This window comes from Enterobacter soli (assembly GCF_964208575.1).
Lineage (GTDB): Bacteria > Pseudomonadota > Gammaproteobacteria > Enterobacterales > Enterobacteriaceae > Enterobacter > Enterobacter soli_A.
Genome location: NZ_CAXOFU010000003.1, coordinates 113,938 through 171,608, shown reverse-complemented (window position 1 = coordinate 171,608; position 57,671 = coordinate 113,938). Strand labels below are relative to the sequence as shown.

The 57,671-nt window shown below is 46.4% G+C and carries 44 protein-coding genes and 1 pseudogene (2 of these 45 only partly in view); 26 read left to right on the top strand and 19 right to left on the bottom strand.

Translation table 11 applies throughout. From position 1 onward, the window contains the following. On the bottom strand, window positions 1-126 hold the 5' portion of the coding sequence (locus tag AB6V08_RS04190) for a transcriptional regulator (protein ID WP_368541501.1). The gene continues 669 nt to the left of window position 1, outside the view; the window shows 126 of its 795 coding nt (coding positions 1-126); its start codon is at window positions 124-126; the stop codon falls past the left edge of the window. 574 nt (window positions 127-700) lie between these two features. Between AB6V08_RS04190 and AB6V08_RS04185 the strand changes: the two genes are divergently transcribed. From AB6V08_RS04185 to AB6V08_RS04170, 4 genes are all read left to right on the top strand, one after another. Beyond that, window positions 701-1,144: a transcriptional regulator gene (locus tag AB6V08_RS04185; protein ID WP_368541500.1), complete on the top strand. Its 444-nt coding sequence runs from the start codon at window positions 701-703 to the stop codon at window positions 1,142-1,144. A gap of 65 nt (window positions 1,145-1,209) precedes the next feature. Beyond that, window positions 1,210-9,105 (top strand): autotransporter outer membrane beta-barrel domain-containing protein, encoded by a 7,896-nt coding sequence (locus AB6V08_RS04180; protein ID WP_368541498.1) that lies wholly within the window; start codon window positions 1,210-1,212, stop codon window positions 9,103-9,105. A gap of 76 nt (window positions 9,106-9,181) precedes the next feature. Continuing rightward, on the top strand, window positions 9,182-9,763 hold the full coding sequence (locus AB6V08_RS04175; protein WP_368541497.1) for a hypothetical protein: 582 nt from the start codon (window positions 9,182-9,184) through the stop codon (window positions 9,761-9,763). A 59-nt stretch (window positions 9,764-9,822) separates the two neighbouring features. Further along, window positions 9,823-10,449, top strand: coding sequence for a helix-turn-helix transcriptional regulator (locus AB6V08_RS04170; protein WP_368541495.1), 627 nt, complete (start codon window positions 9,823-9,825; stop codon window positions 10,447-10,449). A gap of 572 nt (window positions 10,450-11,021) precedes the next feature. Here the strand turns inward: AB6V08_RS04170 and AB6V08_RS04165 are convergent. Next, entirely contained in the window at window positions 11,022-11,318 is a 297-nt protein-coding gene (locus tag AB6V08_RS04165; protein WP_072143792.1) for a helix-turn-helix domain-containing protein, read from the bottom strand. A gap of 708 nt (window positions 11,319-12,026) precedes the next feature. On the opposite strand from AB6V08_RS04165, the gene AB6V08_RS04160 reads away from it, so the two are divergent. Beyond that, window positions 12,027-13,889, top strand: a complete 1,863-nt coding sequence (locus AB6V08_RS04160) for a beta-glucoside-specific PTS transporter subunit IIABC (protein ID WP_172746129.1) — start codon at window positions 12,027-12,029, stop codon at window positions 13,887-13,889. 11 nt (window positions 13,890-13,900) lie between these two features. After that, window positions 13,901-15,304 (top strand): glycoside hydrolase family 1 protein, encoded by a 1,404-nt coding sequence (locus tag AB6V08_RS04155; protein ID WP_140212126.1) that lies wholly within the window; start codon window positions 13,901-13,903, stop codon window positions 15,302-15,304. Window positions 15,305-15,405: 101 nt separating this feature from the next. Here the strand turns inward: AB6V08_RS04155 and AB6V08_RS04150 are convergent, their stop codons facing one another. Beyond that, window positions 15,406-16,587, bottom strand: a complete 1,182-nt coding sequence (locus AB6V08_RS04150; protein WP_172746131.1) for an MFS transporter — start codon at window positions 16,585-16,587, stop codon at window positions 15,406-15,408. A 100-nt stretch (window positions 16,588-16,687) separates the two neighbouring features. Here AB6V08_RS04150 and AB6V08_RS04145 point away from each other — a divergent pair, with 100 nt between their 5' ends. Continuing rightward, window positions 16,688-17,482 (top strand): AraC family transcriptional regulator, encoded by a 795-nt coding sequence (locus AB6V08_RS04145; protein WP_057521463.1) that lies wholly within the window; start codon window positions 16,688-16,690, stop codon window positions 17,480-17,482. 48 nt (window positions 17,483-17,530) lie between these two features. On the opposite strand, the gene AB6V08_RS04140 is transcribed toward AB6V08_RS04145, so the two are convergent. After that, on the bottom strand, window positions 17,531-18,982 hold the full coding sequence (locus AB6V08_RS04140) for a Na+/H+ antiporter NhaC family protein (protein WP_172746133.1): 1,452 nt from the start codon (window positions 18,980-18,982) through the stop codon (window positions 17,531-17,533). Between the two features lie 270 nt (window positions 18,983-19,252). On the opposite strand from AB6V08_RS04140, the gene AB6V08_RS04135 reads away from it, so the two are divergent. The 3 genes from AB6V08_RS04135 to AB6V08_RS04125 all read left to right on the top strand — a co-directional run bounded on the left by AB6V08_RS04135 (window position 19,253) and on the right by AB6V08_RS04125 (window position 21,733). After that, on the top strand, window positions 19,253-19,927 hold the full coding sequence (locus tag AB6V08_RS04135) for a helix-turn-helix transcriptional regulator (RefSeq protein WP_140212128.1): 675 nt from the start codon (window positions 19,253-19,255) through the stop codon (window positions 19,925-19,927). A 177-nt stretch (window positions 19,928-20,104) separates the two neighbouring features. Further along, window positions 20,105-20,485, top strand: a complete 381-nt coding sequence (locus AB6V08_RS04130) for a RidA family protein (protein WP_202979823.1) — start codon at window positions 20,105-20,107, stop codon at window positions 20,483-20,485. An 81-nt stretch (window positions 20,486-20,566) separates the two neighbouring features. Further along, window positions 20,567-21,733 (top strand): MalY/PatB family protein, encoded by a 1,167-nt coding sequence (locus AB6V08_RS04125; RefSeq protein ID WP_057521460.1) that lies wholly within the window; start codon window positions 20,567-20,569, stop codon window positions 21,731-21,733. A 130-nt stretch (window positions 21,734-21,863) separates the two neighbouring features. Here AB6V08_RS04125 and AB6V08_RS04120 read toward each other — a convergent pair whose 3' ends face one another. Continuing rightward, complete coding sequence (locus AB6V08_RS04120; protein WP_140212130.1) at window positions 21,864-22,256, bottom strand: transcriptional repressor; 393 nt, start codon at window positions 22,254-22,256, stop codon at window positions 21,864-21,866. A gap of 88 nt (window positions 22,257-22,344) precedes the next feature. Here AB6V08_RS04120 and AB6V08_RS04115 point away from each other — a divergent pair, with 88 nt between their 5' ends. After that, window positions 22,345-22,710: a transcriptional repressor gene (locus tag AB6V08_RS04115; protein ID WP_057521458.1), complete on the top strand. Its 366-nt coding sequence runs from the start codon at window positions 22,345-22,347 to the stop codon at window positions 22,708-22,710. 51 nt (window positions 22,711-22,761) lie between these two features. On the opposite strand, the gene AB6V08_RS04110 is transcribed toward AB6V08_RS04115, so the two are convergent. After that, the gene (locus tag AB6V08_RS04110) at window positions 22,762-23,967 is read right to left on the bottom strand and encodes an MFS transporter (RefSeq protein WP_057521467.1); all 1,206 of its coding nucleotides are present in this window, start codon (window positions 23,965-23,967) and stop codon (window positions 22,762-22,764) included. A 100-nt stretch (window positions 23,968-24,067) separates the two neighbouring features. Then, window positions 24,068-25,255 carry an MFS transporter gene (locus tag AB6V08_RS04105; protein ID WP_159420237.1) on the bottom strand — a complete coding sequence of 396 codons (1,188 nt, stop codon included), beginning with the start codon at window positions 25,253-25,255 and terminating at the stop codon, window positions 24,068-24,070. 86 nt (window positions 25,256-25,341) lie between these two features. Between AB6V08_RS04105 and AB6V08_RS04100 the strand changes: the two genes are divergently transcribed. Further along, on the top strand, window positions 25,342-26,133 hold the full coding sequence (locus tag AB6V08_RS04100) for an AraC family transcriptional regulator (protein WP_077945297.1): 792 nt from the start codon (window positions 25,342-25,344) through the stop codon (window positions 26,131-26,133). Here AB6V08_RS04100 and fhuB read toward each other — a convergent pair. The 4 genes from fhuB to fhuA are packed head-to-tail and all read right to left on the bottom strand — an operon-like array spanning window position 26,116 to window position 32,007. Then, window positions 26,116-28,065, bottom strand: a complete 1,950-nt coding sequence (gene fhuB / locus AB6V08_RS04095; RefSeq protein WP_324662419.1) for a Fe(3+)-hydroxamate ABC transporter permease FhuB — start codon at window positions 28,063-28,065, stop codon at window positions 26,116-26,118. The genes AB6V08_RS04100 and fhuB overlap by 18 nt on opposite strands. Continuing rightward, window positions 28,062-28,979 (bottom strand): Fe(3+)-hydroxamate ABC transporter substrate-binding protein FhuD, encoded by a 918-nt coding sequence (gene fhuD, locus AB6V08_RS04090; protein WP_057521454.1) that lies wholly within the window; start codon window positions 28,977-28,979, stop codon window positions 28,062-28,064. The genes fhuB and fhuD overlap by 4 nt, the downstream gene beginning before the upstream one ends. Then, a complete protein-coding gene (locus AB6V08_RS04085; protein ID WP_407065284.1) occupies window positions 28,969-29,766 on the bottom strand; it encodes an ATP-binding cassette domain-containing protein in 798 nt (265 codons plus the stop codon). Before AB6V08_RS04085 ends, fhuD begins: the two co-directional genes overlap by 11 nt. A 36-nt stretch (window positions 29,767-29,802) precedes the next feature. Next, complete coding sequence (gene fhuA / locus AB6V08_RS04080; RefSeq protein WP_172746135.1) at window positions 29,803-32,007, bottom strand: ferrichrome porin FhuA; 2,205 nt, start codon at window positions 32,005-32,007, stop codon at window positions 29,803-29,805. A 710-nt stretch (window positions 32,008-32,717) separates the two neighbouring features. Between fhuA and AB6V08_RS04075 the strand changes: the two genes are divergently transcribed. Together AB6V08_RS04075 and lpxC are read left to right on the top strand one after the other, a co-directional pair. After that, complete coding sequence (locus AB6V08_RS04075) at window positions 32,718-33,956, top strand: FAD-dependent monooxygenase (protein WP_130053503.1); 1,239 nt, start codon at window positions 32,718-32,720, stop codon at window positions 33,954-33,956. A gap of 113 nt (window positions 33,957-34,069) precedes the next feature. Further along, entirely contained in the window at window positions 34,070-34,996 is a 927-nt protein-coding gene (lpxC, locus tag AB6V08_RS04070) for a UDP-3-O-acyl-N-acetylglucosamine deacetylase (protein ID WP_087053307.1), read from the top strand. 97 nt (window positions 34,997-35,093) lie between these two features. Here the strand turns inward: lpxC and AB6V08_RS04065 are convergent, their stop codons facing one another. From AB6V08_RS04065 to AB6V08_RS04050, 4 genes are all read right to left on the bottom strand, one after another. After that, window positions 35,094-36,188: a flavin monoamine oxidase family protein gene (locus tag AB6V08_RS04065; RefSeq protein WP_057521450.1), complete on the bottom strand. Its 1,095-nt coding sequence runs from the start codon at window positions 36,186-36,188 to the stop codon at window positions 35,094-35,096. Next, window positions 36,185-36,874, bottom strand: a complete 690-nt coding sequence (locus tag AB6V08_RS04060) for a cupin domain-containing protein (protein WP_236019720.1) — start codon at window positions 36,872-36,874, stop codon at window positions 36,185-36,187. Before AB6V08_RS04060 ends, AB6V08_RS04065 begins: the two co-directional genes overlap by 4 nt. A gap of 32 nt (window positions 36,875-36,906) precedes the next feature. Continuing rightward, entirely contained in the window at window positions 36,907-37,251 is a 345-nt protein-coding gene (locus AB6V08_RS04055) for a carboxymuconolactone decarboxylase family protein (RefSeq protein WP_057521449.1), read from the bottom strand. 220 nt (window positions 37,252-37,471) lie between these two features. Then, the gene (locus AB6V08_RS04050) at window positions 37,472-38,386 is read right to left on the bottom strand and encodes a LysR substrate-binding domain-containing protein (protein ID WP_087053305.1); all 915 of its coding nucleotides are present in this window, start codon (window positions 38,384-38,386) and stop codon (window positions 37,472-37,474) included. Between the two features lie 176 nt (window positions 38,387-38,562). Here AB6V08_RS04050 and AB6V08_RS04045 point away from each other — a divergent pair, with 176 nt between their 5' ends. The 9 genes and pseudogenes from AB6V08_RS04045 (at window position 38,563) to AB6V08_RS04005 (ending at window position 48,464) form a co-directional block, all read left to right on the top strand. After that, on the top strand, window positions 38,563-39,339 hold the full coding sequence (locus AB6V08_RS04045) for an SDR family NAD(P)-dependent oxidoreductase (RefSeq protein ID WP_087053304.1): 777 nt from the start codon (window positions 38,563-38,565) through the stop codon (window positions 39,337-39,339). A 45-nt stretch (window positions 39,340-39,384) separates the two neighbouring features. After that, a complete protein-coding gene (locus AB6V08_RS04040) occupies window positions 39,385-39,855 on the top strand; it encodes an OsmC family protein (protein ID WP_057521446.1) in 471 nt (156 codons plus the stop codon). A 38-nt stretch (window positions 39,856-39,893) separates the two neighbouring features. After that, on the top strand, window positions 39,894-40,412 hold the full coding sequence (locus tag AB6V08_RS04035) for a carboxymuconolactone decarboxylase family protein (RefSeq protein WP_057521445.1): 519 nt from the start codon (window positions 39,894-39,896) through the stop codon (window positions 40,410-40,412). A 27-nt stretch (window positions 40,413-40,439) separates the two neighbouring features. Beyond that, window positions 40,440-41,468, top strand: a complete 1,029-nt coding sequence (locus AB6V08_RS04030) for an alcohol dehydrogenase catalytic domain-containing protein (RefSeq protein WP_057521444.1) — start codon at window positions 40,440-40,442, stop codon at window positions 41,466-41,468. Between the two features lie 4 nt (window positions 41,469-41,472). After that, window positions 41,473-42,681 carry an MFS transporter gene (locus tag AB6V08_RS04025; protein ID WP_130053473.1) on the top strand — a complete coding sequence of 403 codons (1,209 nt, stop codon included), beginning with the start codon at window positions 41,473-41,475 and terminating at the stop codon, window positions 42,679-42,681. Window positions 42,682-43,037: 356 nt separating this feature from the next. Continuing rightward, window positions 43,038-44,822, top strand: a complete 1,785-nt coding sequence (locus tag AB6V08_RS04020) for an ATP-dependent nuclease (RefSeq protein ID WP_172746141.1) — start codon at window positions 43,038-43,040, stop codon at window positions 44,820-44,822. Continuing rightward, the gene (locus AB6V08_RS04015) at window positions 44,815-46,596 is read left to right on the top strand and encodes an ATP-dependent helicase (RefSeq protein ID WP_172746142.1); all 1,782 of its coding nucleotides are present in this window, start codon (window positions 44,815-44,817) and stop codon (window positions 46,594-46,596) included. Before AB6V08_RS04020 ends, AB6V08_RS04015 begins: the two co-directional genes overlap by 8 nt. Before the next feature lie 107 nt (window positions 46,597-46,703). Then, window positions 46,704-47,312: pseudogene (locus tag AB6V08_RS04010) on the top strand (integrase core domain-containing protein); the annotation flags it as partial. A gap of 228 nt (window positions 47,313-47,540) precedes the next feature. Beyond that, window positions 47,541-48,464, top strand: a complete 924-nt coding sequence (locus tag AB6V08_RS04005) for a hypothetical protein (protein ID WP_324662399.1) — start codon at window positions 47,541-47,543, stop codon at window positions 48,462-48,464. A gap of 182 nt (window positions 48,465-48,646) precedes the next feature. Here the strand turns inward: AB6V08_RS04005 and AB6V08_RS04000 are convergent, their stop codons facing one another. From AB6V08_RS04000 to AB6V08_RS03985, 4 genes are read right to left on the bottom strand one after another with little or no spacing between them, the layout of a single operon-like run. Next, window positions 48,647-49,657, bottom strand: a complete 1,011-nt coding sequence (locus AB6V08_RS04000) for a TniQ family protein (protein ID WP_368541487.1) — start codon at window positions 49,655-49,657, stop codon at window positions 48,647-48,649. 29 nt (window positions 49,658-49,686) lie between these two features. After that, the gene (locus tag AB6V08_RS03995; protein WP_130053403.1) at window positions 49,687-51,150 is read right to left on the bottom strand and encodes an ATP-binding protein; all 1,464 of its coding nucleotides are present in this window, start codon (window positions 51,148-51,150) and stop codon (window positions 49,687-49,689) included. A 2-nt stretch (window positions 51,151-51,152) separates the two neighbouring features. Beyond that, the gene (locus tag AB6V08_RS03990; protein ID WP_368541486.1) at window positions 51,153-53,273 is read right to left on the bottom strand and encodes a transposase; all 2,121 of its coding nucleotides are present in this window, start codon (window positions 53,271-53,273) and stop codon (window positions 51,153-51,155) included. Then, the gene (locus AB6V08_RS03985; protein WP_130053402.1) at window positions 53,260-54,108 is read right to left on the bottom strand and encodes a TnsA endonuclease N-terminal domain-containing protein; all 849 of its coding nucleotides are present in this window, start codon (window positions 54,106-54,108) and stop codon (window positions 53,260-53,262) included. Before AB6V08_RS03985 ends, AB6V08_RS03990 begins: the two co-directional genes overlap by 14 nt. 339 nt (window positions 54,109-54,447) lie before the next feature. On the opposite strand from AB6V08_RS03985, the gene AB6V08_RS03980 reads away from it, so the two are divergent. The 3 genes in view from AB6V08_RS03980 to AB6V08_RS03970 are tightly spaced (at most 51 nt apart) and all read left to right on the top strand, a layout consistent with a single transcriptional unit that may run on beyond the window. Continuing rightward, window positions 54,448-55,824: a glycoside hydrolase family 1 protein gene (locus AB6V08_RS03980; RefSeq protein ID WP_368541485.1), complete on the top strand. Its 1,377-nt coding sequence runs from the start codon at window positions 54,448-54,450 to the stop codon at window positions 55,822-55,824. Window positions 55,825-55,875: 51 nt separating this feature from the next. Next, window positions 55,876-57,198, top strand: coding sequence for a PTS sugar transporter subunit IIC (locus AB6V08_RS03975; protein WP_368541484.1), 1,323 nt, complete (start codon window positions 55,876-55,878; stop codon window positions 57,196-57,198). A 15-nt stretch (window positions 57,199-57,213) separates the two neighbouring features. Beyond that, window positions 57,214-57,671, top strand: the 5' portion of a protein-coding gene (locus AB6V08_RS03970) for a GntR family transcriptional regulator (protein ID WP_368541482.1). It continues 259 nt past the right edge of the window; the window shows 458 of its 717 coding nt (coding positions 1-458); it begins with the start codon at window positions 57,214-57,216; its stop codon lies off the right edge, out of view.

Here is a 57,671-nt window from a genome sequence, read left to right as displayed (position 1 = left end):
TGCCTCAAGGCAGCGGGCACAGGGCTCGTTCAGGATTTCCGTGAGATCCGGTTGAACCAGACTGGTCAATGCGTTCTGCTCGCGGTGAAAAACTAACCTGCCGTCGATCAAAAACGTTGTATTCATATCTCCCTGCCTACTGCCTAACTGTCCGTCCCGATTTTAGTCCACCCCTCCTGATGGTGCCATTAAATACTTCAAGTATCTCAACAGGCTATGCAATAAATTTTTTTTATCCTTTAAATTCATGCTGTTAATCTAATTTTTCCTTAAGTTAAATCTCAAGCGTCTTAATTGAAGTCTTGATCCCTGTACCCTGCTCCGGCAGGTGTTAGCATCCTGTCAGAAAGAAAAATCCTGGTTCGTGCTGGAGGACCCGTTCACCTGAGCGGCTGAGTACAAAGTTGAAGGAGTAAAACGCTTAAAAAGTAGAATAAAAAGGATAAAACACTTCACTGATACTGGAGGCTTTTTGAGCAATGGAAAAATAGGAAAAGTAAAATTCTTAGATGAAAAACCTAATGAAAATTTTTATTTTAGAGTTTATGGCTACCTGTTAAATGATTTGTGGTTAATTGTTTTTAGTGGTTGTTTTAATTTGATATTAAGTTTCAAGTGAAATTAATATACTGACAGGAATCCTACATACCACATATCGCTATTGCAGCAATGCAGAGACGGAATATGGAGAGACTTACCTGTGAGAAAATTTGGTTATATTCTGGGAGATGACAGTAATGGTGTGATGGTCCTACGGGAAAATCGGGTTCTGATCCCCCTGAACAGTCAGAAAATAAATCAGAAGCATATTTACCTGCGACAGACTATGTTCCGATTGCTGGAGTTTCTGCTTGAAAGAGGAAAATCTGGGCTCCTGCGTGATGAAATAATTATGAGGGCTGTATGGGAAGGATATGGCCTCAAATCCTCGGCACCGCGCTTATGGCAGGTAATGAATGAACTAAAGAAAAGACTTGGCGCACTCGGCGTCGATGAGGACTTTATTATGCGTGTAGAGGGGCGGGGTTATATGGTGAATACCACAGGTTATGAGCCCGTCTATATCCGCGCCTCATACGACCGGCTTAGTCGGTTCATTTTTACCCGTCAACAGACTACCGACATGGTCAAGTCAGTAAAATAACTAACGAACCAATTAGTAGCGACACCATATGTAAATTAATTGCGCCCCGTGCGTAAGGACCTTGTATGAATGCAATATATAAAGTGATATTTAACCGAGCGACCGGACTGCCTGTCGTTGTTTCAGAACTGGGTAAAGGGAAACTGAAAAGTTCAACTGCTAAGGCTATTAAATCTATTATTATTTTGGCCACTGCGGGAATGTCTTTGCCCGCTTTTGCAATTGATTGCGACAGTAATTCAATGACTTGCCAACTTGATCAAAGTTGGTCTTATTTAAGTGAAGGCCATATAATTAGTGATGGAAAAAGTTGGACGGTGACAGGGGTCAATGACTGGCAAAATTCAGGTGCTTCTTATATAACATTGAGAAATCTTAAGAAAGTTATTGATGAAGGCTATTCTGTTACCCACAATGGCGTAGCTATTGATAACAGTAATGATTTACCAAACGGAAAAAAACTGGCTCTGGCTGGACAAAAAACAATTATTATTAAAGATCCAATTACTCAGGCTCAGTCAACTATGACAGTTTATAATTCTAATGATATAAAAGAGGATGATAGCTATGATTTAGGTACTAACTATGGTTTTATGAAATCATCGCCTACAACTTATGTTAATACTCAACTTGTAAAAGTTGATAAGGGTGAGGCGCAAATTTCATTGGTGGGTGAAACCTTCACAACGGGGGAGGTCAGAGGGAGCCAGTTAGTTTTTGTCGATGGCACGAATAACGCTGCATCCGTTTACTGGAATTCTAAGCAAACATTTTATATGAATGGCGCTGTGGAATGGCCTTCAGATGGAAATAATAAATCTTATACTGCGGCTATAACAAAATATAATGGACAGTTCCAAACGTTTGATGGAACATATGTTACTGTAAATAACCTTGACGATTTCAAATCCTATAACGACTGGTTGATACAGAAATTGGAAGCGGGTGAATCCTTCGATTATAATAAATTCCTTGCTGCCGCATATAAGAATGAAGTGGAAACCTACAACTATTCTTTATACCCGGCGGGCTATGATAGTACTTCTCTTGGCGAAGCTGAAGGAGCGTTTATATATGCAACCGGTGCTAATGCTGAAGCGGTAATATCTAATTCGGGATACATCAAGATTAACTCGGGATCTCTTCTTACGTTCAAATATCTTAAGGCGGATAATAAGGCCAGTATAAAAAATGATGGTGTAGTTATTGGTTCTGGTAGATTGGTTCATCTGGAAACCGGTGCCTCCTTTGAAAATAATGGTACATTGTCATTAGGCGGGGAGGATCTTCAGACAAAATCAGGTGGTCTGTTTGCTAACTACCCTGTATATGTTGAGGGTTCTGGCACGTCCTTCATTAACAATGGTCTGTATAGCATTAATGCTCGCAGCGGATACGATTCAAAATCTGCTAACGGTGTAGGTTATGGTGCTCATTTCACTTCAGGTTCAAATGGAATTAATTATGGAAATATTGTTAGTGGTTACTGGAACACAAATAAAGCTAAAGAAGTTTCTGGCGCAATTATCAGTATTCTGGTCGATGATTATGGGACATTCATTAATGATGCTAATGGTGTTATAGCCTTAGGAATCAATGAAGATGGTATAACTCCGGATTATTTGGGTTCAGGAAGTGCGGCTTTTCGTGCGCAATCCAATGGTAGCGTGACTAACAACGGACTGATCTCTCTTAGTACGAAATCTGATGGTGTTTATGGGTTTTTGGCTGATGCAACCAATATTCAGATGGTCAATAACGGTGTAATCGATGTCAATTCAGACGGGGATGGAGGTAATTATAACCCGGCTCAGAGTATAGGGATTTATACGAAAAGTGGAGCGTCCGGGATCATCGACAATCGCGGTACCATCAACCTTAACGGGGCTAACAACGCTGGTATCAAAGCTGTAGGAGGAGGGCAGGCTACATCTTCTGGAGTGATTAATGTAAACGAAGCAACTGGCCAAAGTGGTTTGCCAAACTATGGCGTATGGGTGGAAGGTACCGGCTCACAGGTTGAAATTGCCGGAACTGTCAATCTTAATGGCGATGGTGCTATTGGCGTGCACGCCCGCAGTGGCGGAACCATTAGCCTGACTGGCAATGCCGCAGTGAATTTTGCCTCAGGTCAAAACCAAATTGGTTACTTCGTCTACGGTACTGGTTCACAAATTAATAGCAGCAGTGGGATCCAGAACGTCTCTTCAGATAACTCGACCCTAATGCGTCTTGACGGTGGGGCGACCTATACAGGCGGCTCTACGTCGGGCTCTATGATGGCCGCCACAGGTAAGGATTCGGTGGTCATCGTTGCAACGGGTTCTGGTACATCCGTTAACACAGGGGCGCTAAATATTGACCTAACCGGTCAGGGTGCAACCGGTGTGCTGGTTGAAGGCGGAGCCACAGGTGTAATCGATGCTGGCACAAATCTCCTATTGAACAACGCCAGTGCCATCGCGGCTATTGCCGATGGATACGGCTACGATCTTACCGGCAAGCAAAGCGATACTGCCGACGTTAATACGAAGCTTCAATCATCTGCAGCACTCTTTTCTGTTGAGGACCAGGTGACGGGTTACATTGCCCGTAACGGTGCCACCCTTGAAAATTCCGGGAACATTAATTTTTCAGGGCAAAACACGACCGGGCTAGAGGTGCTCGACGGTTCCACTGGTATCAACAGCGGCAGCATAACCGTCAATGACGGTGGAAGGGGCTTTGTAGCCAGTTCCACTAACCAGAGCACCACGATTAACAACACCGGAAACCTGACGCTTAACGGCGGTAGCGATGATAACCGCACCACGGGTATTCAGGCGTCCGGCAACGCTGTCACTGTCAATATGACCGCAGGAACCATACGGCTTGAAGGACAGGGGGCCATCGGTGTGGAAGTGACTGATGGGGCCTCTGTGAACCTGGCGGGTACCGCTCTGCCTGTCTTTGCGGATCCCACGACCGGCGTCAGCAATCAAATCGCCTTCCTGATCTCTGGTGTGGGCTCTACGCTCAATACCCAGACTACGACCGTGATGGATGCTAACGGAAAAGGCTCAACGCTGTTCCGGGTTGAAGATGGTGCATCCCAGCAGGGAGTGCTTTCCTATGACGTATCCGGTGAAAATGCGCGCGGCATCTGGGCCACCGGCTCAGGAACGCTGGTGAACGCGGCAAACGGCAGCCATCTGTCCATTCAGGGAACGGGTGCACAGGGTATCTATGCTGCAGGTGGTGCCAGTGCGACGTTGGCACAGGGCGTGACAGCGGATCTCACTGGCTCTGGGGCAGTGGTTGGTGTCGTTGACGGAAATGAGTACAACCTTGCAGGCAAAGTAACAGACACGAATACCGGTACGATTCTCACTAACGAGGCCGATATCCGCTCCGGTCTTGCGGGTGCTACGGCCTTTATTACCCAGAATCAGGGCTCGCTGGTCAATAAGGGCAATATCGATCTGACCACCGGTACGGGGAACACCGGCATAAAAGTCATCAGCGGACAATTCGACAACCAGGCCAGCGATATTACCGTCAGCGGTGTCGCCGTGGATGTTGAAGGGGCCAACTCAACCGTCCTCAGCACCGGGGGCAGCATTATCGCCACTGACGGTGATGCTGCTATCCGTCTGAGTCAGGGGGCTTCCCTTGATTTAGTGGGCAGCGGAATGGGCGTAGTTGAAGGTCGGGGAACGGCACATGGCGTTCTGCTTGACACCGGCGCGGCGGGGCTGACGGTGACGGGGGCGCAGATTGACGTGAAGGCGGCTGGTGCAACCGGTAACGGAATCGAAAACCGGGCAGAGATTGCCGGGATCCAGCTCAACAATACCACTATCAATGTGCAGGACGGCAAAGGGGTTCGGACCTCTGCTACCCTGGCGCAGCAGAACAGCGGCACGATTAACGTGGCAGGAAGTGGGACGGGTCTCGCTTTCATGGCTGCGGACGGCGGCATTACGGGCAATAACCTGGATTTATCCAATTCTTCTGGGCTGACCATCAACCTTTACGGCAGCAACGGTAACGGTATTCTGGCGAACACTGCAGATGGCGCAACGGTGAACAGTGCTGTCAGCGTAAATGTGACCGCCGCAGACGGTGGCTCTGCACTGGTGGTGAAGAATAACGCTAACCTGGTTGAACAATCTGGCGTTCTTCGCTCTGCCTCAACCACTGCTGCGGTTGTGGATGCCGCGAAGGCTAGCACTTTTATCAATACCGGCGACATCATCGCTGCCTCAGACTCGGCGCTGGCGATGGCCTTTGATGACGGTGTCGATACCGTCATGCGCAATGGTTCAGGTGGCGTAATCCAGGGGGTTGTTGCGCTGAACAACGGCAATAACAGCCTCTACCTTGATGACGCGAGTACGCTGACCGGTACCGCCACGCTGGGAGACGGTAACAACACCGTCACCCTGACCGGTACGGCTCGTGCGGACACGGTTATTGCCGGAAGCGGTGAGAACATCTTTACGGTGAAAGGGAATGGTGCCGTCTTTAATCTTCTCGATGGTGGTGCGGGCAGTAACGACACCCTGGTGTTCGATGCTGCCATGCACCGTCTGGCCAGTGCGTCGACGCTTCAGAACTTTGAGCATGTGGCGCTGAAAAATGGCTCACTCCTGACCCTCGAAGAAGCTCTGGTTCTGACCGACGGTGGGATCGGCGCTGGTGCAGTCGATATTGAGCTCGGCAGTGAACTGGCAGTGAAGCCTTCTGTTGCGGGCGATTTCACCTTTGACCCGACGCTCACCGGGCAGGGCCTGGTATCGGTCAGCCTCGACTCTTCGCAGTCTGATTTTGCTTTCACCCGTAACACGGGAAGTGATTTCGCAGGAACCCTGAAACTCGGGACCAGCCATTACCAGCTGGAAGGTATTAACACGTCGTCCTTGACGCAGGCCACTCTGGTTGCCGGGAATGGAAGCGTGGTCACGGTCGGCGCAGGTGAGCAGCAACTGGGCGGTCTGACCTTTGACGGAGGTACCGTTCAGTTTGGGGCCGTCATGCCGGGGGATATCATTGCGGACAATCACATCACCACATCTGCCGGTGGCACGCTGGATATTGGCGGCAAGGGTACCGTTCAGGTCACACTGGGCGGGGGCGTCATAAACCATGTTCCTGCCAGCCTCAATAAGAAATCGCTGATGGAGCAGGATGATGCGACTACGCTGGTTCAGCTTGCCGGGGCGGACGGTGCGGTGACTGGAACGGGCGGCCAGCTTAACCTGGTGGATGAAAACGGCAACGTTATCAGTAATGTGCAACAGCTGGACATCGTTCAGGACGGCAATACCGTAGCGAAGGGGACCTGGGATTACCAGATGGTAAGCAGCTCTGACGGTATCAACAGCGACGGGCTTTATATCGCTTATGGTCTGAAAGAAGTTGAGCTTATGGGAACGGGTGACGATGCCCTGACGCTTGCAGTTGGGCCTGACGCTCAGGGTCTGCAGACCGATCTGCGCGTGAAGGTGACCGGCAGCGGCGATCTGGCGATTGATACCGGCAGCGCACAGACCGTGAGCCTGTCGAATGGCGGTAATGATTACACCGGTACCACCAGTGTTAAGAGTGGGACGCTGCGCCTCGATGCAGACAATGCGCTGGGGTTGACGTCAGCTATGAACGTCGCCGCAGGCTCCGTGCTGGATATGAACGGTTCATCCCAGACGGCAGGTGCGCTGAATACTGAGGCCGGTAGCCAGGTGATGCTTAATGAAGGTAGCCGGCTGACGCTCAGCGACGCGCAGCGGGAGGCAGGCATTAATGATGCCGGGACAATTGCTGGTAACACCCTTATTGGGTCGGGTGAGCTGGATGTGCTTTCCGGTGAGCTTCACGTCGATGGCGCGAACACCGGTTATACCGGCAATGTTGCCCTAAATGGCGGTGCAAACGCCGTTCTTAACGATGTCGCGGGGCTGGGTAACAGCGGAACCGTCACGATGACGTCCGCTAACGACACGCTGACGTTTAACGATGGTGCAGCGGGTGCGCTGGCGAAAACGCTGGCAGGAAACGGTCGGGTCGCACTTAAGGACGGTGCAGATATTATCCTGGCAGCCGATAACAGCGGGTTCTCAGGTCTCTTTAATCTGGATACAGGAACGCAACTGACTGCTAAGGGGCCGGAACAGACTGGCAAGGCCGACATTGAGAACCACGGTAACCTGGTGCTGAACAATGTGGCAGCCTGGACGGTAGAAAACCACATTACGGGTACTGGAGATCTGGTGAAAGATGGCCGGGGTAACGTGACGCTGACGCAGTCAGCAGCCCAGTACACCGGTAATACAGACGTCAATATCGGCATACTCACTCTGGGTGATGCTGACAATGCGGTTACGCTGGCTTCATCGGCTGTAAACGTGGCGAGTGGCGCTGTATTTGGTGGCTACGGCAGTACAGCTGGCGATGTTATCAACCAGGGCACATTTGTGCTGGGAGATTATGGCGTCGTAAACACAACTCCAGTGCAATTCACGGTGGGTGGCAATCTCACCAACAGCAGCACGGTGATGATTGGTCAGTCGGGCGGCGGCGCCGGTAACACACTCAATGTGGCTGGGGACTATGTTGGTAACAACGGAACCATAAACTTCAATACCGTGCTGGGTGACGACAATTCGGCCACCGATCGAATGGTTGTTAGCGGATCAACCAGCGGCAATACCACCGTCAGCATTACCAACGCGGGCGGAAGTGGCGCTGCCACCCTTAATGGCATTGAGCTGATTACGGTCGGCGGTAAGTCGGACGGGGAATTTACTCAGTCCAGACGTATTGTGGCCGGGGCTTACGACTATGTTCTGACCCGGGGCCAGGGAAGTAAAAGCGGAAACTGGTATCTGGTAAGCGGTGACACGACGCCGATCGATCCAGTTGATCCGACAGAGCCGAATCCTGAACCAGGAACAGACCCGGATACGGATTCTGGAACAGATACGGATACCGGAAACCAGACTAAGCCAGGCTGGGTACGACCTGAAGCGGGTCTGTATGGCGTAAATATGGCCGCCGCTAATTCACTGTTCACACACAGGCTTCACGATCGTCTGGGCGAAACCCACTACGTAGATGCGCTTACTGGCGAGAAAAAGGTCACCAGTATGTGGCTGCGTAACGTCGGTGGTCACACCCGCTCGAAAGACAGCAGCGGACAGCTGAATACCCAGGCGAACCGATATGTGATGCAGATGGGCGGGGATATTGCGCAATGGAGCAGCGACGGTGAAAACCGCTATCACCTTGGCGTAATGGCAGGCTATGCAAACCAGAAGAGCAATGCGCGTAACCACGTTAACGGTAACCGGGCAGATGGCAGTATCAGCGGTTACAGTGCGGGTCTGTACGGTACCTGGCTTCAGGATAACGAAGCCAAGACCGGGGCTTGGGTTGATACCTGGCTGCTGTACAACTGGTTTGATAACACCGTAAGCGGTAAGTCTGCCGGCAGCGAAAGCTACAAATCGAAGGGTTTTACCGCATCGGTTGAAGGTGGATATACCTGGAAACTGGGTGAACGTGATGAGCGTACGGCTTACTACATCCAGCCGAAAGCCCAGGTTATCTGGATGGGCGTTAAGGCTGACGACATCACTGAAAGCAACGGTACCCGAGTAACAGGTGAAGGGGATGGGAATATTCAGACTCGCTTAGGGGCCCGTGCTTTCATCAAAGGTCACAGTGCTCTGGACGACGGAAAAGAGCGAACCTTCGAGCCGTTTGTTGAAGCTAACTGGATCCACAACACCGAGACGTTCGGCGCCACCCTGAATGGCGTGCGCGTGAACCAGGCCGGCACCCGTAACATCGGCGAGCTGAAGGTTGGTGTGGAAGGTCAACTGAGTCGAAATGTCAATCTGTGGGGCAATGTCGCTCAACAGGTTGGAGATGCAGGCTACAGCGACAGCAGTGCAATGCTTGGGCTGAAAGTGAGCTTCTAATCCATATCCGGGCAGGCTTCATGCGAGGCCTGCCTGCTACGACCGTATCCTGAGGAAAGAGATAAAGAGGGAAAATATGAGCCGGACAACCCGTCAGTTTTTTACCGTTTATATGGCCATTATGGCAATGTCAGTAATGCTACTAGGAGGATGTGATATGAAGAAAAAAGGGAATGATGTTGCTTATGTTGACCTGGCCGCTGTGTTGTCTATGTCAGGACTGGCGCAACAAGAAAAGGAGCGTATGGATTTGGTTATTGGTGCGCTAAAAAAGGCCGAAACCGAGGCCGGAAAACTTTATGAAAAAATGGATAAAGAACAAAGAGAAAAAGCCCGCCAGGCCGACCAAATTATGCTTCGCAAAGTGCTTACAGAAGCAGGTCAATCTGCAAGAAATAGCATATTGTCAGAGGCCCGCCAGGCGGTGGATAAGATCAGAGAACAGAATGGGTTACGCATTGTGATGGACGGATCGTTGATCCTTTCCTCAGCAGACGATACCAATATCACTGTACAGGTCACTGAAGCCCTAAAAGATGTTAAGGCAGACTTTGGCCCTCTACCATCCATCTCCGTGACAACGCCTAAGTCTGAAACTGCAACCGCAGATAAAGAAAGTAAGGACGCAACAAGTACCAAGAATCGCGTTTCAAAATAATTGAGTACAAGGCAGCCATGCGAAAGGGCTGCCTTATAGTCACCAATCAGGTATTTCAGATGAAAATATTATTCATTGGAGCCGATAATTTCTGGGCTGAAGGCGTAAAGTATATTTTAGAAGAGTCTTACGTTGAAACTGTAACTCTTGTAACCGTTCAAACTGATATTGATTGTAATCGACAAAACGATATTTTATATGATAGATATGATTTTGCTTTCATTGATTTAATGAGTTATGACCATGTGCTCTACCGTAACTTACAGCCGTTATTAGATAATATGGCTAAAAAAATTGTGTTTATTCATTCTTTAAATGCATCCTGTATTAATTTTCATGCTAATTTTATGGATAAACAGATAACGGTATCAAAAGATACAACTATAAAGAAAATGAGGGCTGAACTCATGGCATCATGTGCTTATGACACAACCAGGCCCAACGGTCGGAACCATAATCAGTCAGGCTTTCAACGTAAGCGCGACGAAATGAATGCTTTTGAACTTGAAGTTATCAGATCTCTTTCGTCAGGAGAGAAAATCAAAAGTGTTGCAACAAGAATGAATAAAAGTGATAAAACTATTTATTATCACCTTTCAAAGATGAAATTGAGGATGGGCTTCAAAAGTAAACATGACTTTCTTTTTTTTCTAACAACATTCAACTCTTTCGAAAATAAAGCGTAAGTATTAATTCGAAATGACATTATTTTATTTCCTAAGGTGTAGATGCATGAACCGGAACCATAGCCAGGATTAAACAAGTCGGTGCAATGGCACAATAGTCGTGGCTTAGCAGATGCACGCACCCTGGATAGAATTATGGCCCAAACGGCATCCGATGAGCCATAACCGCGCCGGGCGTCTGATGAAATACCTGGTCCGAGCCGCCGTCAGAACAGATGCCTTCAAAAGGCCTCGCCGTAAAACGCTAACCGATTACCGGGGCGAGGTCACTCTGTTATGTCATATTAAAGTTATGTAACTAATCGAAATGTTCATAACTAAGTTATGCGACTATTTTTTTTATCTATTGATTGTTATGGATTTTTTTGTATTAGGTTCGTCGGACGCACTTCTGAAAGCACTCTAATCGCAGCAAGATTTCACAAAGGTTAAGTGCGGGCTAAGTGTGCATTTGTGAGTATAAAGGGCTTGAGCGTACGCAATACAAGCCCGCATTCGCTGAATGAGGGATAACGCCTTGCTTGTACGCCATTCAGGCATCACGTTAATACTACTTTGCTCGGTTCATATCGTTACCATTTCTCCTTTCTGGCAGGCGAATTTTTAAAATCACTTTTTGTTTTTGAGTGACTTATCCTTGTGTAACATGGCTCCGAGGAGAGAGTAACTTCTACTCCAAGTACAGTAAATACCCTGAACAGGCGTGTAAAACTTACGCTGGCAGGGTTGGCTTCAAGACGAGCATATGTCTGTTGTGACACGCCTAACTGTTCAGCAACTGCTCGTTGTGTCAGTCCTCGCGATTTGCGAAAACCTATGAGAAATGGACGTAAGTGACTGAGTGTCTTAACAGGGTAAACGTTTGTCATCATGCAAATGATCGCTTTAGTAAGAATTGATACACCCTATAAGCTGTTTTTTTAAAATACACCCTATGAGCTGTTAAAGTAGATTAACACATCATAGGGTGTTGAAAATAGATAAGCTAACCTGACGCCAGAGAACGCCATGAATGGTACTTCTTAGATGGGGAAGCGGGGCAATACAGATGGTAGGAAAAATGTCTATCGCTGCCGAGTTACTCCAGTTTTTAATAAGGGAGATACCACTGCAAGTATGTAAGGAAAGGAGCATCTGCCGCTAAGCCTTGGTGGGGTGACCTGATTACTGTCGTTGAGGACATCTCAATGTTAGTCCTGTAGTTGTTGGGTCGCGAACTTCCGTTTTAGTCCGCTACATACCTTGAGCTAAGTTAGCTTTTCTTTCATGTGAAAATCGAGCAGAGCATGGTTCACTGCATTCCTTATCGTGTTTCAGGTAAGTATTTATAAATCGACGTTATATAGTGATAATACGACAACTTAAGTTTGTTACCTTTTTTTTAGATAACAACTGGTATATAAACTATTTGACAGAAATAATAAGTTTCCTAAAAGTGAAAACTTTAAAGGCATTCCTTTAACTTATTTTTTTTGTGACAGATTGGATTGTTACTGCATATGCAGGCAAAACCTACTTCGAACCAGTTCTAACTGGTTTGGGTGGGTTTTTTTTGTTTTCTGAAAGGTAAAACTCCTATGAAATATCAGTCACTTGCAGAGTTCATAATTAATGGTGTTGGTGGGCGTGAAAACATTAAAAGTGTTAGCCATTGTGCAACAAGACTTCGTTTTGAATTGATAAGCAACACAAATGCTAATAAAAAAGAGCTTCATGATCATGCAGATGTAATTATGGTTGTTGAAAGTGGTGGCCAACTACAGATTGTCATCGGTAACAATGTTTCCGAGGTGTATCAGGCAATTGAGGCTTTAGGGGCCACGGACAAGTTACTTCCTGATAATGTTGAGGACAATGGTGATAAATCAAAAGAAAACTTATTCAGCCGCCTAATTAACGTAGTTTCTGGCATTTTTACGCCTTTTTTGGGTGTACTTGCTGCCTCAGGTATACTGAAAGGTCTACTAGCCCTTTCAGTGGTCTGTGGAGTAATGTCTGAATCAAGTGGAGCCTTTAAGATTTTCTCAGCTGCCGGGGACGCTTTGTTCTATTTCTTTCCTCTGGTGCTGGGTTATACGGCGGGTAAAAGATTCGGTGGTTCTCCGTTCCTTTCCATGGTGATTGGTGGCGCTTTAATGCATCCAAGCATGATTTCGGCTTTTGATGCTCAGCTACAATTGGGGGGGACGTCAGACACCTTTTTTGGTATCCCAATTACATACATTAATTATGCTGGTTCAGTTATACCCGTTATTTTCGCATCCTGGCTCAGCAGTCTTGTCGAGAAGAATTGTAATAAAATACTGCCGTCAGCTGTAAAAAATTTATTTACACCGTTTATTGCACTAGCCGTTGTCGTACCATTCTCTTTTTTACTCATCGGTCCCATTGCTACCTGGCTTAGCGAGTCAATGGCGAACGCCTTCCTGGCTGCATATGAGTTTGCGCCAGCTGTTGCGGGTATCATAATGGGGGCGTTGTGGCAGGTCTGCGTTATGTTTGGCCTGCACTGGGGTCTTGTACCCGTGATGCTCAACAATGTCACTGTGTTGGGTCATGACATTATGCAGCCATTGCTGGTGCCTGCTGTTGTAGGACAATTGGGTGCAGCTTTAGGTGTGTTTCTCAAAACAAAGGATCCGAAGCTAAAAACGCTCTCAGGTTCAGCAGTGAGTGCAGCTATATTCGGCATTACAGAACCAGCTGTATACGGTGTCAACCTACCGAACAGAAAACCATTTATTTTCGGATGTATTGCTGGCGCTATTGGTGGGATGATAGTCGGCAGCTTCCACGGCAGTATTTACTCTTTTGGACTGACCAGCTTCTTTACCCTTGCACAAATGATCCCGCCTACCGGTATGGATATGACGGTATGGGGAGCTATTATCGGTACGCTTGTATCGCTGATACTTTCCACTGTCCTGACGCTGTTTTTTGGTTTGCCAAAGGCAGAACAGGTCATGATAGATAAAAATGACAATAGTGAAATAATTATTCAATCCCCGTTAACTGGGAAAGTTATCAACATCTCCGAGGTTAATGACCCCACTTTTTCCAGTGGATTATTAGGTCAAGGTGTAGGGATTATTCCAACATCAGGTAAAGTTGTTGCGCCATTTGATGGCGTAATTTCATCCCTGTTCAGTTCTAAACATGCAATCAACATGGTTAGTTATGATGGTGTCGAATTATTAATTCATGTCGGTATAAATACGGTCAGGTTGAATGGTGAAGGGTTTATTGCTCATGTTAAATCTGGCGATAGCGTCAAAGCTGGAGAGCTTTTGCTTGAATTCGATATCGATTTTATTCAGAAGGCAGGATATTTATTGGATACACCAGTATTGATTAACAATAGTGATAGTTACAACGCGATACGTCTGACGGAAGAAGATAAAGTGACCTGTAACGCATTCTTAATGAGCGCCAATAAATGATGGAGGATAAAATGAAAAGATTTCCGGATAATTTTTACTGGGGTGGTGCCATCGCTGCAAACCAAGTCGAAGGGGCATGGAATCAGGACGGAAAAGGACTCTCAACCTCCGATGTTCAGCCTAAAGGTATTTTTGGTGGAGTGATAGCGCGTAAAGAAAACGTTAGCAGTATCAAAGATGTTGCCATCGACTTTTATCACCGGTATCCGGAAGATATAAAGCTATTTGCCGAAATGGGGTTTACCTGTCTGCGAGTGTCCATTGCATGGGCGAGGATTTTCCCTGATGGCGATGAACAAACTCCAAACGAAGCCGGTCTCGCTCATTATGATCGGTTGTTCGATGAGTTACTTAGCCATGGGATTACCCCTATGGTGACGCTATCTCACTACGAGATGCCGTGGAATTTAGTCACGCGTTACCATGGCTGGGGAAACCGGCTTCTTATTGACCTTTTTGTCAAATATGCAGAGACAGTGTTTGAGCGCTATAAAGATAAAGTTAAGTTATGGTTAACATTCAATGAGATAAATATGTCTCTGCACGCACCTTTGACTGGTGTTGGATTACCGGAAGGCAGCAGTCAGTCTGAAATATATCAGGCGATCCATCATCAACTGGTGGCCAGCGCTATCGTGGTAGGAAAATGCCATGAAATTATTAGCGATGCAAAAATCGGTAACATGCTGCTGGGAGGACTATTGTATCCGCTTACCTGTAGCCCGGACGACGTTCTTAAAGCTATGGAAGAAAATCGCGGTTGGTTGTTCTTTGGTGATGTTCAGAGTAGGGGTTGCTACCCCGGTTATATGCTGCGTTTTTTCCGTGAAAACATGATTGAACTGGATATAACAGAACAAGACCGTGAGCATCTTAAGACGAATACGGTCGATTTTATCTCCTTTAGCTATTATAACAGTGGTTGTGCCAGCACGGATGACGAGATTATTGAAAAATCGCGTGGGAATATACTTAGCATGATTTCAAACCCTTTACTTCCATCCTCTGAATGGGGATGGACTATTGATGCGACGGGGATGCGGATCTTGCTAAATATCCTGTGGGATCGTTATCAAAAACCATTATTTATCGTCGAGAATGGTCTGGGGGCAAAAGACACTCTTAAAGATGACTTCACTATAGATGATGATTACCGTATTTCATATTTGAACAACCACCTGTACCAGGTATACGAAGCAATAGAAGACGGTGTCGACGTCATGGGGTACACATCTTGGGGCCCTATTGATCTAGTCAGCAACTCCACGGCAGAACTAGGTAAACGTTACGGATTTATCTATGTTAATCGCGATGATAAAGGACATGGTGATCTTGCTCGTTACCGCAAGGCAAGTTTTTATTGGTACCGTGATGTTATTCGCAGTAACGGAGAAACGCTGGTTCCCAAAATGTGATTTAAAAGAGTAGATGGTTGAGCCTTCTGGTTGCTGTAGGCGGTACCATGAAGCCTGATGGAGTAAACCCCGCTCAAACGAGCGGGGTTAAGGTGAGCGTTTCAGATTGTCTTATTTCTACCTGCAAAGATACCAACTAGTGCCATAATTGCAGCCAATAAAATCCCTGCGTACAACGTTGAGAGCCAACTTCCTGATAGTGCAAACATTTTACCAGCCAGGGCAGGTCCAAATGCTCCAATCAGGAAGTTAACACACTGAGCCATACCTGATAGTGATGCGGCTTCTTGTGGGCTGGATGTTCTGAGACCGATGAGCATCAGTGAAAGGATCAATGCTCCCCCACTTCCCATTCCAAACATAAAAGCCCAAAGAAACGCAAAAGATGGCTGATAAATAAATCCGCCCAGCGCCACTAACTGAAGAATGCTCAGAAGAGCCGCAGCAATACGTTGATCCTTCATTCTGGCAACAATTGGACCAAGGACTAACCCAGGCACGATTGAGGCAAGTTGCATAAAGCCATGTATAGATCCTGCCGCTTCTCTGGTGTTACCTGCGTCCGTTAAAATAGAAGGTAACCAGGTCACAATTGCATAAAATATTATGGAGTTCAGTGACATGAATAAGGTCACTTGCCACCCTAGGATCGAGGACCAAACGTTTTTGTTGCTCTTCCCAAGGGAAGTTGTTACGGGAGATTGATTACCTTCCCGGCCTATTCTTAAGGTCACTAGAAGTAGCGCAATGCCAGGGAAAATCAACGAGCATGCCAGCGCGGTCTGCCATCCAAAATAGTTCATCAGAGGCACAGCTGTTGCTGATGTTAAAGCAGCTGAAAGCCCGATAGCCATTCCATAATTGCCGGTAACTTTAGCAATTTTGTTAGGAAAATCTCGTTTCACCATTCCGGGGAGCAGAACGTTACCAATCGCGATACTAACGCCGATCAACACTGTCCCAAAGTATAATTGCCATTCCTGTCCTGCAGAGCGCACGCAAACGCCAACGATCATAATAAGCAGGGCTATCACAATTGATTTTTCAAAACCAATGTATCGGGACAGTTTTCCTGCGAAAGGAGCAATCAGTCCTAACGCTATGAGAGGGAATGCCGTTATGAAACCTGCCATAGTACTTGTTAATGATAATTCTGACTGGAGTGTTTGCACAAGAGGGCCTACACCCAGTATTGGGGCTCTAAGAGTCGTTGCAATTGCCAACAAGCTGATAAATATCAAAGCTGGCTTGTTAACTTGCGCCGCCAGACGATTTTGTTTCATGAATAGTCTCTACATGTATAAAAGTTGGCCTAAGGTAACAATTTCTACAGTGAGACAATATAGATATAATGACTTTCTATACCTATAAATGGACAAGTTTATGAAACCAGCAAGAACACCTGAACTATGGGATTTTGATGGAAATGATTGCCTGGGTCCTGTCGCAGGCATGAAAATTGGTATATCCATGGATGAAATACTGCCTTTTCATGTGCATAGACATGGTCAGCTAGTGATGTCACTCTCAGGCGCTGTAACTTGCGAGGTTGTAAATCAACTCTGGATGGTTCCGCCTCAGTGTTGTGTCTGGATCCCTGGTGATATGCCACACAGTATTCGTGCTACTACAGATGTCAGACTATGTATGCTCTTTATTGATCCAGTGTATACTGCGGAATTACCTCTTAACTGTTGCACTATCTCCGTTTCTCCATTGGTGCGTGAACTAATTTTAGATATCACTGAACAGTCATCAGACTATGTAAAGGGTAGCTTGACGTTTCTTAAAGCTTCCGTCCTTCTTGAAGAACTGAATAAAATGCCTATTGAAAATTTCTGTTTGCCTATTTCTAAAGAACCGAGGTTAACGAAGATAATAGATGCATGGCTCGCAGATCCCTCAGACAGAAGAACTTTGACTGAGTGGAGCAAATTTCTTAGTATGAGCAGCAGAACATTATCCAGATTAGTAGTTAAAGAAACAGGATTAACTTTCGGGAAATGGCATCGGCAATTACATTTAAATATTGCTATGAGAAATCTATCCAGGGGAGACACTGTTCAAAGAGTTGCCAATGATTTGGGTTATGATTCAGTAAATGCTTTTATCACAATGTTCAAAAAATTAGCAGGCAAACCACCAGGGAGGTACTTTGCGGATCGTGATTTAAATTGATAATCAATAGCATGACACTGGCAGATGTCTGCCAGTGCAATGATTTAATTATTTTTGAGCATTAGCATCAGTTGAAACATCATACAAATTAATATTAGCTCCATCGCTTGCTTCAATTTTGGTCATTGTTATCCCAAAATACCCATATAAAACGGACAATACAGATGCAATGATATTAAAGAACATGAAAGGTATTACTGAAATAACGTTTATATTAAATGTGGCTGTTACAAACAAACCCGCTAAACCCCATGGCACAAAAGGAGCCAGACAGGCACTAAGATTATTAATGATACGGGTCGCATTTTCAGGTTTATATCCTAATTTTACAAATAAAGGAGTTAGGAGCGTACAATTGAGGATAATTGAGAAATAGTTAGTTGAAACTACCGCCAAACATAACACGCAACCCATGGTAGTCGCAGTAGTAAGTCCAAAGCGTGAAGTTATAACTTTGCTGAAAGATTCTACGATAACATCAAGTATCTGAGTACCTTTCAGTATTCCTCCCATACCGAGCGAGGCGATAATCATGCTGACTAAAGATAGCATGCTGCTAATACCACCACGGTTAAGTATTGGATCCAGGTACTGGTTACCTGTGGCGATCACAAAACCGTCAGCCATAAATTTTCCAACATCTGCTACGGAGAATCCTTGGTACAGAACTGCGATCAATAAGCCGACCAGGTTTCCCACAAGAATTGAAGTCAAAGCAGGTTGTTTAAAGATCAATAAACCAACGATGACGATCAATGGCAGTAATGTGATTGGAGATAATTTCATTAAATGATTCAGGTCACCCATGATGCTGTTTATCGTATCCGGCTGTAACGCAGTATCAATATAGGTGAAGCCGTAAAACATATATAAAATAGTTGTGATTACTACTGCAGGAATAATGATCTTGGCATTCTGTTTTACTAAAACCATTAAATCAACTTTTGAAGTGCTGGCTGCAAGCAAACAGTTATCAGCAGTTGGTGATAATGAGTTGCCAACATGTGCACCAGATACGGCAGCACCAACGACTATAGCAGGGTGAATACCAAGGCCTAGACCTACACCTAACATGGCTACACCTGCAGTACTCATCGTACCCCATGAGCTGCCAGTTGCAATAGAAACTATAGTGCAAAATAAAAATGCAATAACTAAAAACATTTGAGGAGTAACCAGACTTAGCCCCCAATATGTTAATGTAGGTATAGTTCCGGCACATAGCCAAACAGCGACCATACAACCAATTGACAGAAGGAGCGCGAAAACAGACACTCCGGACTTCAACATTTCATAAACAGTCCCCTCTACTTCAGCAATAGTATAACCTAATCTTAACGCAAATGGGGTTAGCACTAGCCATGATGCGAATAGTGCAATAATAATAGGGATTTTGAACACTGCCAGTGCAGCTATTATATATATAACTAATGCACCGAGCGTGAAAAGGGCATAGCCCAGCGTAGGCTTTTTCTTTTTTTTGTTGATGGTTATCATCATGCGTACTCCTGGAATTATATATGAACGTAACTCATCGATAGTAGGGATTCATTTGTAAGCTCGAGGCTAAAAGATTCTGAACACATATTCCTTCGATTATCTGGAGCATGTGAAAACCATCTCACGTTACTTTTGTTTAGTCAATGAAGAAAAGTTCACCTTGTGTGATGCCTATCCCATTTTTCAAATTTGAAGGAAAAAAGTAAAATTGCAATGTCATCCTTTGAATATTAAAATCTCACGTAAAATATTTCCCTCAAAGGTTATGCTATGAAAAATAATGTGAAGTTTGACCATAACGACCATTCCATACTTAATTCTTATAAGTCTATTTTAGATGGTTTGTCTTTGTTTTTAGGTGACGGATTTGAATTTGTATTACACAGTTTGGAAGATCTTGATAGATCTGCAATCAAAGTTGTGAACGGACAATTTTCAAACAGGGCAGAGGGGGCCCCCATTACTGATGTAGCAATGCAATTACTCAAGGAAATAAAGAAAAGTGGCGATAACAATAAAAACATGGTTTATGTCAATAATCAAAACTGTAGGAGCCCAATAAAATCAGCGACTTTACCAATCACCGGTTCTAACGGCAAAATTATAGGTCTACTTTGTATTAACTTTCATTTAAGTATCCCGCTGCATGATTTTTTGAGTGGATTTTTTAATATTTTTGATGAGAAAACAATCAAGCCTATAAATGAAAACTATGCAACTAATTCAGAGTACCTAATTACATCAGCACTGGATGTCGCTAAAGCTGAAGTCCATAATAATGATAAAATTACAGCTTCAAATCATAATAAAACTATAATATCTCTTCTTTATGAAAGAGGTATATTCGAATTGAAAGATGCCGTTCACATCATTGCCAGCGATCTCAAAATATCTAAAAATACTGTATATTTACACATAAGAAGTTGTAGCAAGCAAGCCCAGTAAATATTTCTTTATATGAGCATGCCTCGGATTTCAAAGGGGCATTCACTCTGGATTTCGGCGTGTCTCGCAGCCGTTATAAAACATGTTAGAAATGTGACGTTACGATACTTTACTTCATTGACTAAACTTTTTTAATGCTGTAGTTTGTTCTTTAGGTGAACACATGAGGCTCATTCAATGAATATTATCAAACACTTACATACGGACCTTGCTCCTTTAGCTATTGGTCCTTATTCCCAAGCAGTGATTGTAAATGACTGCCTGCATACATCAGGCCAGATTCCACTTGATCCTATTAAAGGTGAAATTGTTGAAGGCGGTATTGAAGAGCAAACTCTTCAGGTAATGCGAAATCTTTCTGCAATTCTAAAGGAAGCTGGTAGTTCGTTTGAAAAGGTCTTTAAAACTACATGTTTTTTAGCTGATATGGATGATTTTGCTAAATTTAATGAAATTTATGCTGAGTATTTTATAAGTAAACCTGCCCGTTCATGCGTTGCCGTTAGAACACTTCCTAAAAATGTAAAATGCGAAGTAGAACTAATCGCAATCATTTAAATTTAACTAAGAGGTTATTTTATTCGTCTTCATAATTGATTTGGGAAGGATAACGTGACCTCATTTAATAGGATTAAGAATATGTTATCTACCTACGATAAAAAAATAGATCGTAAAAATACGTCTTCTATGAAATGGGCTGGTATTAAAGATGGTGAAACCATAGCTGTAGGGGTTGCAGATATGGATTTCATGACCTCCGACGCTGTAGTTGCTGAAGTAAAAAAAGTGGCAGAAAAAGGGGTGTTTGGTTACTCTATTATTCAGGAAGGTTATTACAGTTCGTTCATTCGTTGGTGTAATAAGCGTTATAACTGGCAAGTTAAAGAGGAATGGCTTAGCTATACCCCTGGGGTTATCGCGGGTATGGGGGGAGCGGTAAGAGCATTTTCCGAAGTCGGAGATCATGTTATTTTCCAGACGCCGGCGTTTTATTTATTAAATGAACTGACTGTAACAAACGATAGAATTCCAGTTAACAACCCTCTGGTTTTGAAAGATGGTAAATATCATATTGATTTTGATGATTTAGAGGAAAAAGCTAAACATCCTAAAGCCAAAATTTTTATGCTTTGTAATCCTCAAAACCCTTCTTGCCGGGTTTACACTAAGGAAGAGTTGACAAAGATTGCAGATATTTGTTTGAAAAATGATGTCCTGATTGTATCCGATGAGGTGCATTGCGACATGGTTTATCAGCCACATAAACATATCCCTATTGCGTCCTTAAGCCAGGAAATTGCAGATATAACGGTAACCTGCCTTTCGCCAACAAAAACTTTTAATATGGCAGGTTTGCAAACATCTGTTAATGTGATTTCTAATGAAAATCTACGTGCCAAATTTGCCAAAGAACTACTTTCTCGTGACAGTAAACGACCAAATATTTTTGCTAACGTTGGTTTCAAAGCTGCATACGAAAAGGGAGAAGAGTGGCTGGATAATACTCTTGAATATATCAAGGGGAACGTAGATTTTGTTATTAAATATATCGAAAGTAACATACCTGAGATGAACGTAATTTATCCTGAAGGTACATACCTTATCTGGATCGATTGCAGTCAAACCAAAATAAAAGGTTCTGATCTCAAATCATATTTCCTTGAGAATGCTAATGTATTAGTTTCTGCTGGCTCAGAGTACGGGGAAAACTGTGCCAATTTTATACGCATCAATCCTGCATGTCCCAGAGAGGTACTTGTAGAGGTTATGGATAGAATAAACCATTCTCTTCACTTAATACGATGATACTCATGGATACTGGCTCCTTTGAGCCAGTATCCATTCATTATATAATTTTCCATTGCTTTGATTTAAATAATAAGGTTCTTTTGATTTAAGCGTCAAGTCATCAAGTCTGAATGTGGTCATTATGACTTTAGTCATGTTGACATATGTGGCTGATATGGGATACATATATTTTCAGATTGCTTTCTGCAACTTTCCTCTCATTTTCACTTGCTATCGTAAGTAACAACCCATCTATTCGCTTGTCACGAATCTTAAGTTCTTTATGACATTTAGTACAAATTATTTTTACATTTTTACCTTCGTCACACTTTTCGTAGCGACAAGATCTTTCATTACTTGTTATTTTTTGTAGATTTCCTAATTTAACAAGGTTTACGACCGCTTTGTATATCATTGATTGTGGTATATCATATCCTTTTGCTAAGCAAAATTTGAATATTTCAGTAACGGTAAAATCTTCTGTATCTAGTTCATTGATTACTTTAAGTATCATTTGATCATGTATTGTCGCATTTTTCATTTTAATTTTCACTTGCTTTTAGTGGGTTGATTCGGTTTGAATATCATTTTATGATTTGCTAAAATTAATTCTTTCAGTAGGTGTTGTTATGTTAAGAAATTTAAATGCTCAAGAGGTTGCGGTTGTAAATACCATCGATATGGCTGGACAGGAAAAATTAACAGCCATGGATGTTTATAATTCTCTGCAATCAAGTAATAAAATAGCGCAGTCTACCGTGTATAATATACTCAGGCGTCTGGTACATAAAGGAGTGCTAAGAAAAGTACTAACTTTATCTAGCGATGCTTTTTATGAAATCAAAAAAATAAAAAGGAGTAAGCATATCTCTTACATCTATCCAAGAAAGATCACTGAACTTACTGATGCTCGACTTGATATCTTAATAAGCCAAATTGCCGCTGAGCTTGATGCGAAAATGCTGGATTATGAAATATCTTTAATTCTTAAGTAGAGTCAGAATATGAAGCAGAACGTGTCAACGTACTGCCTCATATTTTTTAGTTCACTCTTTCTTTGGCAAAAATACTGTCATTAATCCAATCAGAGGCAAGAAAGAACATAGTTGGAAGACCGTGTCGATTCCAGAATGATCAGCAATAATACCTAGCCCTGCAGCACCAAGTCCCCCCATGCCAAATGCAAACCCAAAGAACAAACCCGAGATCATACCAATGCGGCCAGGTACAAGTTCCTGAGCAAATACTAATATTGCTGAAAATGCAGATGAAAGTACCAGACCAATTATTATTGTAAATAAGCAGGTCATTTCCAGGTTCAGATATGGCAGGAAAAGACTAAATGGCGCAGCGCCCAGGATTGAACACCATATAACCTTTTTCCGCCCGAAGCGATCCCCTAGTGGCCCTCCAATTACCGTTCCGGCTGCAGCTGCAAACAGAAAACCAAAAAGATAGAGCTGTGCCTTTTGCACAGGCAAATTAAATTTGTTGATGAGGTAGAAGGTGTAGTAACTACTTAAGCTTGACATGTATACAAACTTGGAAAATATCAATATCAGCAAGACACTAATGCCAGTGATAACCGTTTTTGTCGGGAAAGGTGATATTTCACGTGCAGCATTTGCAGGCCCTGTGTTTTTAGTCTGTACCCTGTACCATCGGCTAACCTGCATTAAAATAATCATAGCTAGCAAGGCTGCCAGCACAAACCATGCCACATGACCTTTGCCGTACGGTGCAATAATTATTGCAGCCAGTAAGGGCCCTAAAGCGCTACCAAGATTACCCCCGACCTGGAATAGTGACTGAGCCAGCCCGTGTCTGCCGCCTGAAGCCATTCTTGCTACTCTTGACGATTCGGGATGGAATACAGAAGAACCGGTACCTACTAAAGCAGCCGCAATCAGTATTTCAGGATAGGTTTGAGCTAATGAGAGCATAATCAGACCTACGAGTGTAAATCCCATCCCGACAGGTAAAGAACGCGGTTGTGGATATTTATCAGTATAAATGCCAATAAGAGGTTGCAACAGGGAAGACGTGACCTGAAACGTTAATGTAATCAGGCCAATCTGCACAAAGCTGAGTGAAAACTCAGGCTGTAGCAATGGATACAGAGCCAGGAGTAGCGACTGTATCATGTCATTCAATAAATGAGCTGCGCTTATTGCCCCCAATATTTTGAATGACGTCTTCGCTATTTTAGGAATGTGTACTGGATCGGCAGTGACGGTTTTACTTGAATTCATTAACATGTTTCCGAAGAGGCATGGTGTTTAACATGACAATACCAGAAGGCCTGATTCCTATCAGGCCGTCTGGCTGTGACAATCAGTTTTTGAAACTCTTTTAGTTATCTTCTGTTTTCGACATAACTACTGTAACTATGGAAGCTGAAAGAAGAACAACGACGCTGAGTGAAATGAAAGCATTCGTCAGACCAATAAAATGCGCTGCATAACCAATCAACGCTGGCCCAAGCAATACCCCCAGGTACCCGAGAATACTTGCTGCTGATATAGCCAGTGTTGCTGGCATCGATTTTTGACGCCCAGCCAAAGAAAACAGTACAGGGACGACATTACCGGCAGCAAAACCAGCCACTGCCATTGCAGCAAGAACCCACTCGTAAGTGTTGAAAACAGTCGCAAGGTAGATACCAATAGCGGTTAATACCACTCCAGAAAGGAGCATGGATTTTTCACCCATAATGGTAACCACGCGGTCGCCGATAAAGCGGCTTAACGCCATAGCGATTGCAAACACCACATATCCTGTTCCTGCCACACCAGCTGCCACGTTTTTCACTTGAATCAGGAAGATAGCTCCCCAGTCAAGCATGGCTCCTTCCGCAAGGAAAATAATCATTGCGAGCACACCGATCCCAATAACCTTGCCTTTTGGCACCACGAAAAGTGGATGATCTTCTGTCGAGCGGTTGGTGAAAAAACCCGATGCAGCTAAAGAGATACTAATCAATACAACCAGCGCGGCTGCACCAGCGGCGATTTTGATATCCAGTCCTGAAGCAATCAGTAACGTAACAAAGCTTGCGCCCGCAAGTCCGCCGATACTGTAGAAGCCGTGAAAGCCAGACATCATTGGACGGCCAGCTGCATTCTGTACTTCAGTGCCATGAATGTTAGCTGCGACGTCCGTTGCGCCAATTGACGCTCCGAAAAGAAGCAAGGTCAGGCCCAGTGCTATTGGTGTAGAAACCATTGCAAGTAATGGCAAAGCAATAAATAAACCACACGCACCCGCAAGGATTATTTTTTTGCTGCCTACTTTACCTGCGAGCCCACCCGCAGTAGGCATACCAACCACGGCACCAAGTCCCAGGCAAAGAAGAATTGAACCCAACATGGCAGAATCAGCATGGATCCGTTGTTGAGCATAAGGTACTAAAGGTGCCCAGCAGGAGAGGCTAAAACCTGCTATAAAAAATGCTACACGTGTAGACCATTTCGCGGAACTCAGCTTTTTAGCAAGCTGAGCGTCGTTGATGCTATCAACGTTGCTTTCATTTTGACTCATAATCATTCTGTTCCTGATAATCATTTCGATTGAGGACAGATTCTACGTATTGTATGCTTGGTAAAATTCATCTGTTATGACGAAATATGTCGATAAATCGCCAAAATTCAGCTAACCCTGATAATGCTGCTGCTCTGATCGTAGGTCAGACAGAAATTTGTGAACCTTACACAACGGCACAACATAGTCATCAGCGGCATCAATTGATTTATGCCACCCGTGGGGTGGTTCATATGTCTACTGCTGTTGGGGAGTGGATCTTGCCACCGAGTCGTGCGCTATGGATCAGCGGCGGCACTAAGCATGCACTTACGGTCAAGCGCCCGGCAGAAATCAATATTCTTTATATTGACCCAGTTATCTATCCATTCACTAGCTTTGCGCAATGTTGTGTCGTTGAGGTCACCGCCCTGGTACGGGAGTTGATTGCAACCTGTTCCCAACATGCCTGGGATTATGAAACTAATACGCCTGAATACAGGCTTTCTGCAGTCTTGATCGACCAGATCAAAAAGCTTGATCTCTCTCCGCTTGATTTGAATCTTCCCAGAGATGAGCGCGCGCTGAGAGTGGTAGAGCTCTTAAAAAAAGACCCCGGAAACCGGGATCCTCTTAACGTGCTCGCTCGCGAAGTGGGGGCGAGTGCACGTACGATTGAGCGCCTTTTCTCAAAGGAAACGCATCTATCTTTTGGCGCATGGAGACACCGTCACCGTATGCTGTTCGCCGTCGAAAGGCTGGCTTACGGTGAAAATGTCACCCGAGTCGCACTTGAGGCAGGCTATGAATCATCCTCAAGCTTTATTGCCTCTTTTCGGGCGATGTTTGGCACTACGCCATCGCGCTATTTCCGATTTGAATCAGCGGCTTCGAATTAGCCATAAAAAGAATGGAACGCCAACTAATGCCGCGATTAAGCCCGCAGGTAATTGCCATGGAAACACAGCCATTCTACCTACCCAGTCTGATACGACCATCAGACTGGCTCCTGCCAGGCCTGCTATTGCCAACTGTCCCGTCACTCTCCTGAAGCCCAGATATCTGGCAATATGCGGAGCCATAAGGCCGACAAAACTTAGTGGGCCGACAATGAAAGTGGAAAGGGCGGTTAGCACAGCCGCAAGTGACATTAACGCGAGACGGCTCAGTGACAGGGGCACTCCTAATGAACGCGCAACAACCCCGCCAAATGGAAGTAATGACAGCCATCGATGAACCAGCGGAATACAAAAGGTAAGCATTAGCGCAGCCAGAGACACGCTAATAGCTTTTTCAGCCGTTAAACCATATGTTGAACCCGCAAACCACGATAGCAGCATGGAGGTTCTGGGATCGCCACCTGAAATCATAAGCATTAGTAAAGCCAGAAATGCAGCGTTTAGTGCCATCCCGGTTAACATCATACGTTGGGGGGAAAAATCTCTGATACCAGCTATGGTGGTAACAATGATCAGCGTAGCCACTGAACCCAGACAGGCTGCAGGAAAATACCAGGCTGTTATGTTTCCAGGAAATGCCAGCATTCCAATCACCATACCTGCTGCCGCACCGGTACTTACGCCCATGACCTCCGGGCTGGCTACCGGGTTTCCGGTCAGGCGTTGAATAATACAACCAGCAAGGGCGAGCATGATTCCTGCAGAAAACGCGCCAAGTACCCGGGGGATTCGGAACGAAAGCACGGATTCTGTAGCCCAGGCCCAGCCGTCAGCATTTTTCCCCAGCCCTGATGCTAATAGCGTCAGGGCTGAAAGTATAATTACACCTGACAAAAGCCATTTTTTCAGGCTTCTTTTGGAAGCTGAATAGTTTTCAGATTCCCCGGCTGTTGAATACATACGCTCTTTGAGCCTGGGAAGTAATAAAATGAGCCCTGGTGCACCAACAACGGCCGTGACAGTGCCAGTAGGGATCTCCTTCCAGTAAGATGCCAGTAAAATGACGATTTGATCCGAAATGAAAAGCAACAGCGCGCCGGTTACTGGCACCGTCAAGATCAGCGTTACCAGACGTCTAACACCAAGTAGCCTTGTAATCAGAGGCGCAAATAGCCCGATGAATCCAATGATGCCAACAGATGTCACCAGAGTAGCCGTAAGGTATATGCCTACCAGAAGCGCAAAGGGCCGTATGAGCTGAAGCTTAAGCCCCAGGTTTCTGGACATCATTTCATCCATGCCAAGTAACGTCAGGGGCCGATGTAGCGCCAGAATAATGATGAAAGAAATCAACAATTGCGGAATCAGGCGCAGGACGACTGCCCAGTCAGTTTGCGTCAGCGAACCTGTTCCCCACAGAAGAACGCTCTGTAATCTTTCGTGAAAATACAGACCAATCAGTTGGCTGACAGCGCTGCAGTAAAGGGTCAGGACTAACCCTATAAGAATCAACACTACCGGAGAAAGCTGTTTTCCTCGCGTCATAAACGCGATGACAGCCCCCATAAAAACAGCGCCAAGGAGCGAACCCGTACCTGGAGAAATTATATTACAACCCCAGAGAGTCGCCATTGTCATGCCTAGCTGAGCCCCGTTAGCAATACCTAGTGTTGAGGGTTCTGCCAGAGGATTACGTAGCACCTGCTGGAAAAGCAGACCGGCCAGCCCAAGCCCTGCACCGATCATCACAGACATCGCTGAACGGGGTAAAAAACTGTACTGAAGTAAGGTTATTTCAACCGCGTAATGTGTATTAAAAGGACTGTAAGCAGCCCACAACTCTATCGGTAAAATGTGATTTACGTTGAAAATGACTAAGATACTGGCCGTTATCAGCGCGACGGGTAAGGCGGATAAGCGAAGAGAAATCATATCTCCTCCAGAATTGCATCAAGCAGATGACAAAAGCGCAGCGCTGTGACTGGACCTCCGTAATACCAAATACCGGGCACCCGTCTGAAACGCTCTTCTTTTACAAAAGGCATCATCTTCCAGAGTGCGGTATCTGCAAGGTTTGCCATTGTTGTATCATCATTTTCAGTGAAGCAAATAACCTCGGTTTCTTGCAGACCTATTAGTTGTTCTATCCCAACGACCGCACTTCCCCAGAAACTGGTCTCTCCCTGCCATCCTCCCGGAATACCTGCTTTGCTCATAACCTCAAGAAACAGGCTATTTTGTCCAAAAACCAGAGCATGTCGCTGGTCAACAAGCGACATTAAAAGTAGTGGTCTTCTTTTCTTTTGAGCATATTTAAGCCTCAGTGCAGAGATTTCTGACTCGATGGTAGCAATTATTGCTTTCGCCCTGTCGTATCGACCTAATCGGACAGAGAGCGCCGTCAGGGATTGGCAGGACGTTGTGAGCGGTCTGCCATTTTCATCGCTGTATACAAGACCAAAGGATGGGGCAATCGAGTTATATACTGACGGTGAAGGGCCGTAACCTTCCGCGTAAACGATAAGATCGGGTTGCATCGCTGCTAAAAGTTCCGTATTTGGCTCTGTTCTTAAACCGAGTTCCGTGGAGCCATCAGGCAAGACGGGCTCCTTAACCAGTGATCGGTAATTCTCAATTTCTGATACAGCAAAGGGCATAACACCCAGCGTCAGAAGCATTTCAACAGCCAGCCATTCTGTGGCTGCTATTCGCTGCAGATCGCGCGAGGGAGCGGGACTTTTACCGACCGCAGGTAACCCCAGGAATAAGGATAAGCCAGCCAGATACTTTAAAAATTGCCGACGTTTAAAATCTGCCACTGCAGGGGAGGGGTTATTACTGAACATAACAGACAGGATGCCCTTCAACCGGATGGGAAAAGGTACCCATCTGAATACCATAAATAGTATTTAATGACGCCGGTGTAACAATCTCAGCGGGTGAACCCAGAGCAATTAAATGTCCGGATTTAAGCGCGAGAAGATTACTGCAATATCGGGCTGCCATATTTATATCGTGCAGTACCGCGATGATTGTGATTTCCTTTAGATGGCATAATTTTTTTAGCAGACACAATATTTCAGACTGCTGGGCAATATCCAACGCTGAGGTCGGCTCATCAAGTAAAAGACATTTAGTGTCTTGTGCAAGAGTCATCGCAATCCATGCTCTTTGCCTTTCACCGCCGGACAAAGAGTCAACCAGCCTCTTAGAGAGTCGTGACAGTCCTGTGTCAGCGATTGCTTCATCAACTTTCTGCATATCGTATTGGGTAAATCGGCCCAGTGCGCCATGCCAGGGATAGCGTCCTAATGAAACCAACTCCCTGACTGTCATGCCCTGTGCGGAAGGGAGGTGCTGAGGTAGGTATGCAACTTCGCGCGCAAATTCAGCATGTCCCCATTGCTCGACAGGACGTCCCTGAAATATAAGACTACCCGTTGAAGGAGAAAGATGTTTGCCAAATAGCCTGAGCAGCGTTGATTTACCCGAGCCATTATGTCCTATCAGGGCGTTAAATTCCCCGCCTGGGATAGTGACCGAGGATGGATATAATAATTGTTGTCCGTTAATTTGAAATGCTGCTTCTGACAATAGAAATAGCGCATTATGTTTTATCGTATTGTTCATCAGACCCTGTAAAGCGGGCAGGTGCCTGCCCGTTTACCCTCAGAAATGGAACGTGGCAGTGGCTGTCATCTGGCGCCCAGCGCCACGGAAACAGCCATAGTCGGCAAAACAGCTTGAAACGTATTTTCGGTCCAGAATATTAGTAACGTTAAGAGCAATGTTTGCCCCTCTCAGTCCGAGCTGGCTAAGTTCATAGCTAACCAGTCCGTTCCAGACGGCAACACTACCCACTTTGAACGTATTCTCTGAATCCCCCCAACTGGAGCCAATAAAACGCCCTCCGCTTCCAAGGGTCAACCCATTCAGTGCTCCCTGACTGAAGGTGTAGTCGAGCCAGAGGGAAGCCTGATGTTCAGGAACCTGATCAGGCGTCTTTCCCTTCAGTTGTGTGTCTTTGGTATATTCAGCGTGTGTATAGCTGTATGAGGAAATTAAGTTCAGATTATCCGTTAATCCGGCTTTCGCTTCGAGTTCAATACCCTGGACTTCAATTTCACCAGCGGCCACTTTAAACAGAGGGTTATCTGGGTCTGTTGTCAGATTATGCGTTTTGGTGAGTTGATATACTGCTGCACTGAGCATGGCAGAACGTCCATGTGGCACATAGCGCACGCCCGCTTCGTACTGTTCACCTCGTGATGGTGCATAGGAGACCGGAGGAGTTGAAGATAACCCGAAGCTGTTAGGTTCAAATGACTGGCTGTAGCTGATGTAAGGTGTGATGCCATTATCAAACAGGTAATTTAATCCACTCCGCCAGGTAAACTGATGATCGTTTCGGGAGATACCGGTATTTGTCTGGCGAAGATAGGTTTCCTGACGTGACCAGTCATAGCGTCCCCCCAGCGTGAGCAACCAGTTTTCATACTGCGCTTGATCCTGTACATAAATACCTGTCTGACGAGTCTTGTCATGCGCATAAGGTTCTGCGTCACCAAAAGCAAAATCATTCTGCTCTGGGTTATACAAATCCAGAGGTGTCGCAGAACCATACAGGTTACTGATGTCATTGTTTAAATTTCTGTAATCGATACCTGATAAAAGAGTGTGGTCAATATTCGCTGTGTGAAAATCACTCTCAAGCTGAGTATCCACAGAGAAACTATTCATCCGCTCGTTATCAATAAATTGCCCGCGCGAGATCGTGTGATTTAAATCGGCAGAAGGTACATCAGGGCAATCAGTCGTGGAGCAAATTCCTCTTCCATAGACACTTTGCTGTGACGTTTTGACTCTGGAATAACGCAGGTTCTGCCTGAACGTATAGTTGTCAGACAATACCCGTTCGAAGCTATATCCTACGGATCGCTGGTAACGTGACCAGGTATTATTGGGTGCGCTGTCGTCAAAATCGTCAGGCAGTCTAGCCCCGTCAGGCAACGGATCTAAAGTACCTTGTCTTGGCATCCATCCATAATATCCCACCTCAGGTTCGTTCTGAATGTTGGACAAGAATGTAAACGTTGTGTTTTCGTCCGGACGCCAGGTAAAAGAAGGCGCTATTGCGAAACGCCGCTGCCTTGAAAGGCTTTGTTCCTCATCGGAAGAACGGGCCATCCCTGTAATCCTGAAAGCGTAAATCCCCAGGTCATCCAGCGTGTCACCGAAATCGAAACCAGTTTGCATGAGGTTATTCGATCCCATTTTAAACTGCACTTCGCGTACTGGAGTGTAGACCGGGCGCTTGCTTACCATCGAAACAATGCCACCGGGATTACTCATTCCATACAGAACTGAGGCGGGGCCTCGAAGTACCTCAATCCGTTCGAGCAAATAGGGTTCGGTCGACATCTCGTTCCAGTTGTCGCCAGTGAGTTTGAGGCCATCCAGATAGTTGTTTTGTCCCTGTCCGGATGAAAAACCACGAATCTTAACCATATCAAAAGCGTTAGAGCTACCTCTGTCAGATACGGTTACTCCTGGCGTATATCCGAGCGCGTCCTTTAACGATTTAGGCTGCAAAATATCGATTTCTTTTCGCGTGATCACGGAAATGGACTGGGGGATATTTTTTATATCAGAACTGGTTTTTGTACCCGTAGCCGACTTTTTGGATACCAGCCCAGGAGTTGCTCCCCAGGGGTCTTCGCTGCTGTTTTTTTCAGCATCAGCGCTGACCAGAATGCTATCTTCTGCGTATACGGTGTTTGCTGTAAGGGCTGACAGTAAGGCAATTTTCAGGGTTACAAAAAGGGGGCTTAGTCCAGATACTTTGCGAGACGCGTTGACAGAAGAGCGATACATGTTTTGTTCCTGGTATAAACAACCTGAATGCCAATGAGAGTGATTTTTATTCACATCGCAGGGCGGAGTGGCCCCGGTTTGATCGTGGATACAGTATTATTTTGTTCTGGCAGAGAATATTGATAAAGCGACAAATAACATTGCTATCTCGCCATGCTGAACTTTAAAACGAAAGGTGAAGGATTTATATGATAAGAGGGAGTGTTTCACCTTGGTACAATAGGCGTTAAATGAAAAATTAGCGCTTAAGAATGTAGGTTTTACGACATCATATGTTTAATTGTCGCCAGCGACACAAGTAATTAATTGATAAATATGCTCCAAATCAATTGGTTATGTCTGGCAATCTTTATTTGGGCATTCAATTTGTGATTGACCCAATAAAGATGGAGCCTTAACATAGTATTAACTTATTGTGCAGGTGAACTGATAGTTCAGCACATTCCTTAAATGATTCAGTCGAATCATTAGCAATGTGAGGATACTCATGAAAATTCAACTGTCAGGTTTCTGTGTAATATTTAAATCAGTTATTCATTCTGTTTTGACTCCATTAAATCAAAGAAAACGTTGCCGCTCAGATGGTTTTTTTAACGCTAACGCTGGTTTTGCTCGTTTTTGCTGAGCTCTGTTTGAAGCAGTCTACACATTCTCTGCATCATTCCTGGCGCTCTGCGTGGAATTGAAAATTAGATAACGATGGTTTAAATATGAAACAGACAGGTCAAAAAAAGAACATTCTCATTTGTGGATCAGGTATTGCCGGACCAACACTGGCATTTTGGTTAGCTAAGCAAGGGCATAAGGTCACTGTCGTTGAGCGAGCATCAAGCTTACGCTTAACGGGGCAAACTGTAGACATTCGCGATGAAGGCCGTGATGTGGTTGAGCGCATGGGGCTTCTTAAAGACATTTCAGAATTAATGACAAATGAAGAGGGTTTGCGCTTCGTTGACAGCAAAAATATCATTCAGGCTGAATATCCAAGTGCAGGTGGGAAGAAGTCATTTGTTACAGATATAGAAATACTCAGAGCCGACTTATCGACGCTTCTGCTGAAATCGACACAAGATGATGTTGAGTATATTTTTGGAGATTACGTCACTTCCTGTCACGAGAATGAAGCTGAAGTCATTGTTAACTTCAAAAATCATGCTCAGAGAACTTTTGACCTTATGGTTATTGCTGAAGGTATGCGGTCATCCACGCGCGAACTCGTTTTTGGTAAGGTTCCTGTTCATCACATTGGTCTATACACTGCCTATTTTGCGATGCCTTATCAGCCTCAGGATGGGACATGGGTGCGCTGGAGCAATTGTACGGGTGGAAAGTCTATTCTGTTACGCCCGGACCAGGGACGCTCAACCCGGGCATATCTGTATATCAGAAGCAGTAAGCGAGGCATTGACCTTACAGGCCGAAGTGCCGTTAATAGCTTCATAAAAAGCACTTTCAGGAACGATGGCTGGGAAGCACCACGCATACTTGAAGAACTTGATAAAACTGACGATATCTTCTTTGAAGATCTTGGGCAGATACGAATGGACTCATGGTCCAGGGGAAGAGTCGTATTGCTTGGGGATGCGGCTTATTGCGCGACGCCTGTAAGTGGTATGGGTACCACTCTTTCAATCGTAGGTGCATATATTTTGGCCAAGTCACTGTTGACCAGTGAGGATCATCATGCTGCATACAAAGCGTACGAGCAAAAAATGCGACCTTATGTGCAACAAGCTCAGTCGATAAAACCCTGGACTATACGACTCGAACAACCTTCAACCAAACTGGGTATTGCGCTATTTTATAGGTGGAAGCGACTAGAAAAGACGAAGCTCATGCAGTTCCTTATGAGTCCTTTTGGGCCTAAAAGAGAGCATGTGGATTTTTTGGGCGCTCCCATCGTTTACGACACAGACATCACTCGCGCACCTGAGAAATCAACTTTGTAGGAAATAGATTCAGTCAGCGAGAGCTAAGCGAGTCGCTGACTGCGTTGCTATTGATTTAATTTACTACTCGAATACATTTGCAAAGAGAATTAGTTTCGATTACAGGCCTTGATATGATTAAGCAAAAAACTATCAGAACCTCTGTTTCAATGACAGGCATAGGGTTACATAGTGGATTAAAAGTCCAAATGAATGTCATTCCTGCAGGAATCAATACGGGGATCGTTTTTCGTCGTGTTGATCTGCACCCAGCAGTCGATATTCCTTTACGTGCCGAAAGTATTAATGAAACGACGCTTGCTACTACTATCTTCAATGATGATGGTGTACGAGTTTCAACAATCGAACATTTACTCTCGGCAATATCTGGGTTAGGAATCGATAATCTTTTGATCGAACTTAACGCAGGTGAAATTCCCATTGTAGATGGAAGTTCTGCGCCATTTGTATATTTACTGCTCAATGATGCAGGTGTCATTGAGCAGAGTGCCCCTAAGAAATTCCTAAAAATTAACGAAGAAATACGTGTAGAGCTTGACGATAAATGGGCAACCTTAGCCCCCTTTAACGGTTTTCACCTGGATTTTACTATTGATTTTAATCATCCAGCGATAAGTTCGGACAATAAAAGATATACAACCACCTTGAATCCTGAAGTTTATATCGCTGAAATCTCCCGGGCCCGTACGTTCGGTTTCTTGCGCGACGTTGAGTATCTTCAGTCGAAGGGCTTGGGTCTGGGTGCGAGTTTAGACAATGCAATTGGCCTTGATGAGTTCCGGGTGCTGAATAAAGACGGGCTGCGATACGAAGATGAGTTTGTCCGACATAAAACACTTGATGCAATAGGAGATCTTTTTGTCTGCGGCTATAACATTTTGGGCGCGTTCACCGCATATAAATCCGGTCATGCTCTTAACAATCTCCTCATCAGAAGTGTTCTACAAAATCAACAGTCCTGGGAGTTCGTACAGTTAGATACTGCGCCGTTTTCCGAAGTGCTGACAGATTCCATGATAGAGCTTGCTTACGCCAGATAGTTTTTTCTATACAACTTTATTGCCAGAACATGGCTTAGGAATCGGGCAGCCCTTGTGGCTGCACTTGAGGTCAAGCGGCACTGGAGCCTATCATAATTTATAATCGCTGCAGTAAATGATTAACTCCCTCTGATGCAGCATCAACTGCGCCCGCAAGATAACCTGAAAATTGTGGCGACCATTCACTGGCAATCCCCGTCATTTTACCTGCCCAAACTCCGTTCACTGGCGTCTGTTCAGGTAATGAATGCCCAAACTCCTGCCGCAAATCCTGTTTTGTCGCCGTAAAAGGATCGGCTGCCCAGTCTTTTATAAATTCTCTTAGTGGGTCTGCCGCAGACTGGCCAAACAATCGTACAAGCTGTTCCCGGCACATCTGCATAAGTACAGCTTCAGAGACTTTCCTTCTCGCTTGTGCTGGCACACCGATAAAACCAAATATCGCGGTGATACCTGATTCTGGCTCGGACACATCGTGAATTTCTACCATAGGCCCAATCTGACTGCTTGCATCACCAGAGAGATTTTGTTGCTGCAGGAAATCTTTATTATATAAGGCGACATATTTAGCATGGGGAGCCATCCATGTTGGGATCTTACTCCAGCCTGTAAGCAGCCCATCTGGCAACGCCGGTTTGAAGTCAATTCTTGCCGCCTGTGCGGGTGGCAGAGCCAGCAGGAGGTGATCACAGGCGTAGGCCATGCTTTTACCATTTTCCGCTCGGCTATGCACCAGTACTTCTTCACCCTTACTGGAGACTGCCATAACCTGCTGGCCGAGCATAATTTTCCCGGACGGGATCTGACTTTTCAACGCAGATGTCAGGGCCTGCATACCGCCTTTTAGCCTGAATGATGGTGGTGATGTTTCATACGATGGATAACGTTGTGGTGCAGAATGGCGATGGCGTTCAAACATCATTTCTCCCGGGCGAGTCTGCGGGATAAGAGAGAGATCGAGCGCATTAACAAGGCGCGCGAGTTCGGGCTGCATATCAGGCCAGAACCATGTAGCACCCATATCGACATGAAGTCCGTCAGGGGTGTTTGCTAACATCTGGCTTGAAAGGACACGCCCGCCGGTTCTTTCTCTTGCCTCGAGTATCGTACAGGCCACACCCGCCTTTTGAAGTAATGTCGCGGCGTATAAACCACTCACGCCTGCGCCGATAATAACAACTTTGCCGCTCATGAAGTGACTCCGAACAGGGTTTCTGGGCTAAGATGTCCCGTTTTCAAATAGAGAAGAGTATCCGTCCCAGCGGCCAGCAATGCGGGCATATCTCCTGGCGGCAGCCGTAACCAACTACCTTTCTCATATTCACCTTGCGGATCTGTGAGAGTCCCTTCCAGTATCATCAGCTCTGCTCCTCCAGTCAGGGGAGTACAAAAAAGACGCTCTCCAGGCGCGATTTTCAGTAGCATGACGGTTTCAGATGTGCTGGAGAAAAGAGGGCATACTTGTCTTCCCGGTTGACCGTGCCAGTTCGACATATCCTTCGTATTGATTCTTAAAGGCTGCCGTTCTTCAGGATTCATCTGGCGCAGCTTCACGAAAATAGTCGTACCGCCATGACTCGAAGGTTGGTGAGAAGAACCATCCGGGCTGCGCAGGTACCAGCCTGCCGGATAATTTGTCCCGTTCTCAGTAAAGATGCCGCTCAGGACAAGAATTTCTTCTCCACCAGGGTGATTGTGTACGGGAAACATAGAGTCAGGGGCATACCTGACAAGACTGGTCGCGCGGGCCTGCTCGCGGCCAATTCTGTCGAGCATCACTCGTTCGACACCAGGCTGAGGGGAAGCTACCCACTGGTAGCGGTCAGGCGTCATTACAGCACGCTGTGAAAAATCTGAATTCAGTAACATCATATTCATAATATGGCACCCTTGCAGGTGCCCTTTAGGGGTTATTTGTTCGGCAGGCTGTCGTAAACATCCAGGGCACGTGCAGTGTATGTCAGCGCTGCACCAGTGTTCAGGTTAATGGCGACGGCCAGTGCCTCTGCAATCTCTTCTCGGGTGGCTCCGTGCTTAACCGCAGCATCTACATGCACGGCCAGACAACCATCGCAGCGCGTGGTGACGGCGACGGCCAGCGCGATCAGTTCGTGGGTCTTGGGATCGAGATGTTTATTCTCAGATGCGCCTTTGTCCATCTGCTGAAAGCCTTTCATAAATTCTGGCTGTAATTTGGCAAATTTACCGATGGTTGCGAGCAGGCCGCTGCGATATTCATTCCAGTTTAAAAACATGTTGGGCTCCGGTTGGTATAGGTTTCAGATAAAAATGACGTCCCTTGCCAACGTCTCTGGCGCATTAGCAAGGGTGTATATCATTCACTGGGGACGATTATCAGAAAGCCCGGTAACTTCAACAAATCAGATATTCTTGCGAAGCGGTGAAGAAATTCTATGTCGTGAGGTTGGTAGCGGAAGGGGCATCACGCGGTCGAGTAATGCCTGTACCTGGATATTATTCACTTTCCGACAGGACGTCCTGAAGTAGCCAGTCGTGAAAAATATTAACTTCACTACGCATAACCTGCTGCTGCGGGGTCACCAGATAATACGACCATTTTAGCGGCCAGCGATAGTCGGGCTGCAGCTGCGCAAGCTGTCCGGTTTCGATAAGTTTCTTCACCAGAGCATATCGTACGATAGCTACACCACGACCGCTCAGAGCGGACAGAATCACCGCTGAGGTGGAATTGATATGAAGTCCGCTTTCAAGTGCCTCGGGGGCATTCACAGTCTGGAGCACCTCGTCCCACGATGGAAAATCTGCGCCGGGGTGAGGGGTATCATCATAAATAAGCTTTTGCGTGGCGAGCCACTCGCCACAGGTTATTTTGCCTTCCGGAACAAGACGCGGACTGCAAACCAGTACGGCTTCTTCATCCATCAGCCAGGTTTTATTGACGCCCGGCCAATCCCCCTGTCCACAACGGATACCGATATCCGCCTCCCCGTGCGACACGTCCATTAGTTTTTCCGTAACGTTAAGCCGCAGGTCAATACTTTCATGGGTTTCTGAGAACCGGTTCAGTCGTTCCATTAGCCAGTTCATCATCAGTACCTGAGAGGCGGTTACTACGACGACCGAACGCGCGCGACGTCCGCGTAGTTTGTTCAGTCCAGATTCCAGTTTGTCCAATCCTTGGGTGATGTCCAGCAGGGCTTCCTGTGCTTCATCAACCAGCGTCAGGCGCTCCTTCCCTGAACGGGTGCGGTGAAGAAGCGGATGTCCCACCCAGTCTTCCAGTGCGCGGACAAGCTGGCCTACTGCGGCTGGCGTGACGCCCAGCTCCTGTGCCGCGCCAGTAAAACTTCCATGCCGGGCTGTAGCTTCAAAAGCATGCAGCCATTTCAGGCGATTTAGCGATCTCATTTCATATTTCCTGACTCATTATTTTCTTCAGTATAAGTTAACGAGAAAGATTTTCTTTCCTGCGTCGCAATTTCTTCTCAGTCGTTAATACCGGGAGAGGGTGGCATTCTGATTTCACAGGATGAGGGGGCTGCCTTCTCATCAATGACAATCCAATGAATGTAAAGAGGTTAGCGATGAACGCATCTTTCTCCGGTAAAAAACTGTTAGTGGTCGGCGGTACGAGTGGTATGGGTTTCGAAACGGCGAAACTGGTTCTGAAAAATGGTGGCAGCGTGGTGCTGGTTGGCAATCGTCAGGACAAGGCTGAACAGGCCCGTCAGGCGCTTTCTGCTGATGGTCAGGTCTCCATCATCGTTGCTGACCTGATGAAAGAAGAAGGCATGCAGCACGTTATTAATACTATCAACGCTGAACATAAAGACATTAGCCTGCTGGTGAATGCAGCGGGTGTGTTCTTCCCGAAACCCTTCGTCGACAATGAAACGTCTGACTACGACATGTATATGGACATTAACCGTGCGACCTTCTTCATTACCCGCGACGTGGTGCGCAATATGGTAGAAGCCGGTATTAAAGGTTCAATCGTTAATATCGGTTCAATGTGGGCGCAGCAGGCCATCGGTGCCACTCCTTCTGCTGCTTATTCCATGGCGAAAGCCGGTCTGCACGCACTGACCAAAAACCTGGCGATTGAGCTTGGCGAAAAAGGGATCCGCGTGAATGCCGTTTCTCCGGCCGTTGTTCACACGCCGATTTACGAAGGCTTCATTCCGAAAGACGACGTGAAGGACGTGATGAACAGCTTCGACAGCTTCCACCCGATTGGCCGTGTGGGTACCCCGGTCGATATCGCGGAGACCGTTGCCTTCCTGCTTTCTGACAAGACTGGCTGGGTCACCGGCGCCATCTGGGATATAGATGGTGGCGTGATGGCTGGCCGTAACGCCTGATGACTCTGCCGCACGTGGGCGACCGCGTGCGGCACTGGAGTACTTATGCAAATCCAGACCGCAAACTATGACCTTGTCACCACATGGCAGGGGGGCATGGCCAGCCGCACGCGCTGCCAGTCTATGACGGGGGACAAGCGTCAAAGCCACGTTATCGATTCAGATGAACCTGTCGCGCTGGGTGGCGAAGGGCGGGCGCCCGGCCCTCAGGATCTGATGCTGGCAGCTTTTAACGCCTGCATGACGGCCGCCTTTGTTCAGGAAGCCATTAGTGCGGGCATCACGCTGACCCATCTTGATATCGAGACCCGCGGTGAACTCCTGACGGGAATATCCCGGCTCTGTGAAAAAATCACAGATGTTTCGCCTGGCTGGCTGCAGTATGTCATTCACGTCAGCGGGGAAGGGACTGCCCATCAGTTCGAATGCATCCATCAACTGGTCATTAACGCCTCCCTTCACCGGTGGTTACTGGCTCAGAACATGACGGTAGAGGGTGATTTAATTCTTATCTGACGCGGTCTGGATACCCTGTTTCTCCTCGAGAAAATACGATGACCACACCACGAGTTACCCCCTGGCAGGATGGTGAGCCTGTCGATGCGGACCTTCTTAATGCGATGAAAGCCCGACGTCCCGGTGGGGAACTGATTGGCATTGACCGCATATTGATTAAAAGCTTTCCGCTGGCCACAGGCTGGAATGAACTGATGATCCGGGTTCGTCAGCAATTTTCCCTCAGCCTTGAATACCGGGAACTGATCATGTTGCGTGTAGCCTCACTCAACAAAGCAGAATTTGAATGGAACGTGCATTACCCTGCTTATCTGGATGCAGGCGGAACGGCTGAAAAAGCGGCTGCGCTTGAGCCTGCCTCAGTGTCATCCCTGTTTAATGAAACCGAAACCCTGCTCATCAGGCTTACTGACCAGTCAACACAAGGAGTGTTCGTGGATGAAAATATCATCGACGAATTGAAACGCCGGCTTGGTGAAAAAGAGACCGTGGAAGCTGTTGCGACCGTCGCGACCTATAACATGGTGTCGCGTTTCCTTGTCGCCCTTGCCATCTGATAATCCCCCTTTTTACCGGTGCAATTTATGAATAAAAAATATCGCGCTATGCAGATTGTTGCCCCCGGTGTGCTGGAAATGACAGAGCGACCGATACCCGTTCCCGGCCCGGATGAGGTGCTTATCAAAATTGAAGCATGCGGAGTATGCGGTGCCGATCTCCGGGACGCGGAAAAAGCGCCGCAGGAGGGCCAGCCCGGGCGCATCCCGGGACATGAAATCGTCGGATACATTGCGCGCAAGGGCGGCAGGGTGCCCGATATCTGGCAAACCGGCCAGCGAGTCGGTGTCGGGCGTCTGGGCGGTTACTGTCAGCACTGCAACCCCTGTCGCAGCGGGCTTTTTCATCTTTGCGAAAACCAGCTGACGCCAGGTCTCAGCTGCGATGGCGGCTATGCCGAGTACGTTGTCATGCGTTATACCGCGCTGATCGCTATTCCCGCAGAACTCTCTTCCGTACATGCCGCCCCAATCCTCTGCGCCGGTACTGCTACCTTTAACGCGCTGCGTCATTCCGGCGCCAGGGCAGGCGACAGAGTCGCTGTTCTCGGGATGGGGGGACTGGGTCACATGGCCGTTCAGTACGCCCGTAAAATGGGTTTTGAGGTGACGGTAGTGGCGCGTGGTCATGAAAAAGAACGTGCGGCCTTTCAACTGGGCGCGCATCACTACATCGATGCGCTCAGTGAAGACGCAGCAGCGCGCCTGAAAGCTGACGGCGGGGGGGATTTTATTCTGGCCACGGCTTCAGATTCAGAAACGGTCTCAGGCCTGCTGTCTGCTCTTGCCCCCCAGGGGAAAGCGATCCTGTTGGGGACCGGACGAACGCCCCTGCAGATTATGCCGGGCATGATGATTGGCGCGGAACGCTCGCTGTCAGGTTCCTTTGTCAGCACACCCGCTCAAACCGAACGTGCGCTGCGTTTCAGTCACCTCTTTCAGACGTTGCCCGTCACAGAACAACTGCCGCTTGAGCAGGCCAATGAGGCGCTCAACAGGCTGAAGATGGGTCATGCACGCTACCGGATGGTGCTCACAATGAATCAGGATAATTAATCACATGTCCACAGAACAGTTCCTGCCTGTTGCAGACCAGAACAATAATATCATCCGCCTCTCGGCCGCCCAGGCTCTCGCTGGTGCTAACTCGGTGGTTTTTTATGCCACGGGGGCCATTGTAGGTAACGCTATCGCGCCCAGTAGTTCTCTGGCTACGCTGCCCATCACCATGTTTGTTCTGGGCATGGCGGCCTGCATCCTGCCGTTAGGTTCACTGGCGCGAAAAAATGGCCGTAAGGCTGCCTTTATGGTCGGCACCGGGGCGGGGGTTATTACCGGACTGATAGCTGCCCTAGCCGTCCTTGTTGGTTCATTCATCCTCTTCTGCGTTGCCGCTTTTATCGGGGGGGCATATGCAGCCGTGGCGCTCAGCTTTCGTTTTGCCGCCACCGATGGCGTCACACCGGAACGACGGGCTCGCGCTTTGTCGCTGGTGATGGGAGGAGGCGTGATCGCCGGTGTGGTGGGCCCGATGCTGGTTTCCGCAACGATGCACCTCTGGCCACCTCACACCTTCGCTGTCACCTTCCTTGCCCAGGCGTTCGTGGCCGTCATCTCGGCGTTTATCCTCAACGGCGTGAAAACAGCCGAACCTGTCAGTGCAGCCAAAGCGGGTGGGCGGCCTTTGCGCGAAATAGTGCGTCAGCCGGGCTTTGCCAGAACCGTATTTAGCGGTGCGGTCACCTATATGGTGATGAACTTCCTGATGACGGCTGCACCGCTTTCGATGCACATGCACGGTATTTCTCAGCAGGCGTCCAACCTGGGGATTCAGTGGCACGTTATTGCCATGTACGGCCCGGGATTTTTCACCGGCAAGTTAATCAACCGTTTTGGTGCCATGCGTATCGCCGCGACGGGTCTGCTTATCACTGCATGTGCGGTCCTGGCCGGTCTCGACGGAACCGATATTTTCCATTACTGGCTGTCGCTGATATTACTGGGCCTTGGCTGGAATTTTGGCTTCACCGGCGCATCGGCGAAAATCATTGAATATCACCGTCCCGAAGAGAAAACCCAGGTCCAGTCTTTGAACGATTTTGTGGTGTTCGGGGTAATGATCGTGGGATCATTTTCTTCAGGCGCGCTGCTCAGTTTCTACGGCTGGAACGCCGTCTTGTGGGGGGCACTTGTGCCTGTCGGTCTTGCATTTATAGGTATCGTAAAAGAACTGCAGGCAAAAGGTCAGAGTAAATTATCATCCCGATAAAGGTTGCTTTGCTGACGGAGCACTCATCCTATTCATGTAAAACTCTATTAAGCCCAAAATTAACAAAGAGGGTTTCGGATATGTTCATCAATGCTTTGTCGGGCAGAATTTTTCTACGTCCGCTCTTCGCTCCGAGTAGAGCGTGAGTCATATAGCAATCTGTTTTGTACCATAAACTGACGTTGCGGGATTCACGACATTAAGTTCAAAATCAAGTGTTGAACTCTTACCATTAACGGACGATGATAAGAAAAACTTGAAATACAATCGTTAAAACCTTCGCTATTAAAGTATTTAATTTCTTTGGTGGAAGGCCCCATTTCCGTAGCCTTTGTAATACATTTAGAGGGAGTTTTATGTATTTATCAAAACTTGGAATCCGTAATTTTAGAAACTTTGAGGCTGCTCACATTCCACTGGCAGGTAATGTTGTGTTATTGGGGGAAAATCGTGTCGGTAAAAGTAATCTGCTTTTCGCAATTCGACTGGTTATTGATCCTACTCTTCCTGATTCAGCCAGGCAGCTTAAGCTGTCAGATTTCTGGGATGGCTGCGACCTTGAATCAAACCCTCAAATTGAGGTGCACCTTGAATTCGCCGATTTCGACAGTGACCCTTGCCTCTCAGCTCTGTTGACCGATTTTCGCATCGCAGAGGATCCTACCGTAGCAAGGTTGAGCTACATTTTTCGAAAAAAGGAAGAAGTCGATGGGGCTCCACGTTCGGGTGAAGACTGTGAGTTTATTGTTTTTGGCGGAGGTCTGGAATCGCGAGCCATTCCTGGACGCGTCAGGCGGCGGATCGCCATTGATATGCTGGACGCGTTACGCGATGCAGAAGCTCAACTTGCTTCCTGGCGAAACTCCCCGCTACGTCCCTTATTGGAAGATGCATTCTCTACATTGAGCCGAGCCGATTTGGATCGCGTAGCAACTGAGCTTCAGGCAGCAACGGAAACCATGGAGAAGTTCCCATCAATTAAGGATCTCGAAAATTCTCTGCGTGGTGGCATTCTTGACCTGGCTGGAACTGCTCACGATTTAGATGCCCGCCTCCGTTTTGCACCTACTGACCCGCTTAGATTGATGCGTTCTATCTCTATGTTCATCGATGATGGAAAGAGAGGCATTATTGAAGCGAGCCTGGGTTCTGCGAACGTGGCTCTGATATCACTCAAGCTAGCAGAGTTTGCATGGCGACGTGAAAAGAATGAACGTAATTTCTCTCTGCTTTGTATTGAAGAACCCGAAGCACACCTTCACCCACAGCTTCAGCGTGCTGTTTTTCACAAACTTTTCAATAATGCTGACAAAGATCAGTCTTTGATTGTAACGAGCCATTCTCCCACCTTGGCAACCATTGCTCCTCTTCGTTCTGTCGTTCGCATTTGCAGGGATCCTAAAGGGCGTTCACGAGCTTTTTCCCTAGCCGAGCTGCCAGTAAACAGTGAAGAACTCGACGACATTGAACGATATTTAACAGCAACCAGATCGGAGCTGCTTTTTGCTAATGGAGTAATATTTGTTGAAGGCGATGCTGAGGAGGTTTTACTTCCAGGTTTCGCACAGGCCATGGGGATCAATCTCGACCAGCTTGGGATTACGGTATGTAACGTAGCGGGAGTTAATTTTGAACCATACGTGAAGCTGGCAGCCAGCCTCGGACTACCTTTTTCCGTCATAACCGACTGGGATCCACTGGATGGTACGAAACAACCGATGGGTAAAACACGTTCAATTAGTATCTGGCAGGCATATAGCGATGTGTCGGCGAAACTGAAAAAACTAACCCCTGAAAATATGATTTGGTTGAATAGAAGTTCTTATGAAGCTTGTAAGGCTGTATTTGAAAGGATTGGCATTTTTTTAAACGATCAGACATTTGAAGTCGCTGTGGCCAATACGACAGGTCTCAAAGAAGCGCTGCTTGATATCCTCGATGAACAGGGATTTGGTGCGTTACGTTCATCAAGGATTGCTTCATGGCGTGCTGGTATTGTTCCAGACCCGACGCAACTTCTCGCGATGATATCAGACATAGGTAAAGGACGTTTGGCTGCCAAGCTGAAGCAAAAGGCACCTGAGCTTGCGCCGCCGGAGTATATTGCTTCAGCTATTCAATATGTGGTGTCGAATGTCTGACTGGCGCGCACTTTCAGATGCTCTTAATGAGCTATTGCCGAACAGAGAGCAGTACGCTGCGGCCACATACCCTGGCCACTGCGTAGTTATTGCTGGGCCAGGCAGCGGGAAAACCAAAACACTTACGACCGCCATGGCACGTGTCCTGATTGAAGAGGTCGCTGACCCCCGAGGCGTGGCCTGTATTACTTACAACAATGAATGCGCTTCTGAACTTGAAGGACGTCTGGCATGCTTTAAGGTCATTGGCGATGATCGGAACTTTATTGGTACCGTACATAGCTTTGCATTAAATCAGGTTTTAATCCCCTACTCACGATGTATACCGGGTTTGCTGCCGGATGATTTTCGTGTGGCGACCAGAGATGAGAGTCGCGCGGCTGTTGAAATGGCTTACCAGGCTAGATTCGGAACTGACGGAGATCCTCATGCACGGTGGAAATTTGCAGAAGAGAAACGACGCCGGGATGTGAATCGACTCCTACCGGCTTGGCGAAATAACAATCCGGAGCTGGCAGATTTTATTGAAGGTTATGAGGCAGAACTTCGGCGCTTAGGACTGATTGACTTCGATGATATGCCACTCATCGCTTTTCGTATTATTAGTGAGCATGAATGGGTACGTAATGCTATCCGGTCGCGTTATCCTGTCTTGTTTGTAGATGAATATCAGGATCTGGGGCACGCTCTTCATGAGCTGGTACTGCTGCTGTGCTTTAACGGTGGAATACGATTATTTGCGGTCGGGGATGCAGATCAGTCCATTTACGGATTTAATGGTGCAAATCCAGGGCTACTGGACAGTCTTGTTTCACGGGCAGATGTTAGACCGTTCCGTCTTCGCTTTAACTATCGATCTGGCGCTAAAATTATCAGGGCATCATTAGGAGCCTTGGGAGAAGACCGCGATTATACTGGCCCCGATGGTAATCCAGAGGGAGAGTTAGGATTCCATGGGATTAATGGGGATTATGACGCACAGGCGCATTTTATCGCTCATGATCTAATTCCCTCGTTGTTTGAAAGAGGGTTTCAGCCTGAACGCATTGGGGTTCTTTACCGGGCAGCCTGGCTTGGCGATAAAGTTGCGGATGAGTTCAAGGCCAGAAATATTGCCATAATACGTGCTGACAGTAATGCTCTCATTAAGCGTAATTCTCGTCTTTCACGTTTCATCGAAGCATGCAGTCAGTGGGTTACAGGGGGATGGAAAGAAGCCTCTCCGCCATTTAACCTATTACTGGGTCAGGCGCTCTTTCTTGTTTATGGCCGCCGCGCAAGCCGTGCTGAAGAACAATTACAGACCGTACAGCTCATCACTTTTTTACGAAACGGAATCGATAAAGCGGAAAGTGCTCACGAGTGGCTGAGACGTTTAAATGATGAAATCATCACCGGCTGGATGGGTATCTCACAGAACACTCAGCAGGAATGGGATGTCATCGCTGAGTTACTGAAACGAACCGATCCCCTCAGGGGATTGGATATGTCTCTGGATGTTTTCGCTGGGAAAGTAGAAGGAAGCGGGCGCATTGCCCTTAGTACTTTTCATAGTGCAAAAGGTCGAGAATTTGATGTAGCCATAATGTTTGGAGTAAATAAATATGATTTCCCAAGTAAGCGAGATATGGCTTCAGGTAATGCACTCCGCGAAGCACGACGCCTCTTTTATGTAGGCGTCACCCGCCCTCGAAAAGAGCTGCACTTGGTTTATGAAAAAGGTAAACATTCGCCTTGGATTACCGAACTGTATCATCGCAGTCAGCGGATGTAGAACCTTATAGAAAAACAAAGAGAAGTAATTCATCGCTTTGCAGGAGAGCCAGGCAGTGGATTGATAAGAATCTCTTTGGTCAACACACGAAACCCCTTCTTTTCTAACGTCTTTACCATCTGAGAGGGCGGGGCGTAAAACGCAGACGACGTCGTAAAGTGCTGGCAACAGAACATCTGCCGCTGCTCCGCCCGGCGGCGTCCGACCTGACCTGGTCGATGGATTTTGTCATGGACGCGCTCGCCACCGGTCGCAGGATCAAGTGCCTGACCTGTGTGGACGACTTCACGAAGAAGTGCCTGACAATTACTATCGCATTCGGGATTTCAGGCGTGCAGGTCACGCGTCTTCTGGACAGCATTGCACTGTTTCGAGGCTATCCGGCGACTATAAGAATTGACCAAGGGCCGGAGTTCACCTGCCGCGCACTGGAGCAATAAGCCTTTGAGCATGGTGTTGAATTGCGCATAATCCAGCCGGGAAAGCCAACGCAGAACGGATTTATTGAGAGCTTTAACGGACGATTTCGCCTTGAATGTCTGAATGAGCACTGGTTCAGCGATTTCGTTTACGCTATGAAAATCATCAGTGAATGGCGTCAGGATTATAACGAGTGCCGCCCGCACTCCGCGCTGAATTATCAGACGCCGTCTGAATTGGCGGCGGGCTGGAGAAAGGGTCATTCTGAGAATGAAGATTTCGACGTTACTAACTGAGCGCTGTATCTAATCCTGTGGGCAGGTCAAACTAGGTGCAAAGAGCGTGTGTTTTACACTTATGCTTCTTTAGCCAAAATCGGAATGTTTCTAAGCTTTATAGTATAAATATAAATAGTTAAGATATAATTACGATGGATAGTAATTTCTGTTATCAAAAAAGTGATCCAACCTGTATGTTTTGAAAAGAATGACATTTATAATGCCTATATACGATATGGAGGGGATATGTATTTTAAAGATGAAAGTCTGTTAAGTTTTTTGTTTAGAACCCAATTGCTCTATAGCGGCATAGATTTTTCCAACTTATTTACTTTTGGAGGCAGGATAAGGAGTCACTTAAAAGCCAAGAAAGAACTGTTGCCCTTATATCAGAGATTTAATGAAGGGCTATTATACTCAATACTTAATGACTACGAACATGAGCAAACTTCATTTTCACATCCATACAATGATTTGAAAATGGTTAAGGAATTTCTTAATTTAGGGTTTTGTCATGTTTACCAAAATAGTTGTGAGTCATTCACGTACTGTGATATGTGTATCGAAGAAAGTTACCATCATCATGGTGTCGGTTATTTAAAACGTCAATGGGGTAAAACTAAGTATTGCGATGTTCATAAAAAGTCACTTTCAGTCCTTCCCCCTTTATCATACAAAAATTCAGTTGACAGTATGTTCGAAATCCTGTCGGGAAACCTGCCTCATCCAAAAAAAATATATACATACTCAATGAATGAAGCATTACTTACCAGAGGAATGGGAAAAATAATCAGGCCGTTCTCATCTATCTATATTAAGCCTTGCGCATTACTTTTGCTGCAAAAATGGATTTACTGCAATAAAAATTATCTGCTAACTGTGCTACCAAAAAAAATTGGGGATCCTTATAGTATAGATCTCTTAAGGGAACTCAGTAAACATCCAGAAACTTATGTAAAACAAATATTTAAAAAACGAAATGAAGATAATCTGCAGGCATTTAATGATTTCATATCGGAAAACACTGTTATTACCACAGAGAAATATGGTGTTATCTATAAGGACAGTTTTAAATTCAAAATAATGAAAGCTAGAAATATCAAATGCAAATTTTCTATGAATAAAAAATTGTGTTATGGTTGTGAAATGTGGCAGAAATCATCAAAGTGAAAATGAAGAAATCAACCACTAGGTTTTTATTTGATTGTTATTATTTGGTTGGTCCAGGCGAGAAGGAATATTGAAGTTTTAACCTTTTGAAGTATTAAATGTATCATTATTTATACAGTAAATAATTATGGCTTTAGTTCAATTTACACTTTATAGTCTCCTATTAAGTAAGATGATATTTCTTATTCACCAGTTGAAGGTTTCCTTTTGGGTTTGTTCTGATCAAGGGAAGAGTGGAGCCATGTTTTTTGCATTAGTGATTTTATTTCAGCTGTTGATATTCTATTATCATATAAATGACGCTCCTCATAATATTGAGATTCATCTTTTATTGCTAAGTTCACTTTGTCTGAAATGGCGAAGTATCGTTGCAAACAGAATTTAAGAAATAATTTACGTGAAGGGGGGATATTATCACTGCGGTCATAAATATAATGAAGTAATCGTAATTTTTCGACCACTGCAGGTTCAGTATCACTATCCCATATACACTTGACGAGGTTATTGAGTGCAGTGTCGAGTTTTATCCTTCTTGAATTTTCAGCTTTACTAAGTTGTATTCTCTTTGGTAAGTGACTATCTGCATCAATAATTGGGTTTTCTATTTGATGCACTAAGTTAGAAAATAAAACACAGGCATAGCGTGCAAAATCAACGTCAATATTGTCACACTGTTCCGATTCATAAAATTGATCAGGGTAATATTCAACAGCAATGTGAGGGCTAGATGGTACTGGCCTGGACAATAATTGACAGCGGTGGCGGTAACAGACACTGACACCCGGGATCTGATGTTCGCAATGCCAGTATGGCACGCCATAATGCATCGCATCTTCTCTGGCGCATGCAGGGCAGAAGTGAAGTTGCATCCTTTGAGAGCTGTGATTACCAGTAAGTTGATATAACCATTGCAGGCGTGCCGGTGGACCATTCAACTGGCGCAGTTCTTTTGCATAACGGGGCATTGCCCATACCCATAAAGGAAATAAAGTTTGTTCTAACCAGAGGAGCCTGGGGTTTTCGTGGTTAACATCAGCAATGTCTGTCAAATGCTGTGTCAGGAAAGGATGGAATGATGATCTGGATTCCAGCCCAAGGCTTCTTGTAAATTTTTGTACTGAATACCCACTTACAGAAAGGCTTCTGCATAGTCTGCCATGCAGAGTTTCATTAGGAAATGGTTTTAATAACATAGACCACCACGCTGTATTTGCCCAGGGCATCAGGTTTCGATTGAAGGATCTTTGCAAAGCAGATCGTAATGTTCCAGCGCACTGTATCGACAATCGTTTTGCGATAGAGCTCGAAATAGCACTGCCTCGCATCGTTCAGCGAGGATAGCCTCAGTTTGCGCAGTATAGTTATTCAACATCTTCGCAAATTCCTCGTGTTGAGGTCGCTGTAAATCACCTGTAACAGTAAATGATTTGTGGACCGATTTTACGAGTCTGGGCTTGGATATCTTAAATTGTGTCGGGCTGACATCTGGTTTTTCACTTATTCTAATTATCTCCTCAAAAGCCGATAATCCTTGCTGTTCTTCAGCACAAATAAGCGTATCCGTAACAATAAATTCGTCTGACCGACTGGTTAATACAGATTCGGAAAGCCTTAGCAAAGCGGGTGTGATTAATTCATTACCAGTGCCAATAATTTTTAATTGTGCATTCACAAATAATCGTTGAGCTATTGCCAGATTTCCTTTCGATAGCTTATGCATTTGAATGTTGAGCTCATCAGTAAGCGGGGTGTATACATTAGTCCATTGATATCGCCAAAGGTACTGAATGAAAGATTGCCAGTCTGAAGTCTGATATGCGAGCGGATTGAGACGCATGAAACCTGCGGTTTCAGCTCGTCTTGCAAAACGTAAACGTTGCCGCATTTTCTCTTCAAATTCAGTATTTCCGCAAAAAATCAGCGGCACCCCTAATGTATCGACAATTTCGTGAAGAAAATTTATAAGCTGCTCATCACCGTTTGTGCGGGTCAACCTTTGCATTTCATCAATGACCAGCACGCCAATGAATGAAGTCTTAATTTTCTGAGCGATGAGCCGGAGTAATGTTCCACTGCGTGATGGCGGGGGCGTTCGCTCGAATCCAAGGGCATCATCAATGACAGCAAGTAAGATTTCAGTCAAATCACGTGCTTTCGAATTTGGGGGGCAATTTACTTTGAGCCAGACAACCTGACGAAGTGGAGCAAGGTCGTGCCCATGATATTCAGTATGGTCAATGACCTGAGGAAAATGTCCTAGTACCTGTTCGAGCATCGTTGATTTGCCAACTCCGCTCATACCTGTAACAGAAAATGTTCCTGCCTGGGGACGATGAAAACCGTCACCCAAGGTCTTACCCAGACTTCCGTCGATGCTGTAATGAAGAAAACGCACTGTATGAATGTCAAGCGGGTTGCGGTTCACATAACCAGTTCGCAAGAGCCGGACTATCGCTTTATAACAATCATAGAAAGATTCTTGAGGGCAGCGGAAGGCATCTATTCGGTCAATGTACTGTTCACGGATAGAGTTGCTGAGTTCACGCTCATTATCATCAATCTCGGGAAAATTGCTGAGAGACAGCATAACCTCTTCCCTCGACATCTGGGGGGGCAGCGCTTCAATAAGAGGATTGCCTCTGTACTCCGGTAAGTCTGCCTTACGATATATCGCTTGTACAGTCATTCCTATTTATCCTTTTTATAATAATTATTTTGTTTAGCAAGCCACTCCTTCCTTGCTTCAGGTCCGGGTAAAATCAAAATGTTATTAGCTGGAGGCAGATTGTAATAATCTTTAGTGTTTATGGGACCCCCTTGTTGAGCAAAAAGAACTTCATTTTTACGGTTTTCCCTGATGTTTTGATAGCGGCCATGTCCTTTAGTTCTCAATGCCTTGAGTAAATTTTCGCCGTCCAGTTCATTTTTTTGAATCAATTTGCGCAACTCCACAGAATCAGCTGTGATTATATTGCTGCTTCTATGTATATCAATGATGTCTGCTACCACCTCCGCCTCCATGTGGGGCATACCTCGAAATATCTTTCTTCTGGACAGGAGTTCACTTTGAGAAAAAGGGGTGTCCTTACTTTTTCTTATATAAATCATGTCCATTGAATTATCGTTAATCCGCACGTCTATTCGTGTATGACCAAAGTTTCTTGCTGCCACCATCTCATCATCTGAGCATTCATAGAAACGATTTCCATACTGAATGCCCTTTCCGGTAACGCTAGCACTATCCGGGTACAGAAGTTTGGATATGATTTCTTGTTCAGATATCTGGTAACCGCTGAAACGGAAATTTGCGACACTGATATTCCAGCTGTTTACAGGAGTTGCAATTAGATTATTTTTAAGAAGAAGAGGATTTATATAGAGAAGTTCTTTATTCAGAGCATGGTTATACTCATCTACAGCACGGATCATGATTTGTGTGAAGGCCTTAAGGGTGTAGCATGAGCTAAGCTGTGGCCGCGCTTCCCCTCTAACAACAAATCCACCTCTTGTCGTTCCCAGTAGTTTATGGACTGCTTTATGGTTTAGTATACGAAATCGGCTTTCAACAATGCTTTTCAGATCTGCTCTGTAGGAAGGGGCAAACATTAACTCTGTGAAGGGTACCACTGCTGACTGAGCTTTCAGCCCAATCAATTCAGCGTTATCACAAAGTAACTTTGTTGGGACATGGCTGCACGGCCAGCGGCTATCACTGATATCATTGATACCAAATAATTGACAATATGCCTCTTTTGGTGAAAAGCAGTTAGCAAGTGCCTGAGCAGCCGCTCGCCACGAAGCATAAAGATAAGAAACATGCATACCCGTTATCATTCTGGTAGCACGGTCGACAACCAAATATACTGTTGGCCGGCCAACCACATTTCCGGTCAACTCAGATATCAAATGTACATCAGCAACTGTGGCATCAATTTCAAATACTGAGCCAGGGAGTGTATCAGTGTTTGCTGAGGAACCAGCTAACGCGCGTTTATTGAGTAAGAAATCTCTTTCTGTAGTTCGTCTCCGTGCAATTTGGGCAAGCGAGAATAGTTTGGTAATACAATATCTGAACTGTGCCAGAGACGGATAGGGAATAACTGCTTTATCCGTTTGTGAGACCAGTTCAGGAAAATATTCTTCAAGGTAGATGCGCCAGCATTCCGTCTGGCTTTTACCTCGAGGTTTGAGATAATATTTTTGGAGGATTTTTTTTATGTTAGCAGTATCAAGATCGGACATGACGTAGATGTCTGACCGACCGTCAACAATGACGCGCCCCTTCTTTTTTCGACCAACTGAAACAGATTTGAGTGATTTTTTTCCACCGACTCCTCCGCTTTTTGCGTAAGCAGGTGTCAGTGACTGTTTACCTCGCCCATACTTCCAATAATTTGATAGCAACTGTCTTATCGTGGTGTAGCTGATGTTGTTGTTCGTGGCATAATTTCTTAATATCGGACTTCGTTCATTGAGAGCGTATAAAAAGAGAAATTCACGGTCTGATATTAGAGGGGTGATTAAGGCGAAGTTCTTATCTCGCCTAAGTCTGTTTTTTTCGGGTATTTCATCTTCTGTAGCCATCATCCACACGGGGATTTGATAGTTGAGTTGCACAATTTTTTTTGCCTGAATGCCAAGCTTAAAAGGCTCAATGTAGAAGAACTTTGGACGTGTGATTTTGTTGTCGCTAATTTCATATAGCACCATGCTTCCAGTTTCACTGTACAGTGCAAGAACCCGGTAAAGAACATCGGAAAGTCCTTCAACACCAGAGACCGACCATACAGAATTCTCAATTATTTTCATTAGTCAGGCCCACCTCGTATGCACTGTTACGTAAAACTGAAATGTACCCACAATTGACGATGTCCGAAGTCAAATCTACTTCAATGCTTTTAGTTGCCAACATAAATTTCAGTATAAAAAGTGATCTTTCAGGAGGGATTCGCAGGAACAAAGACATTTTTTTGACAATATCAGAAATCATATACTGGCCGGGTGGTAGTCTTCTCAGTATCGAAGAGTCAATGTTTAAATCTGGCAACCCATTCATACGAAAAGGTGCAGTAAACCAATTAATATTTTCGCTCTTAATCTTATTAATTTTACTACCTGTGTAAACCTGGAACTGAATGTTAATTCCCTCCCAGAAAAGTCGTTCAATCTCCTGCTTTTCTGCATCACGTTTGGAAATTATTTCATCTGGTTTGATAGAGTAAGCGCGGTATTTGATGCTTCCATTCGGATTCCTGAATGTCAGAACGAAGTCAGTTGTCATAACAGCAGGCGTTGCCGCGATGTCTGTGCTTTTGACGTTACGGCGTAATGTCGGATGAGGAACATTAAGAATGCGAGAAATATTTTGAGTGAGAGTGATCGGCAGAAGAGGAAATTGCTCGCGAATATCTATTACAGCATCATTGAATTCGGCAAGGTAGTAAAATTCACTTTCAATACTGGACAATGTATTGTGCTGTCTGAATGTTTTTAAACCACGTATGGCTGAGCGTATTCCTGTAGATTGTTTAAAGTCTTGTGGCCTAATCCATGGCTGATAGTTTTCCCCAGAGCCGATACCCACCCCGTCTTTAAGTGCTTTTTCATAGCTCTCAAGCGATGTAAACCGTCTTCCTCTGCTCATAACAACCTCATGAGAACAGGCGAATAAGATTTGTACTTCACCTTCTATAAGTGTAGTCCTGTTTGCACAGGTTACAAAAAAATGAAGATAGCCTCAAATGCCTGTAAAAGCGTCATTAAATCAGATCGTTATTCAGGATAGTGACATAACTTTGTTATGAGAAACGTGATTAGTGACATAACTCTGTGATTAGTTACATAACTTTAATATGACGCGACACACTCCACTTTTTTATTCCAGCCACCTCACAAAAAACGATCCTTCTCTTTGATTGATTTTTCATCTTCACCTATATGACTAGTCATGAAATTTAAATGACTAGTCATATAGGGAGGGACCATGAAGCAACAACTGCCGGCCAACTTTTTATGGGGTAACTCGGTGTCCAGTATGCAGACGGAAGGCGCATGGAATGAGGGCGGAAAAGGGATGTCCGTCTACGATATTCGCGAAGCCAGCGAACATGCCTCCGACTGGAAGGTGGCGACCGACTCGTACCATCGCTACCGGGAAGATTTTGATTTAATGCAGGATTTGGGCATGAACTGCTACCGCTTCCAGATCGCCTGGAGCCGGGTGTGTCCCCAGGGCGACGGTGCGTTTAACGACGAGGGCATCGCCTTTTACGACCGCTTTATCAATGACCTGCTTGCCCGCGGCATTGAGCCGATGATCTGCCTTTATCATTTCGATATGCCGCTGGCGCTAGCGCAGGAGTACAACGGCTTCAACGACCGCCGGGTAATGGACGCCTTTATCCGCTACGGCAAAAAGATGATCGACTGCTTTGGCGATCGCGTGAAGTACTGGCTGACCTTCAACGAGCAGAACATCTTCCACATGCCGGAAGCGTTCCGCATTTCCGGGTACATGAAAGGGGAGCAAACCCTGCGCGAGCTGTATGAGCTCCAGCACCATACGATGGTGGCGCACATGGCGCTGACGGAATACCTGCACCAGACCCGGCCGGGCAAGCTGATGGGCGGGATGCTGGCGCACCAGCTGATCTATCCCGCCACCTGCAAGCCGCGCGACATCTTCTGCGCCCAGCAGTACGACGAATTCCTAAACCAAAACCTGCTGCGCGTCTTTGCCGGACAAGGCTACAGCCCGGCGGTGATGGCGGTCGTTGAGCAGGAAGGCTTCGGCGATATCTACCGCGCGGAAGATCTTGCCCTGCTGGCGCGCACCAAAAATGACTACATGGCGTTCAGCTATTACGCCAGTAAAACCCTCGACAGCGATGCCGTTCCTGAGGGAACCCCGGTTAACTACTATCTGCTGCACGGCGAGAAAAATAACCCGTTCCTGAAGGCCACCGAGTGGAACTGGCAAATCGATCCGCTGGGCTTTCGCACCATCATCACGCGCTACTACAACGACTGGCGCCTGCCGGTGTTCCCGATTGAAAACGGCATTGGGGTGATCGAATCCTGGGACGGGGTGAACCCGATAGAGGATACCTACCGTATCGACTATCACCGGGCGCACATCGACGCCATGAAAGCGGCGATGTTTGAGGACGGCGCGCAGGTGATGGGCTACCTCGGCTGGGGGCTTATCGACATTCTTAGCTCGCAGGGGGATATGCGCAAGCGCTACGGCGTGGTGTACGTGAACCGCGAAAACCACGACCTGCGCGACTTAAAAAGGGTGCCGAAGAAGAGCTATGCGTGGCTGAAAAAGGTAATCCATACCAACGGACGCGAGATGTAAGCCGTACGCTGCCGGGCCGTTTTTGTGACTGATTGATGGGAAATATCCGCTATGTCTGAAACAAAAATTACACCGAACATGCAGTCCTTTGTCGACAGATTTGTTGAGTTCTCGGCGCGCCTGGCAAACCAGGTGCACCTCCGCTCGCTGCGCGATGCCTTCGCCACGGTGATGCCGATCTTCATCCTCGCCGGTCTGGCGGTGCTGGTGAACAACGTGGTGTTTCCGTGGATTTTTCACGGCGACACGCTGGCCGGGTTCAAGGTGTGGGGCGAGGCGATCGTCAACGGCACGCTGAATATCGCGGCGCTGCTGCTGGCCCCGATGATTGCCTGGTCGCTGGCGCGCAACAAAGATTTCGACAATCCGGTCTCGGCAGTGGTTATCGCCGTTAGCAGCTTTATCATCATGATGCCGATGCGCCTGCAGGTGACGCCCGTCGGGAGCGAAACCACGGTGAGCGTGATGCAGGTGCTGTCGTTCGCCAACATCGGCTCGACCGGGATTTTCGCCGGCGTGCTGATTGGCCTGGTTTCCACGGAGCTGTTTATGGCCATTTCGCGCCTCAAGGCGCTGAACATCTCGCTGGGGGAAAACGTGCCCCCGGCGGTGAGCAAATCCTTTACCGCGCTGATCCCGACCATCTTCACGCTCTCGATTTTCGCGATACTCGCGGCGGTGCTGGCAAACGTGCTGCACACGGATCTGATCCATTTGATCACTACCTTTATTCAGCAGCCCTTACGGCTGATTAACACCAGCCTGCCGGGGACGATCTTTATCTACAGCTTTGGCAATTTCCTCTTCACGCTCGGCATTCATCAGTCGGTGGTGAACAGCGTGGTGCTGGAGCCTTTCCTGCTTATCAACACTAACGAGAACATGCTGGCCTTTGCTAACGGTCAGCCGATCCCGCACATCATCAACAATATCTTTGTCCCGACCTTTGGCATGGTGGGCGGCACGGGGAGCACCATCTCGCTGCTGATCGCAATCTTTATCTTCTCCCGCCAGAAGTCGGCGAAGCAGGTGGCGCGGCTGTCGCTGGCGCCGGGCCTGTTTAATATTAACGAGCCGGTGATTTTTGGCCTGCCGATCGTCTTCAACCTGCCGCTGATGATCCCCTTTGTGCTGCTGCCCGCTATCGGCATCTACTTTGCCTGGCTCTGCACCACGCTCGGGCTCATGTCGCGCTGCGTGGTGATGATCCCCTGGACAACGCCGCCGGTTCTCAGCGCCTGGCTGGCTACCGCCGGGGACTGGCGGGCCGTGGTTGTGCAGTTGGCAATCATCATATTTGGTGTATTCTTCTACCTGCCTTTCCTCAAGATTGCCGAGCGAGTGGCGTTGAAAAACAGCGGGATAGAAAACTAACGAAAGGAAGGGACGATGGCGGCGAAGTACATCACCATAGCGCGGGAAATCAAGAAGCGCATTATCAGCCAGCAGTATGCCGCCAATGAACCGCTGCCGGATCAGTTCGCGCTGGCGGCGGAGTTCAGCACCAGCCGGATGACCATTCAGCAGGCCATGCGCCAGCTGATTGTCGAAGGGCTGGTCTATACCCGTCAGGGGCAGGGGACGTTTATTCGCAAGAACTTCCTGCAGCTCTCGCAGTGGGATCTTTCGGGGAGCGACTATTTTGGCGCGACCAAAACGTGGGAACATCTGGGAACCGTAACGAGCCAGGTGGTTCATTTCGAGCTGCGTTTTCCCAATGAGAAAGAGCAGGCCTCGCTGATGATCGGCGCCGATGCGCCGGTGTACGACTTTATTCGTCTGCGGCTGCTGAACGGCGAGCCTATGTCGCTGGATTCCACCGTTATGCCGCTCAACCTGGTGCCCGG

Coding starts and splice junctions, on each gene's coding strand:
- lpxC (WP_087053307.1), top strand. CDS start 34,070: ATGATTAAGCAAAAAACTATCAGAACCTCTGTTTCAATGACAGGCATA.
- AB6V08_RS04060 (WP_236019720.1), bottom strand. CDS start 36,874: ATGAATATGATGTTACTGAATTCAGATTTTTCACAGCGTGCTGTAATG.
- AB6V08_RS04140 (WP_172746133.1), bottom strand. CDS start 18,982: ATGATGATAACCATCAACAAAAAAAAGAAAAAGCCTACGCTGGGCTAT.
- AB6V08_RS04155 (WP_140212126.1), top strand. CDS start 13,901: ATGAAAAGATTTCCGGATAATTTTTACTGGGGTGGTGCCATCGCTGCA.
- AB6V08_RS04125 (WP_057521460.1), top strand. CDS start 20,567: ATGTTATCTACCTACGATAAAAAAATAGATCGTAAAAATACGTCTTCT.
- AB6V08_RS04000 (WP_368541487.1), bottom strand. CDS start 49,657: ATGTTATTAAAACCATTTCCTAATGAAACTCTGCATGGCAGACTATGC.
- fhuB (WP_324662419.1), bottom strand. CDS start 28,065: ATGATTTCTCTTCGCTTATCCGCCTTACCCGTCGCGCTGATAACGGCC.
- AB6V08_RS04020 (WP_172746141.1), top strand. CDS start 43,038: ATGTATTTATCAAAACTTGGAATCCGTAATTTTAGAAACTTTGAGGCT.
- AB6V08_RS03990 (WP_368541486.1), bottom strand. CDS start 53,273: ATGAAAATAATTGAGAATTCTGTATGGTCGGTCTCTGGTGTTGAAGGA.
- AB6V08_RS04045 (WP_087053304.1), top strand. CDS start 38,563: ATGAACGCATCTTTCTCCGGTAAAAAACTGTTAGTGGTCGGCGGTACG.
- AB6V08_RS04165 (WP_072143792.1), bottom strand. CDS start 11,318: ATGACAAACGTTTACCCTGTTAAGACACTCAGTCACTTACGTCCATTT.
- AB6V08_RS04005 (WP_324662399.1), top strand. CDS start 47,541: ATGTATTTTAAAGATGAAAGTCTGTTAAGTTTTTTGTTTAGAACCCAA.
- AB6V08_RS04145 (WP_057521463.1), top strand. CDS start 16,688: ATGAAACCAGCAAGAACACCTGAACTATGGGATTTTGATGGAAATGAT.
- fhuD (WP_057521454.1), bottom strand. CDS start 28,979: ATGTTCAGTAATAACCCCTCCCCTGCAGTGGCAGATTTTAAACGTCGG.
- AB6V08_RS04160 (WP_172746129.1), top strand. CDS start 12,027: ATGAAATATCAGTCACTTGCAGAGTTCATAATTAATGGTGTTGGTGGG.
- AB6V08_RS03980 (WP_368541485.1), top strand. CDS start 54,448: ATGAAGCAACAACTGCCGGCCAACTTTTTATGGGGTAACTCGGTGTCC.
- AB6V08_RS04100 (WP_077945297.1), top strand. CDS start 25,342: ATGTCGATAAATCGCCAAAATTCAGCTAACCCTGATAATGCTGCTGCT.
- AB6V08_RS04150 (WP_172746131.1), bottom strand. CDS start 16,587: ATGAAACAAAATCGTCTGGCGGCGCAAGTTAACAAGCCAGCTTTGATA.
- AB6V08_RS04120 (WP_140212130.1), bottom strand. CDS start 22,256: ATGAAAAATGCGACAATACATGATCAAATGATACTTAAAGTAATCAAT.
- AB6V08_RS04135 (WP_140212128.1), top strand. CDS start 19,253: ATGAAAAATAATGTGAAGTTTGACCATAACGACCATTCCATACTTAAT.
- AB6V08_RS03975 (WP_368541484.1), top strand. CDS start 55,876: ATGTCTGAAACAAAAATTACACCGAACATGCAGTCCTTTGTCGACAGA.
- AB6V08_RS04130 (WP_202979823.1), top strand. CDS start 20,105: ATGAATATTATCAAACACTTACATACGGACCTTGCTCCTTTAGCTATT.
- AB6V08_RS03995 (WP_130053403.1), bottom strand. CDS start 51,150: ATGACTGTACAAGCGATATATCGTAAGGCAGACTTACCGGAGTACAGA.
- AB6V08_RS04025 (WP_130053473.1), top strand. CDS start 41,473: ATGTCCACAGAACAGTTCCTGCCTGTTGCAGACCAGAACAATAATATC.
- AB6V08_RS04170 (WP_368541495.1), top strand. CDS start 9,823: ATGAAAATATTATTCATTGGAGCCGATAATTTCTGGGCTGAAGGCGTA.
- AB6V08_RS04050 (WP_087053305.1), bottom strand. CDS start 38,386: ATGAGATCGCTAAATCGCCTGAAATGGCTGCATGCTTTTGAAGCTACA.
- AB6V08_RS04015 (WP_172746142.1), top strand. CDS start 44,815: ATGTCTGACTGGCGCGCACTTTCAGATGCTCTTAATGAGCTATTGCCG.
- AB6V08_RS04075 (WP_130053503.1), top strand. CDS start 32,718: ATGAAACAGACAGGTCAAAAAAAGAACATTCTCATTTGTGGATCAGGT.
- AB6V08_RS04055 (WP_057521449.1), bottom strand. CDS start 37,251: ATGTTTTTAAACTGGAATGAATATCGCAGCGGCCTGCTCGCAACCATC.
- AB6V08_RS04030 (WP_057521444.1), top strand. CDS start 40,440: ATGAATAAAAAATATCGCGCTATGCAGATTGTTGCCCCCGGTGTGCTG.
- AB6V08_RS04115 (WP_057521458.1), top strand. CDS start 22,345: ATGTTAAGAAATTTAAATGCTCAAGAGGTTGCGGTTGTAAATACCATC.
- AB6V08_RS03985 (WP_130053402.1), bottom strand. CDS start 54,108: ATGAGCAGAGGAAGACGGTTTACATCGCTTGAGAGCTATGAAAAAGCA.
- AB6V08_RS04175 (WP_368541497.1), top strand. CDS start 9,182: ATGAGCCGGACAACCCGTCAGTTTTTTACCGTTTATATGGCCATTATG.
- AB6V08_RS04180 (WP_368541498.1), top strand. CDS start 1,210: ATGAATGCAATATATAAAGTGATATTTAACCGAGCGACCGGACTGCCT.
- AB6V08_RS04035 (WP_057521445.1), top strand. CDS start 39,894: ATGACCACACCACGAGTTACCCCCTGGCAGGATGGTGAGCCTGTCGAT.
- AB6V08_RS04065 (WP_057521450.1), bottom strand. CDS start 36,188: ATGAGCGGCAAAGTTGTTATTATCGGCGCAGGCGTGAGTGGTTTATAC.
- AB6V08_RS04105 (WP_159420237.1), bottom strand. CDS start 25,255: ATGAGTCAAAATGAAAGCAACGTTGATAGCATCAACGACGCTCAGCTT.
- AB6V08_RS04040 (WP_057521446.1), top strand. CDS start 39,385: ATGCAAATCCAGACCGCAAACTATGACCTTGTCACCACATGGCAGGGG.
- fhuA (WP_172746135.1), bottom strand. CDS start 32,007: ATGTATCGCTCTTCTGTCAACGCGTCTCGCAAAGTATCTGGACTAAGC.
- AB6V08_RS04110 (WP_057521467.1), bottom strand. CDS start 23,967: ATGAATTCAAGTAAAACCGTCACTGCCGATCCAGTACACATTCCTAAA.